The organism is Chitinophaga arvensicola (assembly GCF_900110835.1).
Classification (GTDB): Bacteria; Bacteroidota; Bacteroidia; order Chitinophagales; family Chitinophagaceae; genus Chitinophaga; species Chitinophaga arvensicola.
Window position 1 is genome coordinate 3,997,968 of sequence record NZ_FOJG01000001.1, and the last position, 57,671, is coordinate 4,055,638.

Here is a 57,671-nt window from a genome sequence, read left to right on the forward strand (position 1 = left end):
TCGATATAGGTGGTTGTATTTTGTTTACGTTCACCGGGTGTATAATCCAGGTATTCGGTAGGTGCCTGATCGCCGATTTGCCCGATTCCCGGAATGTTGTTGTTCAACTGGTTGATACCTGCTACTGATTTGCTGTCTTCTGTATAAGCCTGGTAGTAAAATGGATTGTACTGCCTGGCTACATCAAAAGCAGAGTAGCGGGTGGTGTATGCCATAAGCCTGGCATTAAGCCCCTGCAGGAGCGCACTCATATCCTGCGTCAGCTGCAGCTGTGCCGTGAGGGTACTTTTATTGCTCTGCTGATAGCCACGCACTGCCTCCGCATAAGGGTTGGCAAACAGGCTACGTGTGGTACCCGGAACAATGGCGTTGCCGAACAAAGGATGTTTTGCATATGGCAGATAACTTTGCGGATATATAGCCGGAAACGACACAGGGTTGGCCGTTAATACGCTGGAAACTATTTTTGAACCACCACCCACAGGTCCGTTGTAATCATCAAACTGTCCTTTCAGGCTTACCAGTGCCTTCGTGCTTTTAGTGAGATTGAGTGTAACATTGGATAGTACGGAATAGTTTCTCAGTTTGATGTTACTGTTGAAGTCATTGATAGGCGCCACTTTCAGCATACCGTTATCAATGTTGTAGGTCATGGCCAGGTAATACTGTAATTTCTCTCCGCCACCACTTACGTTCATATTATAACGCTGGTTACTGGTATAGTCTTTCAGCATTTGTTTGATCCAGTCGTTGTTCGGATACAACAACGGATCATCACCTGCAGCGGTATGATCTATTTTGTTTTGTGAATAGGGGGCAGCACCCAGGGCATTTCTTGTAAGCGAGGCTTCGTTGGCCAACCGCATATAAGTGATGTTATCGGCCATTTTGAAGTTCTGCGTATTGGCAGAGGTGGAATTTTCTATCCTGAAATTGAATTTCGTTTTTCCGGACTCTCCCTGTTTGGTGGTCACCAGCACTACGCCATTGGCCCCACGCGCGCCATAAATAGAGGACGCAGTGGCATCTTTCAGGATAGAGAAGCCGGAAATATCGTCGGCCTGTAATCTTGCCAGCGCAGTATTATCGCTTTCTATACCGTCGATCATGATGAGTGGATTTACCTTTCCGGTTCCGAATGAACCCACGCCACGGATAAAGAACTGTGCATTGTCGGCCCCCGGCTCACCTGAGCGCTGGAACGAGATAATGCCCGATATGCGTCCTGCCAGCATTGTGGTAAGGTTGCTGGTCGGCCCTTTTATTTCTTTCGGATTAATACTGGTTACAGAGCTGACCAGGCTGGTTTTCTTTTGTGTACCAAATCCTACTACCACCACGTCGTTGAGCGTGGCTGAATTAGGCTTCATTTGCACATTGATGGTACTGCGGTTGCCAATCGTTATGTCTTGTGGCAGATAACCGATGAAAGAAAATGCAAGGGTGTCTTTACCGGCAGGTACCTGGATGATGTAGTGGCCTTTTTCATCCGAACCGGTTCCGGTTTTGGTGCCTTTGATCAGTACGGTTACACCGGGAACTTTATTTCCTTTTTCATCGGTGATATCGCCCTGGATACTTCTGGCAGATTGGGCAAATATGCTTCCGCTATATAGCAGGAAGGCCATAACGACTGCCATGCAGTGTACTGGTCTTCGTATGTGCATTGGCGGCGCATAGTAAGGAGGGTACATTTTTTTCATTTGTTCTTGGTTTGATAAAAAGGTGGTTTATATCCCGTACCGGTTGTACAGGCAGGTCGTTTCAGGCATAGCTATTCCTGTTGTAACCGCTGATGGCAGGTACAGAAAAAAGGATCGCTACAGGGCCATGCTGGTGCTATTAATTCATAACTGGCAGAATAATTTAAATTTTGGCTGATATCGTATAATGAAGGTATTATTTAATAGCCCGGAGATTTTAAAGATATTATCACACTTATAAATAAAATTAGCAGTTAACTGCTTTATTGTTTCCCGGGATGCTAAAATGATAAAGCCTTCCGTACCCGGGTACGAAAGGCTTTATCATTTGAAGTAAACAGGAAGGCATCAGGTTTAGCTATCCTGCATCAATGCGGATCTTCCGCCATCTACCAGGTAAGTAGTACCTGCTGAAAATGACGCATAGCTGCTCGCCAAAAAAACGCACCAGGCGCCGATTTCTTCCGGTGTTCCCAATTTCTTTACAGGATGCAGGTTTACTGTCCGGTTTCTCTCTTCTTCCGGTGATGGAAATGAATTGAACCAGGTCTGATTGCCTGGGGTATCTATAAATCCCGGTGCAATACCCACCGTTCGGATCTGTGGTCCCCATTCAATGGCCAGGCTGCGAACTAACCCGGTAAGCGCTGTTTTTGCAATGTTGTAAGGAAAGCATCCCGGTATAGTGGAGAAGGCATGATTGGAAGAAATAATAATGATAACGCCCTCGCCGGAAGCCTCCAGCGCTGCTTTGCAGGCAAGCGCCAGTTGCCAGTGTGCGGTCAGGTTTAAATCCATATTCCGTTTCCAGTCCGCTTCTGAAGACGCTGCTGCCCCGGTAAACACATTGCTCCCTGCACAGGAAACCACAATGTCAATCCGTCCGCGTCGTGCTGTCACGTCAGATACAAAGTTGTTCAGTTGAAGGGTATCGGTCACGTCTACACGGGAAATGCTTTTGCCTTCATTGATATCACAACCTTCTACGGTGGCGCCTGCACGCTGCAACATGGCAGCTATCCCGGCGCCAATGCCTGAGGCTGCGCCTGTAACAACCGCTACTTTGTTTGCTAAGTTTATCTCCAGTGACATACATAAGGTATTAAGACTGTTTTACTTTAAACGACAGGAACGCCATGAACAGCCCGAAAATTAAGAATAATCCGCCACTCCAGAGATTGATCGTCTCCTGTGGATGGAAACAGCCATATAGCAGCAAAAGTAAACCAGTGAGTATAAAAAACAATCCGATCACAAACCGGAGATCCAGAAATCTATCCATTAAAAGAATATTATGTTCAGTGCAATCGTAAATACCAATACTGCAACACCCAGCCACAACGGGTTTTTATACCAGCGTTGTTCGGGGTCCTTAATTCTTTCGGTAAGACTGTACACCAATCCCGTCAGTTCCTGGTCGGGTTTGGGTTTGCCAAAGAGACTTACCACAATGGTCACCACCAGGCATGCCAGGAAAGAAAGATAAGCAATGGTGAACGCCTGGCTGGTACCGGAGTAAAAATCAGTATAATGATAAATCCATCCTCCTTTACCTTCTGCCACAGAAACGCCATGTACAAAAGCAGCGGTGAGTGTACCTGCCATCAGGCCCCAGAAAGCGCCATTTCCCGTAGTTCGTTTCCAGAACATACCGAGGAAGAAGGTCGCAAAAAGTGGCGCATTCACAAAGCTGAATACCAGCTGCAACAGGTCCATGATGCTGTTATAACCGCGTGCCACATAAGCGGTGGCTACGGAAATAAGTATGCCAGCTACTGTTGTTATTTTACCTACATACAGGTAATGCTTTTCGGAAGCATTTTTGCGGATATGGGTTTGGTAGATATCAAAGGTCCATACTGTATTGAATGCAGTCACATTCCCCGCCATGCCACTCATGAAAGAGGCAATCAACGCAGTAATGCCCACACCCAGCAAGCCATTGGGATAGAATTTTTTGAGCAGCAGCGGCAACACCATGTTGTAATCTGTTTGGCCGCTGGCATTGATGGGCAATTGAAAGCCGTCAAATTGTTGTTGCAGCGCCAGCAATACAATGCCCGGAAGGATCACGATCAGTGGCATAAATACTTTAGGGATGGTGGCGATCACTGGTGTTCTTCGCGCTTCATTCAGGTTGCGGCTGATCATAGCACGCTGTACTACGAGAAAATCAGTACACCAGTAACCGAAGGCCAGTACAAATCCCAACCCGAACACCATACTCACCGCATCCACACCCATAGGATTCTTTTCGGGCGACGATAAGCCTTTCCATACATGCAGTTTCGCATCATCTACATGTTGGATAATGCCTTCCCAGCCACCGGCTTTGTGAAGTGCGATGTATACAAGCGGCGCTATACCGAGTACAATAAGAAAGAATTGCAGGACTTCGTTGTATACCGCGCTGGTAAGGCCTCCCAGGAAAATGTATACCAGCACAATGCCCGCCGCCAGCCAGATCGAGAAATCAAAATCCCATCCCAGCATCACCTGCATCAGCATGGCCAACGCATACAAGGATACGCCGGAAGAAAATACAGTCATTCCTGCGAAGGTGAGTGCATTAAACGTCCTGGTTTTTTCATCGAACCGCAACTTCAGGTATTCCGGTACGCTGCGCGCCTTGCTGCCATAGTAAAAAGGCATCATGAAAACGCCCAGGAATATCATGGCCAGGGTGGCGCCCAGCCAATAAAAATGTACCGTATATAAACCGTATTTTGCGCCATTGGCAGCCATGCCCAACACTTCCTGTGCGCCCAGGTTGGCCGAGATGAATGCCAGGCTGGTGATCCACAGCGGTATATTACGGTTGCTCATGAGGAAATCATTGCCTGTCTTTATTTTCTTTTTGAGCATCAGGCCAATGCCTAATACAAACAGGAAATAAAGCGCTATGATCCCATAATCTATCAGTTCTAAATGCATAACGTTTACGTGGAGAATGAATGTGCTGGCGCACCGGTGAAAGGTAGTTGTACGGCAAACAGGTCGCCGCTGTGCGGGTAGTCCTGTAGTTGTGCTGGCGTTAAGCCTTCCCTGGCAGTAGTGATAAACAGCTGGTTCATATCGTGGCCACCAAAAGCGCAGGAGGACACATGTGGTGCATCCACCCATATTTTGCCCATCAGCTCACCGCTGCCGGGATGATAGCGGTGAACACTTTTTCCGCCCCACATGGCTACCCATAACATGCCTTCCTGGTCCATACACATGCCATCGGGGAAGTCGGCGACCGTAGTCACGATCCTGCTTTTTCCCAATGTACCGGCCGCAAGATCGAAATCATATGCCCGGATGTTACGTTCCAGGGTGTCGATATAATACATGGTTTTGTTATCGGCCGACCAGCAGATACCGTTGGAAATGCTGATGCCATCCAGCACTTTTCGCAATGATCCGTCGTAGCAGTACAAGGCACCTTCCTGGGGGCGGGCATTCAGGTGCATGGTGCCGAACCATAACCTTCCTTTGGCGTCGCATTTGCCGTCGTTGCAGCGATGCTGCGGTAGGGCAGGTTCTACCAGGGTGAGGGTGGAAGCGGGATTTACCAGGTCCGATAATTCAAGGCTGCCCTGTGTACCCAGTAAAAAACGACCATCGCTGGCAGGGATGATCAGGCTGGTCCGCTTCCCGGTATTCCATTGCTGGAAGTTCCCGTTTACCGGATCAAAGCTGTTCACCCGCCTGCCATTGATATCTACAAAGTATAACCGCCGGCGGCGGGCATCCCAGACCGGCCCCTCTCCCAGAAGGGCTTTGCCGGGATACACCACCGAAGCTGTCCATTCCTTATACATAGAATCCCGGTTTGGGTGTAAGGATCCCCGGATGTTTTTCCATTTCCGATTCCACCAGGTCTACGCCCAAACCTGGCCGGGTACTCAGTTGCAGGTGACCATTCTTCACCATGTCTGCAATGGGATGCGTAATAACGGTATCCCTCCAGGGTACATCATTATACATAAATTCCTGTCTGAAAAAGTTAGGTACGGAAGCACACACCTGCGCAGATGCCAGCGTAGATAAAGGACCATTCGGGTTATGCGGCGCCAGCAACACATTGTAAGCTTCCATCATGGTAGCCATCCGTTTCATTTCAGAAGGGCCGCCGCAACGGGTAATATCAGGCATCATGATATCACAAACATGCTTTTCCAGCAAGGGCCGGATACCATGCCGCGTATAATGCCGCTCACCTACACAGATAGACACATTGGACGGAATGCGTTCCCGCATGGCACGCAGGGTATCTGCGCTTTCCGGTCCTGCCGGTTCCTCATACCAGGTGATATCCAGTGTGGCCAGGCGTTGCGCCATTTTTACCGCTACCCGGTAATTCAACATGGCATGTGTTTCTATCATGATGTCGAAATCCGGTCCTACAGCCTCTCTTACGGCTTTACTCACTTCAAAGGCCAGGTCTTGCTGCGCAGGTGTAAGCGTGAGGTTGGAAGAAAGATCTTCCCCATAGAGATAGTTGGTATGCGCGAAGGGATCAAATTTTAAACCGGTAAATCCTGCTTCTTTTACTTTCAGCGCCTGTGCGGCATAGTCGGCCGCATTATGCCCGCCGCCGGTGAACCAGTAGTTGGCGTAAAGCTGTATATCCTGCCGGTAAGCACCGCCCAGTAATTCGTAACAAGGTACGCCCAGTGCTTTCCCTTTGAGATCCAGTAGTGCCATATCGATTCCGCTGATCGCACAAAGACTGGCGCCATAAGGTCCCATCCAGTTCAGATCGCGGTAAAGTTTTGTCCAGATAAAATCTGTTTTCATCGGGTCCAGACCGATGATACGTTCGCCCACATGTTTGGCAGCGTGGTATACAATCGGGCTGCCTGGCCAGTTGGTGGCTTCTCCCACGCCGGTAAGACCGGTATCTGTATAAATTTTCAGCAGCGTCCAGTTATATTTCACGCCTTCTACCAGCCACACTTTTACATCCGTTATTTTCATATCAGTATTTTTTTATTCAATAATAAATCGCGCCACACCTTTTACTTTCCGGGAGGGATTCGCTGTGCCCTGGTAGTTACCCCATGCCAGGCTCCAGTAATCCCATTTATCGGTGATGATCAGCCATTGCCTGCCATCTGCATCAATCTGCATTTTAGCGGCCTGTGAGCCATCTGAAACCACCTTCACACTGCCGGGCAGTTTTTTACCGGAAACAATGTATTCCAGGATGTTTTCTTTTTTTGCCCGATAGCTTTCCGATGCAGCGGTGGTGGCTTTTGCTTCTTCGATGCTACCCGCCAGGTAGTAATCGGTCATATCTTCCGCAACATTGGCAGCAGGGCGTTGGCGGTAATGATACACGGCGCCGCTGTTTTTATCTGCACTGCCGGTATTGGCGGACAAATGCCCCTCCGGATAGGTGGACCAGTAGCCATTACGCTGCCATGTTATTTTATCCATCGCGCCGGATAAAGGTACTTTTACGCCTATCTCCCAGGTATGCAAAGGGATACTATCGGCTTCATACGCTACTTCTACCAGACCGGATGCATACATGGTAATATCCATTTTTACCGGGTAGTTGCCATTCATGCCCTGCAGGTGCCAGGTACGGCCACTGTTAGTATTACTTACACTCGTTTCGCTGATATGCGTGGCGCCGGAGAATTTACCTTCGGTGTTTTTAAACGCATCCCAGTGAACAGGACTATTGATCACGATATCAGGCATACCTGTCATCACCGCCACGTTGCTGATGGAAGCACTATCCGGCGTTTTATCCGCATACAGCGACAGGCGGCCATGGCTGAACAGCTTATCACCTGTTGTCCAGGTGCCGCTTTTTGCCGGCAATGTCATGGCCGGGCGGGGACCCCATGAAATTTTTTCCTCATCGATCAGTTGTCCGTTGCTGCTAAAGAATTGTAATAACGCAGCTGAGCCGGAAAGGTTTTTGGTATCGAATGCGATCACGCCTGTTTCATGCGGGGCAATGGCCGGCATTTTCAAAGAGAATTTTTTTCCGGAAGAAGTGACTTTGCAAATTACCTCTGATAGAGAAAGATGATCAAACCGGTTTTTCACAGGTAGCTGCAACACGTCGCCGGTACGGGCGTTTGTGAATACAGTAGTGCCAATGCGGATAGGAGAGTAGGCTTTTTTTGTATTCCAGAATTCTGCTTTTTTCCTCCGCCACACATCCACGATGCCCCATGGCCCGTAACCGGTTACTTTGCCTGGCAGATGGAATGTTTCATCTATCATGCCCCAGATAGCGCCGCCCGCATTTCCCGGTACATCAAACCGGTTTAGCCAGGTGGTATCGATACTGCGGCCCCAGAAGTCTTTCGTATTCGGATCATACTTCAGCAGGCCGGTATTGTAACAGGCCACGTGCGCCCACTCGTCGCTCAGCAACGGGAAATCGGGATGCATCATGTGCTGGTCTATACCGCCCATATCGCCGCCGTTGCCGCTATAAATAGGATAATGTCCTACGGCAATATCAAAGCAACGTTTGCCCTCTTTGAGCGCGCTGGTGGGCCACGACCAGGATACCGGCCGGGATGGATCTATCCGTTTTACAAAATCATATTCCTGCTGGAAGTTGCTGCCGTAGCTGCTTTCATTGCCAACAGACCACATGATGATGGCAGCGTGGTTTCTGTCGCGGTCTATCATTTCGCTCAACTGGCCCAGGTAGCGGGCGGTGAATGCGGTATCATTTTGTGTGGAACTGTATTTATTGTAGTCGCCGCCTCTGTCCTGGCCCACAAAGCAGATCGCGGTTTCTTCCTGTACATAGATACCATAACGGTCGCAGAACTCCAGCAGATCCTGCGTGGGTGGATAGTGTGAGGTACGGATAAAATTCAGGTTCGCTTCTTTTGCCAGTATTACATCAAGGCTATCCTGTGCGCGGTGGGTAGATCTGCCCATCAACGGGTCCATATCATGATGACAAGCGCCCCGGAGTTTCACTGGTTTCCCGTTTACCAGCAACTGGTTTTTGTCCCTGATCATTACTTCCCTGAACCCGATCTGTTGCCGGATGGTTTCGGTGGCTATCCCTTTTTCATAGAGCGTTACCGACAGCTGATAGAGAGAAGGCGTTTCGGCCGTCCAGGTTTTCACCTGTGGTAGCGCTATTTTGTCTGTAATGTTGGCCGCATCCTTTACTGTCACTCTCTGTGTAACGACTTTACTGCCATCCGGTGCTGTCAGTGTCCAGGAAACCGAAGTTAAGGCAGTACTTTTATTCACACCCATCTCCAGTGATAGTTCAGCAGCGCCGAAATCAGGAGAAAGTTTGGTGCGGGTATATAATTTTGACAGATGTTGTGTTGGCCGTATCACCAGTTGCACATCACGAAGAATACCACCGATAGGGTGGTGGGCATACCCGGAGGCAAAGGAGATATCATCTGTACGATCGGTTACTTCTACTACCAGCTGTACGGTTTTACCTGCGGAGGCATAGGGCGTGATATCGCATTCCCAGGCAGTGAAACCTCCGAAATGCTCCCGGAGCAGATGTCCGTCTACCCACACTTTTGCATGGTTGTACACGCCGTTGAACCGGATGGCGAGCGTTTTTCCGGCGGCATCTGCGGGAATGGTAACATCACGGCGGTACTGAAAGGGCTGGTCGTGTTGTATGGTGATTCCCTGCATGGCCGGTTCCCCGGGTACCTGTATTTTTTGCCAGCCGGATGGCTCCTTCGTCAGATTGATCTGCCAGGTGCCGGCCAGGCTGGTGACAGCGCCTTTTACACCGCTGGTACTGGCTGGCAATGGCGCCAGTGCCTGTCGCCCGGGGGCTATATAATCCTGTGCATGCAGGGCTCCTGACAACAGCAGTAAAAGCCCTGCGCAATTTATTTTAAAGTGTGGAATCATGGCAGACTGATTGTTAGTTTTCCTTTAAGTGTTTTGTTCTTAATATTAACTTTTCCATCTGAGTGTGGCGAGCCGTAAAATGGTTCGGAACCATTGTTGGTATAATCCGCAATCAGCCACTGGATCGCGGCATCCTGCAACCAGCTCCGGGAATGCTGTTTGCTGTCGGATAACACCCGCAGGGTATTGCCTGACTGATCGGAAAGAGCAGCTGTATAGATAAATCTTTTGGTAGATCTGAAATCATTGGAGCCCATTTCGTTGGCATCATCCTTCCATAACGCGGATGGCTGCACGCCGAATGCTTCCACACCATTTAACTGTTTGGCCTCAAGATGTGCCACCCCGTTATTTCTTCCGATGTCGGAGGAGTCATATACGGTGAACTCCCCTTTGCGCGCCCATTGCAACGTTTCAAAACGTTTGGGCAGTTGCAGCAGTAAACCATACTGGTAAGGAATGGTATCTTCCCCGTTATACGCCACTTCATATTCGGTGATCAGCTCACCGGCAGGGGTGAACAGGTAAGATTGTTTTCCTTTACCTGAGGTATAGGTAACGTCTACGTCGATTTTTACACCGGCAGCCGATTGACTGATATGTGTCTGATCCGCGAAAATGGTGTACAACGGATAGTTTTTCAGTGGGTAGATGTTATTCTGATAAGTTTCCCCGGCCACATTGGGCTTACCGCCGTCATCACTGTTGGTGGGCACTACACAGAACACTGGTCCCTGGCGCAACAGGGTGTCCTGTGCTTTGCGCAGACTGGTAATGATCCCCTTTGTTTTACTGATGGTGTAATGATAAGGTCCCTGCTGCACAAAGTAGGCGCCGTTGTTCTCCGTCCAGCTGACTGCGTAGGTTGGTCTGGCAACCGGTGCAGGAGCTGTCTGCCCGAATAATTCTTCCGCACATACAAATCCCCGTGGATCCGTAAACGTTAGATGAACCGGTGTATTGTTTTTCCTTGGTACCCTTAAGATGCCGGTATTACCAGCTGCAATGGCGGAGGAGAGTGGTTGACCGTCGGCTTCAATTTTTACATCTTTCAGAGAAGTAAAATCATAACGGTTCTGGAGGGTGAGTTCCAGGTAGTCGGTATGTTCTTTTACACCGAGCACTTTCACCGGGCTATACGCTTTTTTTACACCTGCATATTCCGGTTTGGGTCTTCTCCAGGCGTCTATCGGCCCCCATGGACCATAACCTACTATTTCTCCGCCGGGCAGGTGGAAAATATCATCGATGCCGCTCCAGATAGCGCCGCCAAGATTGCCTTTGTAATGATAGATAGAATCGTAGAAAGTAACCAGTGGTGCATTGTAAGCGCTGCGGATACCTGGATCGGTGAGGAGTTCCCGGCGATTGTAACAGGAGAGATGCGCGTATTCACCAAAGAGAACGGGGCGTTCCGATTTGGCCGCATGCGCAGGTCCGTTGATGCCCGGATAATGATATACCGCAATATCGGCTTTGCTGTGCGCATTGTTGAAACCTCCCCAACACTGGTCGTGGAAGGTAGTAGGACGGGAAGGATCCGTTTTCTTTACGAACGCCAGTACCTTCTCCCATAGCGGGCTCCAGTAGGATTCATTACCGAGCGACCAGATGATCACCGACGGGTGATTTTTCCCTGCCTGGATATTATCCGCATTGGCCTGTATCATGTACGGCAGAAATTTTTCATCCTTGTAATTCCACAGCTTCCAGATAGGAGAAGCGCCGTGTTGTATCCAGGTGAGTGCTGCTTCGCTTTCTACAAAAAGTCCCAGTTCATCTGCTGCTTCCAGGAATTCCTCTGAAGGCGGATAGTGAGAGGTACGGATATAGTTACAGTTGGCGTTGCGGAACAGGAGTGCATCTTCCCGGGTTAAGGCCGGTGTGATACTGCGGCCGGTGAGCGGATGTACATCGTGCTTGTTCACGCCACGTAATTTTACCGGTTTACCATTTACCAGTAATTCATTGCCTTTTACCTGCACCTGCCTGAATCCCACTTTATACACAGCAGTTTCCGTTGGTTGCCCGTTTTTCAGCAGGGCTACCTGTAACTGGTACAGGTAAGGGTGTTCGGGCGTCCATTGCTGCGGTGCGCGAACGGGGAAGCTGACATCTTTCGTAAAAAGATCAGCTGGCGAAATCCGGGTTTCCGGTGTATTGCCGGGTGATAGTACCGTTTTTCCATTGGCATCCGTTAAGGTGAAACGCAGGGATGCATTTTCCGGTGATGTTGATTCATTGCCGATGGCGGCGGAAATATGCAGGGTCGCATTTTTATATTGCGCATCGAAGGTGGTATTGATGGAAATGTCTGCCAGGTTTACCGGTGGCAGGGCAAACATCGTTACTTTGCGCAGTAAGCCACCTACGGTATGCACGGCGTACTGGGAAGTGCAGGCCAGGTAATCGCTGATGGTGAGTGCCTGTACTGCTACAGTCAGTGTATCGTTGGCGCCGCGAAGGGCGTTGGTAATATCCATTTCAAACGGCACAAATCCGCCTTCATGTTCTCCCACTTTTACGCCGTTTACAGTCACCAGCGCATGACTGCTTACCGCATCAAAGCGGAGTTTGATGCGCTGTCCTTTCCAGGATGCCGGAATGTTGAGCGCATGGCGGTATACGGCCGTTTCACCTTCCTGGATCGTGAAGCCCTGCATGGTCCATTCTCCCGGCACGTGGATAGGGTATTGTCCCTGGAAAGACCATTCGCCGTTGAGCGAAACAACTTCCTGTGGTCTGGGGGAAAGCCGCTGTGTTTGCGCGGCGGCAGACAGGAACAGTGTGGCACCGATAAGTGTAAGTAAGCTTTTCTTCATGATTACATTATTCCGTATTTCTCAAATGCCTGACTGGCGCTCATACCTTCCAGGATTTTCTGTTGTACCATTTTTTCTCCTCTGGCTTTTTCTATAGCGAGAGAGAATACTTCTTTTTCTGCCTGTTGCGGAACAATACATACGCCGTCCATGTCTCCCAACACAATGTCGCCGGGCATGATGCGGACGCCGCGTATTTCCAGCGGTACCCTGAAATCAATGACTTTACCCCGGGGAGCCTGATCCTGCGCATAACGTCCGTAGGAGAAGGTCGGAAAATTGAGATCGAGAATGCCCCGGGTATCGCGTGAATATCCATCTACCACTGCCCCGGCAGCACCCAGTTTCATGGCTCTTGTACTCATTAGTTCACCCCACAGCGCATAAGTAGGAGAGGCGCCGGTGCAAATATAGACCTCATTTTTCTTGAGATCATCGAGAGCCTGCAACATCAGGCCAAATGATTGTTTCAGTACGGCATTTTGTCCCAGTGCAGGATCTTCAGAGAAAACATCCGCTTCCAATACCGGCATGGCCCGGCCTATCACGAACATGTCCATTTGCAGCGGCTGTATTTCCGGCGGGAGAAACTGGCGCATCAATCCCATTTTGTCCATAATGTCGCCTACCACAGCCGTGTATAATTCTTTTTTCACAATGGAAAATAACTCATCGTCATTTTCCCATAACGTAGTGAAGGTCTGGCCGTTGTTGCTGTGCTTAGTCATATTTTTAAATCTTTGCTTATCAATGATACCGGTACTGAAACCAGTTAAAATTCAGGCGGCAAAATACCTGCTCAGGAGGGCTTGTATCATAACTATATTAGCCAAAATATTAACTATATTACCCTTATTGGTTGTTTTTTTGATAAAATGGGTAATAATATTTAATTTCCGGAGATGAAAGCAAGATTGATGGACACGGGGCTGGACGCCAACAGACAATTCCGCGTGAAGCATGTAGACGAGCATTTCCTGAACTCACCTTTTCATTTTCACGAAAGCTGCGAAATAGTGTTGATTGAAGAAGGGTATGGAAAGCGCATCGTCGGCGATCATATCGATGATTTCGACAAAGGGGATCTGGTACTCATGGGTCCCAATCTGCCGCATATCTGGCAGAATGATAACATCTATTTCCAGAAGCGAAAAGATCTCCGTGTAAAAGCAACGGTACTATATTTTGAACCAGCCATGGTGCTGGGCCTGGTGGCTGGCACAGAGGCAGCAGCGGCTGTTCAGGCATTATTCACCAACGCCTGCCGGGGCCTTTCTGTTAAAAGCAACACGCATGCATACCTGTTGGAAAGATTGCATACTATCCGTGGTACCGATGGCCTGAAGCGGTTTTCTGTGTTCCTGGAAATTATTGATATCCTCGCCAGATCTACCGATTATGATTATCTCGCCAGCGATAATTATCATAACGCTATGACGATTAAAGATGCCGGCAGGTTCAATGATGTGTACCAGTTTCTCATCACCAATTTTTACCGTGAAATACCACTGGAGGAAATTGCCGGAGTAGCGAAAATGTCGCCCACGGCTTTCTGTCGCTATTTCAAAGCGCGGACGCAAAAATCATTTGTTACTTTTTTACAGGAAATAAGGGTATCGCACGCCTGCAAATTATTGCGGCAGGACAAGCTTTCCGTGATGGAGGTAGCCCTGGAAAGCGGCTATAACAACCTGGTAAATTTCAACAAATGTTTTAAAGGGATTACGGCTTTAAGTCCGTCGGAATACCGCAAGAAAATAAGGAACGAGTTGCTGACTGCGTAGTGATTAAATAGACTTGTTAATAATATTGTTCGTTTTTTGAGTGATGCTGATCATATCTGCTAATATCTTTAATAAACAAGGTAAGATCGTTTAAAGAACGGTGAAGGGGCAAATCTATTTTGCACCCACTAAATTTCACCGTATGATAAACACCGGGAGACTGATTGTTCTTTTTATTGCTATTAGTGCCCTGTTGCACACCAAAATCGCCTATGCCCAGGCCCGGAAAATAACTGGTACCGTTACGGGTACAGACCATCAACCAATTCCGGGAGTATATGTCATTGTAAAGGGCCAGCAGGTAAATGCTGTTACAGATGCCGCCGGACGCTACGCTATCCAGGTGGACAAACCAGAGAATGCCAGCCTTGAATTCCGCCTCATCGGATTCACTACTGTAGAAAAAATGATCGGTGGCCAATCTGCCCTGAATGTAGAATTAACATCTGAAGTAAAAGGTTTGGGAGAAGTGATTGTTGTAGGCTACGGTACCCAGAAAAAAGCCACCATGGCCGGCTCTGTGGGGGTAGTCCGCGCAGAAGCGATTTCCAACAGACCGATTACCAACGCCTCTCAGGCGTTGAGCGGGCAAGTACCCGGCGTATGGGTAAATCAAACCAGCGGTCAACCAGGAAGCGATGGCGCCGACATTCGCATCCGGGGTATTGGTACCATCGGTACCAGCACCGCACTGGTAGTGATCGACGGAGTGGTGGGATCGCTCCGTTCCATCAATCCGAATGACATTGAGTCCATTTCCGTTCTGAAAGATGCCTCCGCTGCTATTTACGGTTCCAGGGCCGCCAATGGCGTTATCCTCGTACAAACAAAGAGCGGCACCAAAGGAAAAGTACAGGTGAATTTCAGCACTTCCTATGGCAAACAACGCGCTACCTTTCTGCCGCAGGTAACCACCAATGCCGTGGATTATATGAATCTCTATAACCAGGCACTAACCAACCAGGGCGCCCCGGCGTTTTACAGCCAGGCTACCATCGACGAGTACAAGAATGGAACAGATCCGTTTATTTATCCCAATACCGACTGGCGCAAAGTGATTTTGCATGATGCCGGTATCCAAACCAATCAACTCAGTATTTCCGGCGGACAGGAGAAAACACAGTTCAATATTTCCATGGGCTACACCAACCAGGATGGTATTGTGCGGAACGGCAATGCGAAATTGTACAATCTCCGCGCAAACATCACCACGAAAGTGAACAATAAACTCGAAGTGGGACTGAGATCCGGTATGCGTTATGAAACACAGGCCCAGTCATTCAATGGCGCCGGCAACCTGTTTACAGAACTCAACAGAACGCTGCCTTTCTATGGCACGTATACTGCCGACGGCAAATACGCCGGCACCTGGGTAAATTCCATCAACACACAGTTCCGCAACCCACTGGTGATGATCAATGAAGGAAACAACAATACCGCGTTAGGTATTTTCAATGCCAACGCATTCCTGAATTATGAAATCATCGAAGGGCTGAAATTCAATGTTACCGGTGGTATTGATTATAACACAACCGACAACCAGACGTTTACTCCCAAAGTAAATATCTACAATCCCAAAACGGGAACTGTGGCCACTACCATGACTGCAGGCGGTGCAAAAGCGGACAATAGCTGGGCAAAAACACTGTACAATACTTTGTTCACCAGCCTGACCTATCACAAAACCATCGCGCATGATCATGATATCACCGCCGCGGCAATTTACAGCCAGGAGCAAAGCAATTACAGAACGCTTTCCGGTTCCATCATGGGATTTGTTAATAACTCCCTGACGGAAATCAATGCCGGGCTGGAAACACCACTTACCAATGGTACTACCAATGGCTGGGCATTGCGTTCCTATATCGGCCGGTTGAATTACACCTATAAAGAGAAATATATCCTGGAAGGAATTGCCCGCTATGATGGCTCTTCCCGTTTTGCACCGGATAGCCGCTGGGGCTTCTTCCCCTCTGTGCTGGCTGGCTGGCGTATTACGAAGGAAAACTTCATGCAATCGCAGCAGGTGGTGGATGAGCTGAAAATCCGTGGCTCATGGGGTCGTTCCGGTAATGACCAGATCGGTTTGTATGCTTACATCCCTACCCTGGCTTTTGCCCGTTTCTATCCGTTTAATGACCTGATCCAGACAGGTATTGCGCAGATGTCGATTGTGGATGAAGGCATTAAATGGGAAGTAGGTACCAAGAAAAATATCGGCTTTGATGCAGCTTTCCTGAAAAATAAACTCAGCGTCACCTTTGATTATTTTAAAGACGACCGCGAAGGTATTCTACGTACCGTACAGATCCCTGACTTTATCGGTATCCGCAACGCCCCTACGAAAAACCTGGCCAGCGTAAGCAACCGGGGCTGGGAAATGTCTGCCGGATATAATAATCATATAGGCGACGTACAGTTTGGCGTAGGCTTCAACGTAACGCATGTACGAAATGAGGTAGTAAATATTCCTGACCCGCAAAAGGCGCAGAACGCACTGTTACCGGGGCAGCCGATCAACGCTTTTTATATGTGGAAGGCCATTGGCATTTTCCAGAACCAGGATGAAGTGGATAAAAGCGCCAAACAAAATGCGGTACCCACCAAACCCGGTGACATTAAGTTTGAAGATATCAGCGGTCCCGAAGGAAAACCAGATGGCATTATAGATGCCAACGACCGCCAGGTAGTAGGCAAACCCATTCCTACCTGGACCTACGGCGGATACCTCACTGCCGCCTGGAAAGGTTTCGACGTAAGAGTGAACCTGCAGGGCGCAGCCGATGTGGACTCCTATGTAGGCGGTGAATTATTTTTCCCTTTCCTGAACGGAGCGGGTGTATTGAAAAGATGGGAACCCGGCAATACCTGGACCCCGGAAAACCCGAATGCCAAACTGCCCCGCTTACTGCAATACAGCGCATCTTCCAGTCAGAATTATGCCAGCAACAGTTTCTGGTTGCAGGACGCTTCCTACCTGCGTATAAAAGATATCCAGATCGGATACAACCTTCCGGAGAGATGGCTGTCGCGCGTGAAGATACAGGGATTGAGAGTGTATGTAGATGCGCAGAACGCTTTCACGTTTACCCGCTTCGAAGGACTGGATCCTGAACGTGATCTGTCAAACGCTTCTTCTGCCCAGTATCCTAACGTTAGAATTATTACCGCCGGCCTGAATGTGAAGTTCTAGGTTTTGATCAAATTTAAATATCAGCGCAACATGAAAAAGAGTGTCATATATCTTGGATTGGCCACCTGTTTGATGGGCAGCTTTTCCTGCAAAAAAGGTTTTTTAGATAAAGTGCCCAGCGATGCTATTTCTCCTTCCGTTTTCTGGAAAACAGAAGAAGATGCAAAGGCCGGTAATATCGGTTGTTATTCTGCACTCTGGGATGTAAGCACAGAAGTGCTGCCTTACCTGGATGTGCTTACACCCAATGCGTTCAGCAACTATCCGTGGGAGGGCTGGAAAAATATTTCGCTCAGTGCGCAAACACCTTCTGATATGGGGACCATGGGAGGCGTGTACAAGGGCGCCTATGGCGGTATTTCCGCTACCAATAATTTCCTCGCCAATATCGATAAGGTTGCGATGGATAACACCCGGAAGGAAGTGATGAAGGGAGAAGCAAAGTTTCTCCGGGCATATTACTACTCTATACTTGCCAACTACTGGGGTGGGGTAGTGATGATCCTGGAACAACCTAACCTGAACCAGACCACGTCTAAGAAAAGTACACAGGCAGAAGTGTATGCACAGATAGAGAAAGATTTAACAGAAGCCGCTGCTGTGCTGCCTGCCGAAGCTGCTGAGAAAGGCCGCGTTACCACCGGCGCTGCCTGGGGGCTGCTTACCCGGGTATACCTGTACCAGGGGAAATGGCAGGCTGCCGCCGATGCTGCTAAGAAAGTGATGGGCATGAACTATGCTCTTTTCCCCAGTTACCGAGGACTTTTTCTGGAAGCCAACGAAAATAACAGCGAAGTGATTTTTGATATCCAGTTCCTGCAGCCACGTTATCCTACCAGCTGGGATATTTACCTGGGTATCTATAACCCGCTCAACTCAGCAGGCTGGAGTTCTATTGAACCTACACAAGACCTGGTGAATGAGTATGAAATGAAAGACGGCTCCGCCTACGATCCCAATGATGCCGTGCTGCACCCGAAAAATCCCAACAATGAAAACCGCGATCCGCGTCTGGATCAGACCATCTTCCGCAGAGGCGTATTGTATAACAGTGTGCCCTACCCGGTAGATGCCGACGGATGGCCGGGTGTTTACACCGGCTATAGCTTTAAAAAGTATACTGCGTATGATAATAATACCAGTCTTGCTAACGCCGTGGGTGGTACCGGTCTTTCGCAGATCAATGGCATCATTATCCGTTATGCAGATATCCTGCTGATGTATGCAGAAGCAATGAACGAAGTGGCCGGCCCAACAGGCGACGTATACGACGCTATCAATAAGGTACGTGCCAGGCCGGGAGTGGTGATGCCGCCATTACCGCAGGGATTATCCAAAGACCAGATGCGGGAGCGGATCCGGCATGAGCGCCGCGTGGAATTCGCCGGCGAAGGACTTTATTATTCTGATATCAGGAGATGGAAAATTGCAGAGACGGTGCTGAACAGATCAATTGTATTAAATGGCAGCCAGATGAAAGGAGCGGTGGAGAAAAGAATATTCAGAAAGGAAAAGGATTACCTGATGCCTTTCCCACAGGGAGATATCGATAATGATCCCAACCTGAAAGGGCAGCAGAACCCTGGATACGGACAATAGTGTTTAATGATGATGAAATAGCAAAGAAAAAAAGGCCTGCATTTTTGCAGGCCTTCTTTTTTATTTTGTGTAAAGCGGACAACGTTTTACCAGGTATTCCATGGTATTCTTATAGGCATCGCCGGTGTTCCAGAACGCTTTTCTGTTCTGGTTGTAGATAACCTCGCTTTTGTCGTTGTAGATCTTCATATCCATCGTGGTTTCATAGTTCTGCACGCTGGTGGAAGAGGAACTGGCATAGCCGCTGTTCTTTTTATCATCGGAATTATCCTTCTTTGTTTTGTCGCTGTAAGTGGTATTGCCATAGCTGGTTTGCGTGGTGCGGTTCTGCGTGATCATGCCATCGATAATAAATTCAACACCCAGCGTCTGACAGATTTCAGCCATGGTATAATTGAGCATATTGGCCCGGGAGATGCCGGCCTTGGTGAGCGCAACATTTGTTGCCCGTGGGCTCACGATCGTATATACGCCGGCGTGCTTACTGAGCAGGGCATATAATTCATTCTGTACTTCTTCGCTCATTTCAGGAGATGCTGCCTGTCCGTCTTTTAAAAAAGAGAAGGGGAGTACTGCTACTTTATTCCGGCGTTCTTCTGCGCTTACCTGAACGGGAGCTGTAGTAGTGGCAGCCGGAGCCGCTGCTACCGGTGCATTGATCGTTTCCACCCTGCCACTGGCAAAAGTTATTTTCCGGATCTCTGATTTCTTGAGATTATATACCAGCTTTTCACCGGTATACGTAAACCGGACCGTGCTATCACTGATTTCAAGTACATCGCCGGTGAGTTCATCGCCGTTCAGCTTCAGAATAACATCATGTTTTTTGGCTGCCTGGCTAAAGGAAGTAAAATAAGCGGATACAGCCAGCAATAGGAGTATAACAGATTTAAAAGCGTAACGCATAGTGACAGTTGTAAGTTTATTCTAAAATACGCATTTTTGGAAAAAATGGCCAGTCCCGATGGAATATATATTTTATTGTTATGCACCTACGGTGATCGCTGCACGAAAAAATCTCCCTGGTAAAATGATCCGGTTTATAGTATTTTAGGCGTTCATTTATAGGTAATTATGTCTGTAGCCGCCCTGTTCATCGGTTTATTTGTTGCGCCACCGCTGTTTTCTCCTGATTCGGTTCCGGTGAGAAGCAATGCGCAATGGGTAGAGAAGATGGATAAACAGGCTACGGTTCGCTTTACGGAAAGCTCCGACGTAGAAAAGCTTTCCGTGCTCACCGGTACCAACAACATTTATCTCAGTCCCAATGTGGCCAGCGTTAGTCAGCTCAGTTTCTCCTACCGCTTTGTGACAGCCAACATCAATTTTGCGCCCCACTTTATCGGGGGGAATAATGATGATGATATCAAAGGGAAAACGACCAGCCATGGTATAGGCTTCAACCTGAACTTTGACCACTGGCAGCAGGAGTTGAGTTATACCCGTGTGAGAGGCTTTTACCTGGAGAATACGAAAGACTATATGCCTTCCTGGACCGAAGGGATGCCTTACCTGCAATTTCCGCAGCTGGTGTATACCAACTACCGGGGTGTTACCGCCTATAGCTTTAACCGGAAGTTTTCGGTGAATGCGGTGGTGTCTCAAACAGAAAGGCAACTGAAAAGCGCAGGTAGCTTTATTCCGTTGCTGTCGTACCGGTATTATATAACAGACGACCGGTCTCCTGTTATCTCTTCCACGCAGAAGTCCGGCAATTTAGAAATACTGCTGGGAGCCGGGTATCAATATACGTTGGTGTATAAGCAGATATATCTTTCCCTGGGTGTAACGCCTTCCTATGGTTATATTTTTACAACCCTGACTACCCGGAGCAATACCGGAAATAATACGGTTGCCCATAACAATACACCAGCGGTTCGTCTGGATGCCCGTCTCGGGCTTGGATACAATGGCCGTCGTTTTTATGCAGGGGCTTATACGGCTGGATTTGGTACGGCGAGCCAGCAGAAAAATACCACCGTCATTAATGAAAATAGCCGCGCTATCATAAAAGCATTTGTGGGGTATCGTTTTAAAGCACCGGCATTTCTCACGAAGAAATTCGACCAGGTAGACTCCCTGTCTTCAAAATTCCTGCCTCATAAATGAGGGGCCTTTACCAAAGGCACTGATATTTTTCTGTACTTCACACATGCTATTTGAATGATTTTTGATCAATTCATAATTTTTTTTTACATTACTTCTGTATTTCCAACGTTTTTAGCCAACCAATGAAAAAACCAAAATCAGTTTTGTTGTAAAAGATCCACGCATGCCTGCAATGATAGACGTAAGGTTTGATGAAGCTGCTTTATGGAAGCGATTTAAATCCGGTGATCCAACCGCTTTTACACTGATTTACCGCGAGTATACGGTACACCTGTTTCAATATGGTTTCCGGTTTTGTACAGACCAGGAGAAATTGAAGGACATGATCCAGGATCTCTTTATTGAGATGTGGAACAGCCGTAATACGATTGCCGACGATGTGGCTATCCGTTTTTACCTGTGTCGCAGCCTGAAGTATAAACTGATCCGCGCCAACTACCAGTACCGGTCTGCCTCCGGTAAACAGGATAAATACCTGCATGATGTGCAACAGCCCGAAACGAATGTGGAAGACCGCATTATAGACTCGGAAATCAGCGACTCCCGCAGCGTTTTGCTCGACAACGCCATCAAAAAACTCTCCCGGCGCCAGCAGGAAATTATTACGCTCCGCTTTTATATGGGCTTTACCAATGCCCAGATCGCTGAAATGATGCACATGAAGTACCAGTCGGTCAGCAACTTATTGTACAGTGCCCTGGGCCGTATCAAGGAAACGCTGGAAACCACCCCCTTCTCCCGTCGTTTGCTGGAAACATTCTATCTTTTTTTCTGACCCATTCCCTTTATGGCAGCGCATTTCCGCGCAAGGTTAAAAAAACTTTAATTTTTTTGAGTATAAAATGAAAGCTTTTGTCACTTGTGATAAGAGGGCAGTTGTTTGCCTCCTAAATAAATTGTTGCATGAAGCATTTTGGAGAGGATACCTGGGATTTTATCAGGGACGACCGCTTTATTCAATGGGTGTTGTTTCCCGATGCTGAAAATAATACCTGGTGGGAACAATGGATGGCAGCGCATCCGGAGCAGATCCCTGTGCTGGAAAAAGCCCGGGGCATGGTCCTCATGTTGCATGAAAGCACACCACCCGCTCCGGTAAATGATCAACTGTTGGAGGAAGTATATGCTGCCCTGGACCAGGAAGTAGCAAAGCAACAGGAAACGGAATTGCCGGTTGCAGCCAGTGTAAAACGGTTATCGCCCTACCGGTGGTGGTGGGCAGCGGCTGCCATATTGGGAGGTATCGTCCTGGTATCCATCTACCTGAAAAAAGAAAACAAAACACCGATAGCCGGTCAGTTGAAAAGTCATACAGAAGACCAGCAGCTGATCCGTGTAAACAACACCGGCGAAAACCAGGTAGCCTGGCTCACAGATGGCTCCTCGGTAGTGCTGAAAGCAGGAGCATCAATCAAACATGATGCTTTTTTACAACATTCGCAGCGGGAAGTATACCTCAAGGGAGATGCCTTTTTTGATATTGCCAAAGATGCCGCCAGACCTTTTGTCGTGTATACGCCTAAAGTGGGCATCCGCGTACTGGGTACCAGTTTTAGCGTATCGGAGGTAAATGGTACATTGACGGTTACCGTGAAAACAGGAAAGATAGCGGTCTATAACCTGGCCGATAAAAAACAACAGTCCTATATCGTTACACCCAATCATCAGATCCATTTTAATGCACTCACGGCCGTTTTTGTACCGGATTCGCTGGATCGCCGTCACATGGAAGAGTTGCAGCCAGTTGTTACGCCGCCGGCTTTTGCCTACGACAATACACCGGTGATCAGCATTTTCAAGGCGCTTGAATCAGCTTACAGCATTAAGATCAATGCGAGTGAAGACGTGTTTGCAAAATGCATGATCACCACCAACATCACCAATGAAACGTTTGAAAATAAACTGAAAATAATCTGCGCGGCTATCAACGCCAGCTATACCATCAGCAAGGGGCAGGTATATATTACCGGGAAGCCCTGTAGTTAAAAGTATTATTCACTTGTAATTCCGCTAAAATGCTCCCTATGTTTACTTGATGTCATCAACCAAAAAAGTGGCGATGCGCTAACACCGCCACCTGTAATTTTTTCCTGTAAGGTCTGGACAACTGATACAGGAAATGATTTGTCGTACTAATCGCTTTATTAATCACAACAAAACACTTGAAGTTATGCACAAATTTGCAAACTCCAACAGGACTGTCATATTTTTTATGAGGGTTGCACTACTACAAATAGGTCTTTTGTTTTGCCTGATCACCTGTACCTTTGCTAAAAATGCGCACGGACAGGAAGTATTAAGCAAAAAGGTGTCATTAAACATGCCGCCCAGCGACCTGCGTATTATCCTCAGAACTATTACAGAAAAAACAGCTGTTAATTTTACCTACAATAACAGCACCCTTCCCGCAAAACAACGCGTGGCCGTATCTGCCCGCGAAGAACAACTCGGCGATGTACTGGAACGTTTACTCAATCCTTTTCATATCACTTTCGAAGTGATCAATGAACAGATTGTATTAAAGAAAGATAAAAGCAATGAGGCCACTATGAATATAGAAGGTCTCAATACGCTGTTCCAGAAAATAGGCGGAGTGGTGAGATCCAATACCGGAGAGGTATTGCCAGGTGTGAATGTAATGATAGCAGGTACCAATAAAGGTACCGTTACTAACGTAGACGGACACTTTGAACTGGATGCCAAAGCAGGAGATGTGCTGATCTTTTCCTCTATCGGTTTTGCACAGCAACGTGTTACCGTAGGCGCCAATTCGGCGCTGAATATCGTGATGGCTTCCTCTGCCACCTCACTGGATGCAGTAGCGATTACCGCACTGGGTATCAAAAGAAATGTACGTACCCTGGGCTATTCGCAGGAAGAAGTGAAAGGGGGAGAGGTGGCCCGGTCCAATGCACCCAATATTGTGAATGCACTGGCCGGTAAAATGGCAGGCGTAAATGTAACCAGTCCCAATGGTGTAGACGGTGGTACCACCCGCATCGTGATTGGCGGCAATAATACCATCCAGGGCGATAACCAGCCCCTCATCATCGTAGATGGTATGCCGATGGCCAACGACCTGGCACAGCCCTACAACGTACGTACGGCTCCTACCGGTAGCGCCATGTATGCAGGGAACAATGCGGATGCTTCCAATACCAGTTCCCCAAAAGATTTTGGTAGTCCCATCAACATGATCAACCCGGAAGATATTGAAACCATCAGTGTGCTGAAAGGCCCCACTGCTGCCGCTTTGTATGGTGGTAAAGGTGCCAACGGTGTTATCCTGATCACTACCAAGAAAGGTGCGAAGCGCAGTGGCTTAGGCGTAGATTATACCTATGGATTTAAAACAATTGATCCATACCGCTTTCTCGAATTACAGAACGAATACGGCGCAGGGGGCATGGTATCATTGGATGCACCGCAATACCTGGAAGACGGCAACGGCAATCCGAAGCTCACAGAAAACTGGAACGGGATGTACGTGGATCCTAAAACAGGTTCCGGTCCTTATGGCGTAAATACCTACAACCAGGTAGGATGGCCCGGATCCGGCGTTTCCTGGGGGCCTAAAATGGATGGTAAAATGATTACCTGGTGGGATGGTACCCAACAGGCAGACGTACCACAACCGGATAATATTAAACTGCTGTTCCGCAATGGTACACAGTCATCACACAACGTATCGCTGGCAGGTGGCAACGAATGGGGTTCTATCCGTGCTTCCTTCTCCCGCCTCGATAATACCGCAGTGCTGCCTAACAGCGGCTACTACCGCAATACTTTCAACCTGGGCGCCAACATGAAACTCACCCAAAGAGTAAATGTGCAGCTCACTACTTCCTATATCGTAAACCAGTATCATAACCCGCCACAACTGGGTAATGATGATGGCAACTCCTGGATGAAACGCCTGGTATACAACGCCGGCAGAAACTATCGCGGAGAAGATATCGGCATCTATAAAAACGAAGATGGTTCCCAGAACACACTGACCAATTTTCCCTGGGTAGGAAACGGTGGTGCTACTGTCTGGAATATCTACGAAAACAACACGAATCAGAACAGAAGGAAATTGCTGGCAGGCGTGCAGTTGAACTACGAAGCAACGGACTTCCTGGATTTCATTTTCCGTGGCGGACTGGATAACAACACCAACGAAATGATCACCAAAAATACGCCTACCGATGCCATTGGTATCAAAGGGTATTATGGTCATGGTACGGAACGCGACAATGCTTCCAACATGGATTTCATCGGAACATTGCATAAAGATAAAATACTGGGCGGCGATATCAACGCCAAGCTCTCTGTTGGTGGAACCATCTACCAGCGCGAGATGTATGGCATGTTTAACTACAATGACAACTGGGCCATGCCGGATGTATACTCTCTGAACAGCGGTACTTACCTCGGTAACCCGCATCCGGTAACAGAGAGCCAGTTACGTAAACGCATGAACTCCGTTTACAGCTTCATCAACCTGTCGTATAAGAATTACCTGTACCTGGATATTACAGGTCGCAACGACTGGTCTTCCGCATTACCTAAAGGTCAATGGTCTTACTTCTTTCCCTCATTTGCCGGTAGCTTTGTATTCTCCGATCTGCTGAAAACAGATCCGTCCATCCTGAGTTTTGGTAAGGTGAGAGTTGCCTGGGCACAGGCCGCAGTAGATCCTGCGCCTTTCCAGATCAACTATAACTATTCTACGGTCACTTTTGCCGGACAGGCCGCCACCATGCTGCCCAATACTTTGCCGGCGCTGAACTTCAAACCAGCGATCAACAGCACCACCGATTTCGGTGTGGTATTAGGTTTTCTTAACAACCGCCTGAATGCAGATTTCAGGTATTACAAAGGAAAATCAAGAAACCAGATCCTCAGTTCTCCGTTGCCCCTCAGCTCTGGTGTAAGCAGTATTGTGGTGAACACAGGTGTACTGGAAAACTCCGGTATAGAATTGATCCTGCGTGCGAAAATAATTGATCAGAAGAGCTTTGGATGGGATGTATCCCTCAACCTGGCGCACAGCAACAACAAGCTGTTGTCTTTATCTGACGGAACAGACCGCGTAGATATGGCCAGTGCCTGGAATGATGGTGGCGCACACGGTCCGGTGATTTCCGCGAGAGTGGGCGACCAGTTCGGTACCATCTACGGATATGATTATGTATATGACAAAACCACGCATCTGCCATTGATGGTGCAGAACCCTTATGGCAAGCCGGAAATGAACGGAACCATGTACCAGGCCACCGATGGTTTGGTCCCCCTGGGCAACGCTACCCCTAAACTGACAGGTGGTATTACCAATACGTTCTCCTTTAAAGGCGGTATTTCCGTGAGCACACTGGTAGATGCCAAAATTGGCGGCGACATCTGGTCCGGTACCTATGCTACCATCATGCAACAGGGACAGGCAAGAGAAACGCTGAAAGAAAGAGATGGCGGCGGATTGCCGTATACTACTCCTGATGGTACCAAAACCAACTGGGGCGTAGTATTACCCGGCGTATTCCCCGATGGTAAGGTGAATGATAATGTAGTGCATTACTATTATAAATACATGCCTTATGGTGTGTGGAGCAGTACCGATCTCGGATCTGGTGTGAAAGGAAGCGACTGGATTAACCGTAATTCCGTGATGAAGAATACCTGGGTGAAAATGAGAGAAATATCTATCAACTACCAGGTACCGCAAAGCTTTATCAAGAGAACCAAAGTATTCCAGGCAGCGTCCTTATCGCTCGTAGGCAGAGACCTCTTTTACCTCTATACTTCCCTGCCGGACCATATCAATCCGGAAGGTGTGAATGGTGCGGGTAATGCGCAGGGCCTGGAGTTTATGTCGATGCCAAGCTTCCGCTCATTAGGTTTCCAGGTTAGGGTTTCTTTCTAAAAGAACAGATCTACTCACCGATTAAAATGTGCAAACATGAACAAAGCAAATAAAATATTTCTCTATATAGCCGGTGTGGCCATGACGTTCGGGGCCTGTACCAAAGATTTCCAGGATATCAATACAACGCCGGGATTACCTACCAGCACCACTATACCACCAATGGTAAATGGCGTAATCAGTACCCTGTTCCTGAAAGGACAGGAGCAGGCGGCTATCCATAATGAGTATTATTACCCGGTAACCCAGTTGGCCGGTATCAGCGGTAACTCCGGTTACCTGGTGCAGAATGGCGCACTGGATATCTGGACCGATTATTATGCCACGCTGCAGAACCTCAACCAGATCCAGGATAAGATCGATGCTTACACCGGTGATAAAGCAGAAATGGATAACATACAAGGCATCACCTACATTTTAAGGGCATATAAAACACTCCGTATTACCGATCAGTTCGGGGATATGCCCTATTCAAAAGCAGGGCATGCCTATGCCAATAACGCGGCTGATTTCCGACCCGTGTATGATTCACAGGAAAGCATCTACAAGAGTATCCTGCCACAGTTAAAATGGGCATCTGAGCATTTAACCACTGCGGCTAATACACCGGGAGGAAAGCCATATGTTTCCCTCGGTTCTTCAGAGACGCTCTTTAATAATAACATCGCCATGTGGCAGAAATTTGCCAACTCCCTGTTGTTGCGTTATGCCATGCAGATAGTGGAAAAAGATCCTGCTACAGCTACACCTTTTATCCAGTATGTATTAGGTGGTGTTCCTGTAATAGGAGAAGGCGAAGATGCCGGTATGTGGCCGGCGAAGCTGAACAATTATATCCTGAACGACAGCCGTTTCTGGTCTTTCACTTCCCACAAGTTTGTGCGCATGAGCACTACCTGCTGGAATATGATGGCGGATGGTACCGATGCGTCGAAGATCTTTGATCCACGCGTTGTACTGTTCTTTGAAACCAACCAGGCCGGTAAATGGGCGCCATTGCAGCCGGGAAGCACGGTGAGCGACAACACCAATCCCTACCAGGATAAAAGAGACGCAGATTTTGCCAATAAAGACAATTGTGTATTCTCTCCCTTCAATTACCTGATAGTGAGAGATCTCTATTATCAACCGGAATTGTTTTTTACCGCTGCGGAAGTACACTTCCTGAAAGCAGAGGCTTATGCCCGTGGAATTGGCGTGGGTAAAAACATGGCTACTGCCGAAACGGAATACACAGCGGGTATCACCTCCGCAGTTAACTTCTGGTATTTTATTGCACACAATACCAATGTAACAAACGACAACTGGTCTGCCGTAGCACCGCCAAGTCCTACCAATACACAGATGGCGGCCTTCCTCGCTAATCCGAAAGTAGCTTTTACCGGTACTGACGATCAGAAACTGGATAAGATCTATGCGCAGGAATGGTTATCATTTTTCCGTCAGCCATGGCTTGCCTATAACTTATGGAGAAGAACCGGCCGCACCCCGCGTGATGGCAATCCGGCTACCTACGTGAACTTTAACCGGTTACAGTATCCACAGCAGGAATCAATTAACAACACAACAAACTATAACGCACAGGCCGATCGCATGGGTGGTAATTCCACTACTGTGAAGGTTTGGTGGATGAAATAGGATAGTGAAGGATGATAAATGGCAAAACCGGAGAGGCGTGTCCTTTCCGGTTTTTTATTGGGATGGATACAAGATAAAATAACCATTATTGCCCGTTACAAGTGTCCGGAAATAAATTATTTTAGTGACCATTCACCCATTAATATCCCGTAAATGCAACAGGAAGAAATCATCGGCAGGCTGGTAGAAGGCGTATCCGGCTTTATTCAAAGGGAGCGGCCACAACTGATTCGTCAGGAGAATGTAAACGTATTATTATTCTATTGGCAAATAGGAACTAACCTGCTGCAGCTGCAAATGGATGGCAAACCACTTATACCGCTTCATGATACATATGGTCCTTTATTTCAGCAGGAACAGCTGGAGAACATGATGCGATTAGCGACTATCGTATCGGATAGAAGAGAGGTGTCTCAATTGGCGGCGATGGTGGGTTGGTCGCATATCGTGCCTTTGTTGTCTTTGGAAGATCGTGAAGCACGTTTTTTCTATGCCTGGCTGGCAGCGCTTCATAATCATACCGTAACAGAGATGGAAGCAAAGATGGCCACGGGACTATTTGAAAAAGTGACCCTGGCAAAAGGTGCGGAGTTGAAAAAACTGGTAGGCCTTTCAGCAGAAAAATTCAGCGTTACCACCTATCAGCAATTGAAATCAACAGGCCCGTTGCGTATGCGTATATTCATGTCCGGTATAACGGGCAACCTGTTCCGGAATGGCGCTTATCTTCATTTTCTTTCCACTACCGGAAGCGTAGATAAGGATATAGTGGTCTGGCAGATCGATAACTTCCGGAGCCAGCAGCATAGTGCAATGAATGCTTTTGTCAATGGCCTGTTCTGGCGCATTGGTAAGGAATACCGGGAAATATTTTCAGATGATGATCCGTCTATCCTTCAGGCGGTGGCGGATGAACTGGTGGCCAGGCATGGCAGCAACTTCACTGCTGAGCATCTGGGGCATAGTATTTCTTTTGCACGTCAGCTGACAGATACTAACCAGGCATCTCAACTGATGCACCTGGTTAGCTGGTGGCATATCATACCCTTACTTTCGCTGGATAGTTTTGCAGAGCAGCTTTTCTATGCACGTTTGGCTGCTGTAAAAGGGTTGACTGCCGCACAATTGCGCGAGAGTATTGCAGCAAATGAATTTGAATATCTCCCGGAGGATAATGAATATGGCTTGTCGAAAGCAGCAGACTTAACACCTGCTTCCGTGAGCCGGAAAGGGAATTCGACTATGGAGATCGTTTATGTTGGCCAGGATGGTATCAGGTATAATGCCAGTGTTAACCCGATTTTCAAGGATCCGCTGTTTTTGAGTTTGATATAGTAGGTTTTGTTGTTTATGCTGATATTTAATTAGATAGGCATTTTTTTATATTTAAATTGACACAAATACTGGTAATATTTGTGTCAGTTGTAGATGATTTGACACAAATATTAGCTAAATTTGTGTCAAACTCATAAAGTGAATGGCATCTACAAAAGTTGAAATAAAGGAGATAGTGGCTACAGGAGGAGCAGGGAGAATTTATTTCGCAGAGGATTTTATGGATATTGCCAACAATGAGCAGGTAAGACTTGCCCTCTCCCGGTTAACGAAAGAAGGCATACTTCTTCGCCTCTCACAGGGTATTTATGTATATCCTAAAAATGACCCGATTGTAGGCACTGTAAGACCAGGTATAGACGAAATTGCGCAGGCCGTTGCTACACGTCAGCAGATTAAAATTCTACCCACTGGTGCTGAGGCGTTGAATAAACTAGGCCTCTCTACACAGGTTCCCATGAGAGCCGTATACAGGACCGACGGCCCGTCGCAAAAAATAAAATTAGACAACTTTGTTATTGAATTTAAGAGAGTCAGTGCCCGTAAGATGTCTTATCAGGGCAAGCTTTCGAGTCTTGTTATTTCCGCAGTCGAAGAGTTAGGGAAAGAAAAAATTACCGATGCTATAAAAGGTAAGCTCAAACTAGTATTAAAACTTGAAAATCGTGTAGTACTAATGAACGATTTAAAACGGGTGCCTCACTGGATCGCAACCGTTATTTTACCATTAGTCAATGAAGAGTAAGATGTTTAAATGGCATGTATTGCCGGAAGTGCAAAAAATAGATTTGCTAAATGAAGCCTCTAACAGAACTGGATATCCAACACAGGTAATTGAAAAAGATTGGTGGGTAACCATGGCGCTGAAAGCTGTTTTTAGTACGCCTTGGGCCGATAATCTTGTTTTTAAGGGAGGAACTTCTCTTAGTAAAGCCTGGAATCTGATTGAAAGATTTTCGGAAGATATTGATCTGGCGATTGACAAAAGTGTGCTCGGATTCACGAATGAGTTGCTTACAGTCTCTCAGGTACGTAAATTAAGACGGGTAAGTGCGTCTTTCATGGAAAAAAAATTCCTGCCAGCCCTTAGATCAAGTATTGACAGTCATGAGATTGAACCTGATAGTTACACGTTGAAGATGGAGCCTGTGGCTACCAATGATGTGGATCCCAGAGTATTGATCATACACTATAAATCTGTTCTTGCACCTGATGACTACCTATTGAACCGCGTACTGATTGAAATCGGCGCCCGATCATTAAAAGAGCCTTATAGTCCACGCCCCATCAGTTCATTTATATCTCAACTTTTCCCGGATACAGAAATTGCAGATGTATCTTTTGAAGTAGATACTGTTCATCCCGAGCGTACATTCTTTGAAAAAGTCTGTTTACTTCATGAAGAGTTTTGCAAATCTCCGGAATTAAGGAGACATGAACGGCTTTCACGTCATCCCTATGATTTGTATAGAATTATGATGTCTGACCATGGGCCCGCTGCTTTAGCAAAACAAGACCTGTTTAATACTATTGTAAAGCATAGAAAACAGATGACGGCGATCCGGGGTATTTCTTATGACAGACATACTTTTGATCGCATTGATTTCAGGATACCAACAACTTCTGATGCCCTTTGGAAAGAAGATTATAGAAAAATGCAACAAATGATATACGGAGAGAGGCCTACCTGGGAGGAGCTTATGGCACGTATGAACGAGCTGTTAGCTCTTTTCAGAAAAGCGGCAACAGTTACTTAATCTTCCCATTCCTCTTATCAAACACCACCCGCTTATCCGGCCCGCCATAAAACAACACCAGCTCCAACGTACTATCCGTTTCACTCCCCCATAAAATATCCTTTGCATGCCGGATGCGTACAGCTTCATCGTGTAAATCCGCATCGCTGCATTGAAACACCTGTTGCTCCAGTAATCCCTTTTTTGCTATTACCTGCAATATCGGCGGTACCATTACACTATATCCTACAATCTGTGCGCGGTAGTTTTCATGAAGGTCTTTATTCAGCCATAGCCCCAGCGGGGTGGTAGAAAATACCAACGCATAAAATGGTACGGCCATAGGTAAAATACTGAGCACCACCGCCAATACCATGGCTCCCAGCAGCAGCTTTGCCAGGATCTTTTTCCAGTATAAAACAATGATGGCGAAGCTGCCCAGTAGCCAGCTCCAGAAAAGGAGGACGTCACTGTAATAGCCCCGGAGGCTGATCCGGTAGCAGTAGTATGCCACCATATCAGCCACCAGCAAAAGCGAAAGCACCGTGTATATTTTTAGAATCGTGTGTCGCATGGGTTTATAATGTAGCCAGCCTGATTAATTCGTTGATAGCAATAAGGCTTTCATTGCTGTGTTGCGCATTTCTTTCTGAATGATTCCGGATAGTGGTCAGTCCTATCTTTTCTTTGTATGCAAAGATATTTTGTTCTTCTTCATCGAAGATAACATGCCGGGTCAGGAATTGGGTAATTGCTACCAGCCGTTCTTTATCCGGTTGTAAACTGGTTTGCAGCAGGCGCTGGGAGATAGTATGCGCAATATTTGCTCTTTCTGATGCGTTGCCGATAGTTAAAGGCAGCAGCAGAAAAAACAGGGAGGCATTATTGCCTGCATTGGACACTATGGTGGTTAGTTCTTTCCAGCTCAACAAAGATAAATGGAAATGACCACCGGTATTTCCCAGGTAGGTATCATTGAAAAAATAGATGGTTTCTTCCGGATGAAATTCCGCATAGAATGTCACGTCTTTATTGAGGGACTGCTGATAGGTATAGCCATTCCAGGGTTCGGCTGTTGTTCCGGTCAGTTCTTCCCACCACGCGTCGGAGGGCATCTGGAAATGTTCGGGTATATAATCTGATAACATAATTTCCTGCTCATCGTTTGCCGCAAACGGAAATTGCGTCAGGAGAAACAGGCAGAAATCTTTATTCGATACGTCTAAATTCATATAGCGGTCCGTTTTCGGGCAGCTTGAAAATTAAGAATTATTTCGAGGAATCCCCAAAAACTTCAACATCCCCTTTTTCCGGTTTATCCTCTTTTTCTCCTGCTTCGTTTACTTTCTCCCCGCCTCATTTTTTTGATCAGGGCATATTTGCGGGATAAATAATGAGATGGCAATGAAAAGTAAAACAACCCGCAGCAATATAATACCCGGATTCCTGATAACAGGACTGTTCTCTGCTGCCTTGTACGGTTGCGGCGCCAGCGCCGGACATGGAACAGGCGCCCCGGCGACGCCGGAGCTGCCTGTAGTTCAACTGGATACCAGCAGCGCGATGACCAGCAGCGAATATTCCGCTGTGCTCGAAGGAAAAGTAAACGTAGATGTACGGCCACAGGTAGATGGTTATCTTGATAAAATATTTGTTGACGAAGGCAGCTTCGTAAAAGCAGGACAACCCCTTTTCCAGGTAAACGACCGGCCTTACCGGGAGCAACTGAATAAAGATATCGCCAACCTGCATGCCATGGAATCGTCTGTTAATACGGCGCAACTCGAAGTAGATAAAATAAAACCACTGGTCGATAATAAAGTGGTGGCCGATATGCAGCTGAAAACCGCCATGGCTTCCCTGCAAACGGCCAAAGCCAACGTGGAACAGGCCAGGGCAGCGGTAGCCGCCTCACAGATCAATGTAGGGTTTACGCTGGTAAAAGCGCCTGTGAGCGGATACATTGGCCGCATCCCCAAGCGGGTCGGCAACCTGGTAGGGAAAACGGATGCCACACCGCTTACCACCCTGTCTGATATCAGCGAAGTATATGCCTACTTCTCCATGAGTGAAAATGATTTCATGAATTTCAGTAAAGGCGCTTCGGGCAACACCCTGCAGGAGCAACTCCGCCTGCTGCGCCCGGTATCACTGATATTGTCCAATGGGGATCTGTTCCGGCAGAAAGGGCGTATTGAAATGGTAGATGGACAATTCAATAAAACCACGGCCGCTATCAGTCTGCGCGCCACTTTCCCTAATCCTGGTTCCATACTCCGTTCGGGTAATACCGGTAAAGTAAAGATAGAACAGCTGTTCTCCGGCATCATACAGGTACCGCAATCGGCTACACTGGAAATGCAGGACAAAGTATTTGTGTATGAACTGGGCGACAGCAACATTGTGAAACGCCGCATTATACAACTGGCCGGCGCCAACGGTGATCAGTTCATCGTAAAAGAAGGACTTAAACGTGGCGATAAAATCGTTACTGCCGGCATCGAAACACTGATGGAAGGTACACCGGTAATACCTGCCGGTACGCATCCCGCAGATACTGCATCCGCAAAAAGAAAATAAGACACTGAGCTATGCTGAATAAAATAATACAACGACCCGTACTCGCTACGGTGATATCGGTGATCCTCGTTATTCTGGGGATCGTAGGACTTACCCGTCTGCCGGTGACACAGTTCCCCGACATTGCTCCTCCCAGCGTAGTGGTAAGCGCTTCTTTCCCTGGCGGTAATGCTGCTACCGTATTGCGTTCTGTAGTAACGCCCCTGGAAGAAGCCATCAATGGTGTGGAGAACATGACGTATATCCAGTCCAGCGCCGGCAACGACGGTGTGGGCTCTGTCACCGTTTATTTTAAACTGGGTACAGACCCCGACCAGGCGGCCGTGAATGTACAGAACCGCGTATCACAGGTAACCAGCCAGCTGCCCACAGAAGTAGTACAGGCAGGGATTACCACCACCAAACAACAGAGTGGTATGATCATGATCCTGGATGTGTACAGCAATGATAAAAATAAATATGATGAAGCTTTCCTCCAGAACTTCACCAAGATCAATGTGATCCCGGAAATCAAACGTATTCCGGGTGTAGGCCAGGCGCAGATTTTTGGCGCCAAAGACTACGCCATGCGGGTATGGCTAAAACCCGCGCAGCTGTCGGCCTACAATGTAACGCCTGCAGAAGTAACGGCCGCTATCCGCGACCAGAGCCTCGAAGCCGCACCGGGAAAGTTCGGTGAAGGCACCAATGAACCATTGTCCTATGTGATCAACTACAAAGGAAAGTTTAATCAGCCCGAACAGTTTGAGAAAATAGTGATCCGTGTAGCGCCCGATGGCTCTGTGTTGTACCTGAAAGATGTAGCCCGCATTGAACTCGGTTCGGCAAACTATACCACCGATAACCGCGTGAATGGTAAAGACGCCGTTACCATGGCTATCTTCCAGACCAATGGTTCCAATGCCAACGAGATCCAGACATCCATCAAAAAGGTGATGGACAATGCCGCGAAAACATTCCCCAAAGGAATCGAATACGAGGTAACGATGAGTACCAAGGAACAACTGGATGTATCTATCGAACAGGTGAAATCAACCCTGGTGGAAGCGTTTATCCTGGTGTTTGTAATCGTGTTCCTGTTCCTGCAGGACTTCCGCTCTACACTCATTCCGGCCATCGCTGTTCCGGTATCGCTGGTAGGTACTTTCTTCTTCCTGCTGGTGATGGGCTTCTCCATCAACATGCTGACGCTGTTTGCCCTGGTGCTGGCCATCGGTATTGTGGTAGATGATGCCATCGTAGTAGTGGAAGCAGTGCATAGTAAAATGGAACGTACCCACCTGCCGGCGAAGGCTGCTACGATGTCGGCTATGAGTGAAATCACCGGCGCCATTGTATCCATTACGCTCGTGATGGCAGCTGTATTCCTGCCGGTGGGCTTTATGGAAGGACCTACGGGCGTGTTTTACCGGCAGTTTGCCTTTACACTGGCCATCGCTATCCTGATCTCTGCGCTGAATGCGTTGACGCTGAGTCCTGCGCTGTGCGCCCTCTTTCTGAAAAATACCCATGCGGGTGAAGATGGCCGCGAACATGCGAAGCAAGGTTTTGCAGGCAGGTTCTTTACGGCTTTCAATACCAGCTTCCAGACCATGACCAGCAAATACACACGTGGTGTGAAATGGCTGATTGCCCATAAATGGGTGAGCATGGGCGGACTGGCACTCATCACCGTTGCTACGGCATGGATGATGCAGACTACACCAAAAGGATTTATTCCGAATGAAGATGGCAGCTTTGTGGCCTTTTCATTGTCGCTCCCCGCTGGCGCCGGATTGGATCGCACGACCAACGTACTCCATAAGGCCGACAGTGTGCTGCAGCAGCTGCCCATGATTATATCCACCACCAGCATCTCCGGGTATAACATCCTGAGTAATGGCGCCAGCCCGGCTTATGCCATGGGCTTTATTAAACTGAAACCAATCAAGGAACGTGGAGACGTTCATAAGCTGGATGATATCGTAGGACTGCTCAACCAGAAGCTGGGCGCTATCAAAGAAGGTAGTTTCAGCGTGTTTACTTTCCCTACCGTACCGGGATTTGGTACGTTCAACGGGCTGGAACTGGTATTACAGGACCGCACCGGCGGATCGATTGAAAAATTCAGTGAAACCGCCAATAAGTTCATCGGCGAAATGATGCAGACACCGGAAATAGGCTTAGCCTTCACCATGTTCAAGGCAGATTTCCCGCAATATGAAATAGTAGTAGACCCGGTGAAAGCCAAACAACTTGGCGTGAGTGTGAGCGACCTGATGATGACCCTGCAAACTTACTACGGTAGCAGCCAGGCGAACGATTTTAACCGCTTTGGTAAATACTACCGCGTCATGGTGCAGGCCACCCCTGAATCCCGTAACAATCCCAACAGCCTGGAAGGCATTTTTGTGAAAAATGACCAGGGACAGATGGTACCGGCGAATAGTGTGATCACGTTGAAAAAAATGTATGGTCCGGAGATGATGAACCGTTATAACCTGTTCAATTCCATCAGCATCAATGCGATGCCGAAGCCAGGGTACAGTACCGGTGATGCGATCAAGGCAGTAGAGCGGCTGGCAGCCACCAAACTGCCTGCAGGATTCAGTTACGAGTGGACAGGCCTGAGCAAGGAGGAAACTACTTCCGGCAATCAGATGGTGATGATCTTTGCACTGGCGATTGTATTTGTGTACTTCCTGCTGGCGGCGCAATATGAAAGTTACCTGTTGCCACTGGCGGTACTGTTATCTATTCCTACCGGTATCCTGGGCGTGTTCCTGGCGATCCGGATGGCGGGTATCGACAACAATATTTATGTGCAGGTAGGACTGGTAATGCTGATAGGGCTGCTGGCCAAGAATGCGATCCTGATCGTGGAATTTGCCGTACAGCGGCGAAGAGCCGGCAAGCCTTTGCTGTCGGCCGCACTGGAAGCCGCGAAACTAAGGCTGCGTCCTATCATCATGACATCGCTGGCTTTTGTGGCCGGACTGATTCCGCTGATGACCGTAAAGGGACCGTCTGCGCTGGGTAACCATTCCATCAGTATCGGTACGGCCGGCGGTATGCTGTCCGGTGTGATCCTAGGGGTATTTATTATCCCGGTATTGTTCGTCATCTTCCAGTTCTTACAGGAAAAAGTATCCGGTAAAAAGGAAGTCGTGGTACAACAACCGGTGATGGAAACAGCCACCGTTTAATCTCATCTTCCAAAACAAAAAAACAAATGAACAAGCATATATCACTTTTCCTCACCGTAGCTATGTTTGGCAGCATAGTTACGGGCTGCAGGGTGGGCAAGGAATACAGCAGACCGGTCACCCCGTTGCCGGAACAATACCGGAGTGCCACCTTACCGGCAGATAGCAACAACATAGGTCTGTTGCCGGTAAAAACATTTTTCAGTGATCCCGTACTGCAAACACTGATCGATAGTGCGCTGGCACGCAACTTTGATCTGCAGGTAGCACTGAAGAATGTAGCCGCTGCCGCACAAACGGCCAGACAGGCCCGTGCCGGCGCTTTACCGGAACTGAACCTCCAGGTGCAGGCCACCCGTAACTGGCCGTCTAAACACAGCTTAAACGGCTCTTTATCGGAGCAGTTTATCGGTACCAAATATATGGACGACTATAACGCCAACCTCAGCCTGAGCTGGGACGTTATTGCCTGGGGGAAGATCAGCCGCCTGAAAGAAGCGGCGCTGGCCAGTTACCTGCAAACCACAGAAGCCTCCAAAGCGGTGCAAACCCGCCTGGTGAGCGATGTGGCGCAGGGATACTATAACCTGCTTATGCTGGACAAGCAAATGGAGATCGCGGAGAAAAACCTTGCGCTTACAGACAGCACCCTTCACATGATGCAGCTGCAATTTACCTCCGGACAGATCACCACGCTTGCTATTGAGCAAACAGAGGCGCAGCGGCAGGTAGCCGCAGCGTTGGTGCCAAAGATAGAACAGGAAATAGCGATACAGGAAAATGCCCTGCGGATTCTTACCGGCGACCTGCCCGGTAATATTACCCGGAGCAGTCGCCTGAACGATATCCGTTTTGATATGCCACTGGCGGCAGGTGTTCCGGCCGCTATTTTAACACAGCGCCCCGATGTACATGCGGCAGAACTGGCGGTAAAAGCAGCCAATGCAAAGGCAGGCGCTGCACAGGCGGCCATGTACCCGGCATTGAATATTACGGCCAGCGCAGGGGTGAATTCCTTTAAAGCAAGTAATTGGTTAAATATACCAGGCAGCCTTTTTGAAACAGTAGGCGGCAGTCTCACACAACCCATCTTCCAACGGCGGAAATTAAAAACAGACTGGGAAACGGCGAAAATAGACTGGGAGAAATCAGCATTTGAATTTAAGAAATCGGTACTCACTGCCGTGGGAGAAGTGTCTGACGCATTGGTGAAAATAGACAAGCTGCAATCGCAACAGGCTATTACCCAGGTGCGGGTAGAGAAACTGCAAAGCGCTACCCGGAATGCCGGCTTACTGTTTCAAAGTGGTATGGCTACCTACCTCGAAGTGATCACCGCTCAAAGCAATGTATTGCAGAGTGAACTGGATCTGGCAGCCCTGCAAAGGGACCAGCTGAGCGCGGTGGTAGATCTCTACAGATCACTGGGAGGAGGCTGGAAGTAAGAAGTACATCCGAATGATTTATATTTAGGCGCGGCTGTACTATTCATTAAATTTTTAAAATGCCCGATAACAACGTTACACAACAGAAATTATTCAACAGGTATTACCGGCTCTTTATTATTCCGATGATATTTCTGTTGTACCTGGTATTGTCTTATCTGGTAAATCCATATAGCAAGTACTGGAGCCTCCTCTTTACGCGGCCCTGGGAAGAATTGCTCACAGAATGGGCCGTGATGATGCTGATCTGCGGTGTGATCACCGAATTCAGCCTCATCTCCGCCCGCTGGATGGATAAAAGAATTCCCTGGGAGAAGTGGCCCTTAAAACGCTTCATCGCCCAGCTGTTCTGCCAGATTGTATCGGTATTCATCCTGCTCAGGATACTGACGTTTGTACTTACCATGATTTTCGGCCCCCCGCCTGATGTAAGCAATAACGGTCCCGAAAAGCTCGACGAATGGCAGTTCGTATTTGTTTGCGTGATGTTGTCTATTCTTATCAGCGCCGTACAAACCGGGAACTACCTTTTACAACGTTGGAAAACATCCATGATGGAAGCAGCCGAATTAAAACTCAACGCGGCAGAACTGAAACAGATCGCTATGCAGGCGGAGTTACAGTCGCTCAAACTACAACTGGACCCACACTTTATGTTCAATAATTTCAGTACCCTTTCGGCACTGATTGAAGAAGATAAAAACATGGCGTTGTCATTCCTCGAAAATTTATCGCGGGTGTACCGCTATATGATCATCAACCTGCATAACGACCTGATCACACTCCGGGAAGAACTGAAATTCATACAGGCGTACGCGTTCCTGATAAAGATCCGTAACGGAGAAAACGTAGATATACAAACCGATATTCCGGAAGCCTTCCAATCCAGGGGTATTCCGCCGATCACCCTGCAACTGCTGATTGAAAATGCCATCAAGCATAATGTGGCTTCCACTGCGCAGCCACTGCATATCCGCATTTACATCAACGAAGCAGGTACACTGACTGTCAGCAATAATATACAGCTCATCCCGACCAATATGCCCTCTACCAAACTCGGCCTGCAAAATATCCGGAACAGGTACCGGTTACTGTCGGATCAGTCCACCACCATTAAAGAAGAAAACGGACTGTTTATGGTGACGCTGCCTTTACTTGATTTTTAAAATATAACTGTCATGCGCGTTGTGATTATTGAAGATGAAAAACCAAATGCGACCCGGTTAAAAAACATCCTGCTGGACATTGCGCCCGATACGGTGATAGAAGCGATGCTGGATACCGTATCCGCCAGCGTAGCCTGGTTTAAACAACATCCCCATCCCGATGTAGCCCTGATGGATATCCGTCTGGCAGATGGCTTGTCGTTCGATATTTTCCAGCAGGTAGAATTATCCTGCCCCGTTATCTTTACCACCGCCTATGATGAATACGCCATCCGGGCATTCAAGGTAAATAGCCTGGATTATCTCCTGAAACCCATTGAAAAAGAGGATCTCCGGCAAGCCCTGGAACATATTCATAAACAAGCACAGCCTGCAGGTTCTACAGAGATGATCGCAGAACTGCTGGCCTTTATCAGGCAAAAGGAAACCACTTACCGCACGCGGTTTATGTTGCCCTTCCGCGATGGCTATAAAACTGTACTTGTTGATGATGTGGACTTTATATTTTACGCCTTTAATGTTACCCATCTTGTATTAAACGATAAAACCACGGTAGCGCTCACACAAACGATGGACGAACTGGAAGAACAACTCAATCCTGGCCAGTTTTTCCGTGCCAACCGTCAGCATATTGTCAATATCAGCAGCATTGATAATATCCAGCATTCCTTTAGTGGTAAGTTAAAAATCAGGCTGAAACGCGATCCCGGAAGAGAAGTACTGGTAAGCAAGGAAAAGGTACCGCTGTTCAAGCAGTGGCTGGATAAGTAACCAGGTAGCCGGTATTAATAACTATCATCAGGGTAGAAACGCAAAATCAGGTTCCTCAAAAACCCAAACAAATATTTCTTCGTAAATACGATACACCGAACCTGGTGCAACCCGCGTATTAAACCATATCTGATTTTAGTTTTTTAATACAATGTATAATCCTTGCCAACTGCTAACCAAAGAGTTAGTACTAGAACTGGTCGACTCCGGTAACAGGTATTTTGTACAGCAGTGTTACCCGAGGGGTGATCAATATCAGCCTGAAAAAAAAGGCGTTATTTTAACTCATTACGTTTACTATGAGAGTGCTATGCATCATTTTGATGCACTTAAAAACGATCTCATACGAATTGTATATGATGCCTACGATCTGGTACAACGCTCGCTGCTGATGGCGGCCGCTGCACAGCCGGAAGGACTGGCCGTTTACTCCAGCGTGTTTATGTTCAGATCATGGGAACCTCCCAAAGATCTGTCCTATAAAATGAAGCGCTATCTGAATAAAAAAACAAAATTTCGCTTCACTTCCGGCCTGGATGTAACACCGTATATGCATTTGGGTGAGATGTACATCCGGTTCACCAAGGGATTGGAAACCACAAAAATACAGTTGGCCGAGTTAGAGCGCATCTGACCCACAGCGGTTTGCAGCACTGCTATTACCGGCATTTTGTGGAACAAAGCTTGATGTGGATTGTTGAGACTGCAGGATGAATTATCGTCCGCTTTTTTAATAGCAGCCTGATCACTTTCCACATCAAATTATCCGCACATGGCTACATCATCCGCAAAGGCCGTTTCCGGCGCTATCTCCGGTAAAGCTGGTTCCATTGCCCCCGCCGGTAAAAAACTCGGTGCGCTGGTCCGGAAAGGCACTAAAAAGCCGTTTTTTACTAAGATCCAGCCAATGCTGGCTACGCTGGTCGACAAACCTTTTGACGACAACGGATGGATGTATGAAGTGAAATGGGACGGGTATCGCGCGGTGGCGTTTATGAATAAAGGGAAGATCGAACTGAAATCAAGAAATGATAAATCTTTCCAGGAGAAATTTTATCCTTTATTGCCTGCACTAAAAGCGTGGGGCATTAACGCCATTGTAGATGGGGAAGTAGTGGTAGTCGGAGAAAACGGTCAGGCCAACTTCGGCGCCTTGCAGAACTGGCGCAGTGAGGCCGATGGGATCTTACAATACTATATATTTGATATTATCTGGTATAACGGATATGATCTGCAGCAACTGCCATTAACCGACAGACGCGCCATCCTCGGAGAACTACTGCCACCTGCATCAGCGATTAAATTAAGCCGCGACTTTGTTACCTCCGGCATCGAATTTCTGAAAGCCGCTAATAAAATGGGCCTGGAAGGGATCATGGCCAAGAGAAAAGACAGTCTTTACCATGCCGGCGACCGTACCCGCGACTGGCTGAAGATCAAAGCCAGTAAGCGTCAGGAAGTTGTCATCGGTGGCTATACGAAAAATGAAGATAGCCGTAAACCTTTCAGCGCATTGTTAGTAGGGGTATTCGAAAAAGGGAAATTTATCTACACCGGGAAAATAGGTACCGGTTTTAATATAAATCAGCAGAAAGAAATGCTGACGCAGTTCAAACCACTGATCATCCCCAAACCCGCATTTACCCACGAGCCGGATATCAACAAACCAAGCCGCTTTCGTCCCCATCCTCCCAAAGCCAGCGCCACCTGGCTCAAACCCAAACTGATCTGCGAAGTGAGTTTTGCCGAAATGACCGGTGATGGCGTTATGCGGCATCCCTCGTTTGAAGGCATGCGGGAAGATAAAAAGGCCGGAGATGTAGTACTGGAGAAAGCCGCCAGAACAGAAGCAGTTGTAGCAGCATCAAAATTTGTAGATCCGGTAGCATCCGGCCCCAGAAAAACGTTACTCAACCCTTCGGATGAAACGCAGGTGCGTACCGTAGGAGGGCATACGCTGAAATTTACAAATCTGAGTAAAGTGTTTTGGCCAAAACAGAAGATTACAAAGCGGGATCTGATCAATTATTATTACCAGGCGGCGCCGTTTATATTGCCTTATCTGAAAAACCGGCCCCAATCCCAGAACCGCTTCCCCAACGGGATTGACGGGAAAAGTTTTTACCAGAAAGATGTCACCGGAAAAGCCCCCGGCTGGATAGATACGTATGGCTATCATAGCGATGCCGATGGGGAAGATAAACAATACCTGCTTGGTAATAACGAAGCCACGCTGTTGTTCCTGGCCAACCAGGCCTGTATTGAAATGAACCCCTGGAGCAGCACCACGAAGAAACCCGATCATCCTACCTGGTGTATGATAGATTTAGACCCGGATCCCAAAAATACTTTTGCGCAGGTGATCGAAGCTGCGCAGGTAGTGCATGCCGTACTGGAGTCGCTGGGGGTGCCCTCATATCCCAAAACAAGCGGCTCTACCGGGCTACATATCTACATTCCGCTGGGAGCAAAATACACTTATGAACAGAGTAAAGAATTTGCCCGGATCGTGGTTACATTGGTACACCGGCAGCTACCGAAATTTACCACTACTGAAAGAGCCGTGAAAAACCGGGGCGGTAAAATGTACCTGGATTTTTTGCAGAACAGACCGCATGCTACTATTGCCGCTCCCTATGCTGTGCGCCCTAAACCCGGCGCCACCGTATCTATGCCGCTGCACTGGGAAGAAGTAAAGAAAGGGTTGAAAATGACAGATTTTACGATCCTCAATGCCATAGCACGTATGAGAAACGAAGGCGATATCTTTAAACCGGTGCTGGGAAAGGGTATCGACCTGAAAAAAGTGCTAAAGGCAGCAGGTGCATTATGAAGATTTACTTTTTGCAAACTTCACTAGCTGCTCCGCCATTGCGGATTTCTGAAGCCCTGTAGCGGGTGCTACAGGGCTTCAGAAATTTTACCAGCCGTACAGGATGTGGATGCTGCCGTGATTCATGAATTCAATTTTTTTCATGAATCTTTTTTTCATCCACTGTTTACGGTTTTTTGAAACCATTTTCCAGTTGGGATGATCCTTAAACCTGGCTTTATATGGCTTGTTGCTGCCATCATCCCTGTATTTCATAAAGACTAGCGGATGATCGCCGCACGAGCGCCAGAATGTTCCGTGCCAGTGGCACCGGGAACAGATGGCATACATTTCCTTTCTAACCAGGTTATACGTCCTGCGGTGGGTGGTCTCTTTCAGAGATTTAGTTTTTTTCACTTGTAAACACGATTGGTGCTACAAGGCGTCGAATTTCTTTTTCATGAAACGTGTTTATAGATAGATGGTTTGTAAGTACTACAAAAGTATTCTTTTTTTTGATGATATGATGAAGGGTGATTAACCAGTTGCCAGGATCTTTGCGGCCCCTGCATATTTCACCGGGTGAATAATTTTGTTGGAGTAGGGCTTACCCATTTCAATACCGATACCCACAAGAATGGTTTTAGTGTCATCGAGTTGGTGCAGGTCTCTTAGTTGCAGTGTGAGATCCTGTGCGTCCAGTGGCTGTGTCACCGATTGCCATTGTGTAGTCGCTGTTACGGGCGGCCCGTTTTTTTCGATGCTGCTGTAATCCTCTTTTTTACAGGTAATATCTCCCACTAATCCTATGATAGCGATGATACGGAAAAAAGAATATTGCCAGGGCAGCATTAAATTCAATCCTGGCAGCAGCTGGGGTACCGTAATAGTGGCACTTCCGGTTTCCCTTTCCACGGTGCAACGGACCGGGTGCCGAAGCATGCTGTCGAAAGGGTTTTGCTGATTTAGCTGGAAGCCTTCCAGCAAATGCCCGTAGTGCGATAGCTGAATGCTTCTTTTGCCCCTGTCACTTACCTTATCGAGTAGCTGGATGTTTTTGGCCAGCTTGGTCAGGGTGGAAGTGAAATTGTAATCGGCCAGATGTTTCAGCGGAAACAACTGGCGCCTGATAGCCTTGGCAGCGTAGGCGCAGCCGGCGAATTCTGTGTTATTTTCCCGGGTCCGTTGAAAGCCGGGGGATTCTTTGATCTGCTCTTTTGACGCACCTCCTTTGGTACGGATAATGATTTTATCGGAGCCTTTTACTTTGTAGGCGCATAAGTTGCCTAGCTTACCTGTAAAGGTAATACCACCAGAAAGAATAGCCATAATGTGCTGGTTAAAATTTGGGTTAAACCGGGTTACAAAATAGAGTTAACAACTACATAACAGCTATTTTATAGGGATGGGTTATATGGACCTGAAATATATTTTGCATAGGGCTTAACTGGGGCTAAGCGATCAGGTATTTATATGTAGGGCTTTATCCATGATAGGGGTGTGAAGTAAATAATTGCCTTATTTTTGAAAGATGAGCACTAAAGATATACCTGTTCATAAACTGGAGGTAAGCTCGGCTATAGGAGTAGAGCTTCAGTATTTTGACCGTGACAGTTCCTCTGATGATAAGATGGACGCTATGGGCGCCCACAGGGACGACCATTATTTGTTTTTCCTTGTTGAACATGGACAGGCTTCTATCCAGGTGGAATTTAAGGAAAGGCAATGTAGAAAAGGATCATTATACTATGTTTCACCTTCACAGGTACATCACCGGATCAGTAACAAAAAAGCACGGGGATGGATCCTGGCAGTGGATCCTTCGCTCATTCCCCTTTCTTACAGGGATATTTTTGACAAGCTTTCTTTTCACCAGGACCCTTATTTATTGACGCCTGTTCAACTGGCGCAATGGAGCAGTATTTTGCAGGTACTGAACGTAAAATACCAGGATGATCCCGACGATCCTTTTTATATACCGGTAGTACATGCGCTTGTGCAGTCTTTTCTGGCTATGACCACCCAATGTTTTAACACAGGGCTGGGGATAAGTCTTAAATTGTCGCGGCCGGTGGAAATTTCCCAACAGTTTAAACGGCTGGTTATTGAAAATATCCGTACCGTAAAAAGTCCTTCTGTATATGCCGACAGGTTAAACGTTTCCGAGTCTTATCTGAATGAAGTAGTGAAGAAGGTAACCGGATTTCCGGTGAGTTTCTGGATACAGCAGGAGATCGTATTGGAAGCCAAACGCCTGCTTTATCATGGCCAGATGGATATCAAGGAAATAGCCGCATTGCTGGGCTATGAAGACGCCTCTTATTTTTCCAGGTTATTTAAGAAGGTAACCGGCATGCCGGCCATTGCGTTTCGCGACAAATACCGCAAATAGTGCTAGCATTACCAGACTATTGCCATTTACCCCGGCCTTGAATGAGTGTTCCTTTGCAGGTACAAAAAAGATTGTATATGCAAAAATTGGCGGGAACATTTTTATTGCTGATGATACCGGTTTTGAGTATAGCCCAGACAGTCAACAGAGGCCAGATTACAGGGACCGTCACCGATTCGGTTACAAAAAAAGTGATAGATGTCACTATCATCAGTTTAATAAAAACAGGAGCGGTTTCACCATTCACCTGGATAGGTGTGAACGCTGACGGCAGCTTTAAATTTGCCGGTGTGCCGGAAGGGCAGTATCGCCTGGTGGCGAATACAATGGGTTACCGCACAAAAATAATTGATAGCCTTGTAGTGACTGCAGCAGCTCCTGTATGCGCTATTGGTAACATTCCACTTGCTCCTGTCGGGAAAGTTTTGAAGGAAGTAATGATAGCAGGTAAGGCGCAGGTTTTGAACAACAAAATGGACCAACTGGTTTATAATGCCACGGCCGATATTACTTCACAAAATGGGGTAGCTACGGATGTATTGAAGAAAGTACCCATGATAGCCGTAGATGTGGATGGTAACGTATCCTTACAGGGAAATGAAAATGTCAGATTCCTGATCAATGGAAAACCTGCCAGTATATTAGGTTCAGGCATATCGGACGTTTTACAGACCATTCCTGCCAGTCAGATTAAGCGCATTGAGGTGATGACCAGCCCGGGAGCAAAGTATGATGCCTCCGGTACGGCGGGCGTCATCAATATTGTTTTGAAAGATGATAAAGCAAAAGGTGTAAACGGGAGCATTCATTTGTCTGCCGGCACCCGCCTGGAGAACGGCTCCATCAATCTTGCAGCCAGAAAAGGACGTATCGGGATGAGTGCATTTTTTAGCGGGAATACCCAGTTGAAAAGTAAGGTGGTAAACACCGCAGACAGACTGTCTTTTAATACCGGTAAAGATACCCTGACGCAATTCATACAGCATCGTATCAGCCCGTTTTCTAAGAACAGCTATCAGTCAGGGATCAATCTCGAATGGGAAGTAACGCCCAGGAATACACTGACAGCTACCGCCGGGTTTAGTCACATGGTTACTTATGCAACAGGAAGGGTAGAACAGGATCAGCGGACCTATCTTTCAACCGGGCAAACGCTCTCGGATATTGTCAGCGAGCGGAATGCCGCCACCAATTTTGGAGAAAATGCACGTAACTGGAGTTTAACTTATTTGAAAACCTTCCGGAAAAAAGGGCGGGAGTTGAGTCTGAACTATGTTTCCAGTAATACCGACAATAAAAATTATGATGCACAGATCACGACTTATCAGAAAAGCAAGTTTCCTGCTTCGGGGATCAGGAGTAATAATCCGGGCCGCGATCGTGAAACCGATATCTCTATCGACTATGTAGAACCGGTGTCTAAAGATTTTAAAATAGAAACCGGGTTGAAAGCAATCATTGAGAACATCGATAACAGTGTGGTAACTGATACCCTGTTGAATGACGGTGTATTTGTGAACAATCCGGGCCAGACCTACCGCTTTCATTTCAAACGGAATATCTATGCCGGCTATGCGTCCGTCTCTTTTTCATTGTTCAATAAGTTGCTGGATGGAAAAGCCGGTGTGCGTTATGAACATACGGAAACCCGGTCTGACTTGCCGGAGGCTGATATACCGGTAGACGATATACTGGCGCCGGGCCTGTTGCTGCAACACAAGCTGGACGAAACCCAATCTTTCCGGTTTGCTTATACCTATCGTATTCAAAGACCAGCCTATGAAGACCTGAATCCTTTTTTAGGTATTATTGATCCGCACAATCTGACAGCCGGCAACCCTGCGCTGAAAAATGAAACCGGACAAAAGATAGAGATCGGTTACAATAAAACGTTTGATAATAACAGCAGTCTGTATATCGGTGGGCTTTACAATATAAATCATAACGACATCCAGCATTATACCTCGTTCTTTCCGGTGTATGTGGTGAACGGCACCAATTACTATGATGTTTCTCTTTCAAAAACGGCAAACATCGGCAGGCAAACCACTTTCGGTATCAATATTTCCGGGGCTGCGATTATTACTGATAAACTCAGCCTGCGTTCCGATATTCTTTTACTCGAAAAAAATAATATCGTTCCAGGGTTCCCGGATGTAGGAGGATGGTCGTATAAAGCCAATCTCAATATTACCTACCAGTTTGAAAAAGATCTTATTGCAGAGGCATTTGGGACCATCAATTCAAAGAGAGCGGATTTTCAGAGTATCCGCCCCGGGTATTATAATTACACGATAGCCGTTAAAAAGCAATTATTTGATAAGAAGGGTAGTCTTGGTTTAACAGCTATCAATCCGTTCAGCCGGTATGTAAATCAGTACTCCAGTGCATATGGTACCGGATTTACACAAACTAATTTAAGACAGACGACTATGCGTTCATTTGGGGTGACGTTTAATTATAAGTTCGGTCGGCCAAAAGGCAGTACTGAAAAAAAGAAGGACACTGGATTATTGGCGGACTGATGCTGGTTGGTAATATTTATATGATAATAACTACGCTGGTTTACATTATTTACTTACTATACGACTTATATAATAATCGAACTAGTGACTTCAAAAAAACACAGCACGACGTTTGGCTGTACCTAATCTGGTGTACTGTTCTGCAAACAAAATTAATGGGTCGAGATAATTACGCAGATATTAGGGCGACAGCCGTCCGTTGTCCCATCCCTCTATTACCTTGTATTTTTCCCTGATGTGCATTCCAGATACCAGGTTGCACCGTCCATTAACTAATGAAGTAAGGTCCAATAACATATTCATGTGATAACTTGAAAAGTTTACTGCAGTATCAAAACAAAAAGAGACCGTCCTTTTTACCAGACGATCTCTCTTTTTTTCATGGATATGTACTATTTCAGCATGGCGGCAATTTTCTGATAAAGCGCTTCTCCTTTTACGCCTCTCGCTACTACGCGCCCCTGTTCATCCAGGAGGAAGTTATCGGGTATCGCTTCTATACCAAAGTACTTCGCTACCGGCTCTTCCCATTTCTGTAAACCGGATACGTGGTGCCAGGGCATACCATCTTTGATAATGGCGGCTTTCCAGCGGTCGGCATTATCGTCGAGGGATACACTGATAATATCAAAACCTTTTTCGCGGAAGGCGTTAAACGCTTTTACCACGTTGGGGTTTTCCGCCCTGCATGGACCGCACCAGCTGGCCCAGAAGTCCACCAGCGTTACTTTGGCGTGATGTACCACATCGTTCAGCTGTATGGGGTTGCGGGACGTATCGTAGGAGGTGAAGGAAGGCATTACAGCACCGGTAACCGTTTGTTTTGCTTTTTCCAGGCGGGCAGCAAAACTCTTTCCGAGTGGTGTGTTTTTTACCGCAGGTGAAAAGGAGGCAAATACCGGGGCTGTTTTTTCATACTGCATGGTCATCCCGGCAAAATGATCCAGTGTAACCAGCGCCATATAGTTGGATGGATGCTGTTTGGCAAAACGTAACCGGATCGACTGTACGCTGTCGATGCTCGCTTTGTAGCTGGAGTCCAGTACGGTGAATTCGGGCGATTTGCGTTCTGCAGCGGTCATGGCCATAGCCCTGGCACGCAACGCGCCGATGTGTTGGAAATCGGCAGCAGTCAATGCTTCTATTTGCTGATAATCTTTGTTCACTATTCTGGAAGTGACTTTCATCTGTTTCAGTGAGTCTACTGCATTCAGCTGAATGACGCCATCTTCCAGGTAGAACTGGCCGAAGTCCCTGCGTTCATCGGGCTTCATGGGCTTTTGCAGGTGGATGTACGTCATGACCGGTTCTGCAAGTTGACCTTTGAACTCGAATTTGCCATTGCTGGCCAGGGCCGTATCGCTTTTCAGCGCATTGTTTACCGTATAATTGAGGACCACTGTATCGCGTCCTTTCCAGTTTTTGATATTTCCTTTTACGTGATAGGAAATGTCCTGCGCCAGGGTAACACATGGAATTAAGGCGCCTATTAAAAAGATGGATTTATTCATAACCTTCATTTTGAGTAAGATTTGGATTTCTTTGAATATCTGCTGCGGGAACAGGTAACAGGATAGAGGTAGATAGCCATTGTGGTTTACGTTTGCTGTAGATGGCATCTGCCTGGCCGGAACGTTTTACGTCGAACCAGCGTTGGCCGAGTTCTGCAAACAGTTCGGTGGTTCTTTCTTTGCCGATCAGTTTCAACAGGTCTTCTTTGGAGATATCTGGTTTGACATCAGCCACGAGGGGAATGCCGGCGCGTTTGCGGATCACATCCAGGTCTTTGATAGCGTCTGTTAATTTACCCTGTTGTGCCCGGGCTTCTGCGCGGATCAGGTATTGTTCGCCCAGCCGCAGGACTACCAGCCGTTCTGCGGCCGCTGTGGTATTCACTGATTTATATTTGTAGGTGGCCGTATCGCCGTTCGATGCTTTCAGTGTCCAGCTGCCGATACGTTTATCGCCCGGCTCAAATGCGGCCAGGGTCCAGGGGGTGAGGCGGTAAACAGGATTACCGGCATTGCCAAGCACATACCATGCTTCCATGGTGTAGGTATTGGTGCCGGGGTTCGCAAATTGCAGGATGGCTTCTTTGGAACTGCTGAGGAATACGTTGGAAAGGGAATCGATCTCATACACTTTTGAGTTGATAACAGCGGAGGCCTGTTTCTCTGCTTCCACCCAGTTGCTGCGATAGAGCTGCGCCCTTGCCAGCAGGGCAGTGGCAGCCCATTTGTTGGCGCGTACCCGGTTGCCGGCAACAGAAAACTGATCACCTGCTGTTTGTTGTGCGGCCGTCAGATCGGTGAAGATCTGTTCGTACACTTTATCTGTAGCTACCCGCTTCAACAGGGCATTGGTTTTATAATCAGACATCAATGGTAGTGGCACATCTCCATAAGCATTTACCAGGTAGAAAAAGCAGAAGGCGCGCAGGAAACGGGCTTCTCCGAGCAACTGGGTTTTGGTGGCCGCTGTTACACCGGGCGCCTTTTCTACATTTTCCATCAGGCTGTTTACCTGGTACAGCATATTGTACATCAGTCCCCACAGCCTCCCTACGGGGCCGGTACGGGAAGTGAGGGTGTTATCATGAAACGCTTGTTTTTCGTTATCGTAGCTCACGCACTGTAATTCATCGGAGGCCAGGCCAAAGTAGCCGGTAAGGCCACCCTGGAACGGCGCATTGTTATCCCAGGCGCCCTGGGTAACCGCATAAATCCCGCGCATGGAGGAATTGGCTTTGCCATCATCTGCAAAGGCCACTGTGCCGCTGATCTGGCTGTTGGGCAGGGGTACGTCTACAAATTTATTGCAGGAAGCCAGTATGCCCGTTAGCAGGAAAGTGGCCAGTATATGGTGAATGGCGTGTATTTTTTTCATGGTCATCATCTACTTTTAAAATTTAAAAACCTATTTCCAGTCCTGCAGTGATTGTACGCAATGGTGGCAGGCGGTTGATATAAATGGTTTCCGGATCGGTTACTTTCATCGGGGAGAAGGTCAGCAGGTTTTCGGCCAGCGCATATACCCGGACATTATTGAAATGAATGCGCTTCAGCCAGTTTTCCGGCAGCGTGTAGGAAACAGATACATTTTTCAACCGCAGGAACGAGGCGTCGCCGTATGTGAAATCAGAGAAATAGGCGGCATAGATACCCGAAAGCGAATTGGATGGCTGCACAATGGTCGTGAGCTTCTGGAAAGGGGCATTATCGCCCGGTTTCTTCCAGGTATCCAACGCTTCGTATGGCAGGTTAATCATAGATCCCGGCGGCATCATGGTAAAGCCCGACAGCAGGTATGCCGGCCATTTTGGACCCATGCGTTTGGTAAACTGCATCAGGAAGCTCAGTTGTAAACGCTTGTAGCGGAAGCTGTTGGTCATACCGCCGTAGTACTTCGGATCCGTATCAAACACCGGTTGCAGATCGCCACCCTGTGAGCTGGCAGAGGCCTGGAAAGTACCGTTCTTGTTGTAATCTTCTACGGTATACAAACCGGTGTTGGGATCTACGCCTGCATATTTGGCAATGTATACGAGGTTTAATGAACGACCAAGGACAAATCTGCTGGCATAGGAACTCTGGTCAAGTCCGTCAAAGCGCAGCAGCCGGTTCCTGGGCAGTGTAAGATTGAAGTTGGTTGTCCAGTCGAAATCTTTGCGACGGATATTTCTGCCGGTAAATGTAATTTCTATGCCCCTGTTTTCTACCAGTACACCATTTAAATTAGCGGTGATACCGTCGAAGCCGGTGGTATTGGGAAGATTATAATTCACGAGAGGATCACTGCTGCGATTGCGGTACCATGCTACACCAAGTAAGAAATTGTCTTTGAAGAAGCCGGTTTCGAGGGCTATTTCCAGTTTCAGATTTTTCTCCCAGTGCAGGTCCGGACGGAACAGGGCAGAGGGCGTAAAAGCCGTTTCATTGTTGTAGGTGGGATACAGCAGATACGACGTATAGGCGTCGAGGTATTTATAATCACCGATCTTGTCGTTGCCTGTAATACCGTAGCTGGCCCTTAGTTTACCAAAGCTCATGGCTTTGAAATTTTGCATAAAGGATTCGCTGGTAAACAGCCAGGCACCGCCAATAGCGCCAAAGTTGGAGAAGCGGTAGTTGGGACCAAAACGGCTGGAGCCATCTCTTCTGCCGGAGATATTCAGGATATATTTATCATCAAAGTTATAGTTGGCGCGACCAAAAAATGCCTGGTATTTATACTGGCTGTTTACGCTGTTCGGATTGATGAAAGCATTGGCCGGTAAACCGGTAAAGGAACCGAGGAATTCATCGCTGGTGTAACCTTTAGCGGTGAAACTGTAACCGTTATTTTCCTGGTTCTGGTAAGTGGCACCTGCCAGCAGGTTGATGTAGTGATGACCATAGGATTTTACATAATCCAGCTGTGGTTCCACGATCCAGCTTTTAAAACGGTTGTTCCCAAATTGTGCAGCACCCAGGATGTCGGCTGCCGGGGTGAGCGGGTTGATAGCCGTTTTGGGCGTGATACGCAGTTCATTTACCGCGATAGAATTGTAACCGATGTTGGCCCGGATGTTTAAACCGGGGAGAATCATGTAGGCCAGCATGGTATTCGCCGTCAGGTTATCTGTGTTGGCGGTATATTTGGTAAGCGTATAGGCCAGCGGGTTATCTGATCTGATCCCTTTTTCATTCCAGTTTAAACCACCCACTGAGTCGTATAAACGATAGTTGGGGGGCAGTGTGAGCGACATCGACAGATCTGATCCGGTGGAAGTATTTTTATTGGAGGTATATCCGCCTTTGAAAGTAGCGTTGAATTTACTGTCGGGCGAGCGGGTGGTTAAGGTAAACTGGCCGGAAGCGCGGCTGTTTGGGAACTTACCGGGATACACATCTGTTTCGCGGTAGTAGCCACCGTTTAGCATATACTGCACCAGCTCAGACCCGCCGGATATAGAAGCCTGTGCGTTGCTGGTGCTGGCAGTACCGCCAATCAGTTGTTTGGGCAGATTGGGATAGAAGGTCGTATCCCATAGTAACAGGTCGTAGGCGTTGGCATTTGTTTTTACTTTGTTGTCGTTGGCAAAAGCTTCATTCCGCATCGCCACATAATCTTTTGTATTCAGGAGATCAGGCAGGCGGGAAACGCGGCTGCCGCCGGTCATATAGCTGAGGTTAAAGCGGGTATTTCCTGCTTTGGCGCGGCGGGTAGTAATGAGGATTACGCCGTTGGCGCCCCTGCTACCGTAGATGGCTGTGGCGTCTGCATCTTTCAATACTTCTATACTTTCAATATCCGCCATGTTGATACCATTAATAGGACTCAGACCAGAAGTGGAGTTGGCAGAAATAGCAGAGCCGAGCAGGTTGATATTGGCGTTGCCAGCGGCCAGCGGCACGCCGTCGAGGATGAACAGCGGTTCGTTATTGGCGCTGTTATAGGGATCTACCTGTGTGCGGCCACGGATCTCCACTTTAAAGGCGGCGCCGGGTACACCACTGGATTGGGTGATGATCATACCGGGTACGAGTCCCTGTAGAGCCGCCAGCACATTGGATACCGGCGCTTTGTTCACTTCTTTCCCTTCCACACGGTAAATATTACCGGTGTTGCGGCGACGGGAAGTAATACCATACGCCTGTACAATTTTTTCATCCAGCGGGCTCACGGAAGTTTCCATCACAATACGCATGAAGCCCGTTACTTTTACTTCCTGTGGTTTAAAACCGATGAAGGTAACGAGGAGGATATCGCCGGGATTGGCTTTGATGGTGAAGCGTCCGTTACCATCGGCTGCCGCGTAGATGTCGGTTCCTTTCAGGCGGATATTGGCGCCGGGTAAAGGAGAGCCATCGGCTATAACTACAATACCGCTGGCTTCTGCGGGTGCAGCAGCTGTAGTGGTATTGTTTTTAACCGGTACGGTTTCCTGTTGAAGGATAATAATATTATTACCCCGGATGGTATACGTCAGGCCTTTATCTTTCAGTATTCCCTGGAGGAAGGCGTCCAGCGAAATATCTTTGACGGTAACAGATACGGTGCTGGCTGCGTTCACGGCTTCCATATCGTAGAATACGAGATTGCCGGTTTGTTTGCGGATCTCTTCAAAGACCCGGTTCAACGGAAGATGATGGCCGGTCAGCGTAATCGTCTGGGAAGATACCCTGGCGGATACCTGCAGGCAACAAGCTAATAACAGATAAGCGGTAATGCGCATTATTTGGTTGATTTTGGCCGGTAACCTCCTGCGGGTTGCGGCTGTTTTGCTTCTTGAATTTTCAGAAGGACCAGGCATGGGATGGCCCTTACAAAGCGCGTAAATTTGCATACTTTTGCAATAGTTAATGGTTGATTAATAATTAGTCTTACCCTGACTTTCTATTGAATAGCCAGACTACCTGCCGCTCCGGTTACCGCCGGAGCGGTTTTCATCTGTAATAGCTATTGTTGTTAAGATGGTTGAATGATCAGTTTTTTTCCTTCCTCAATTGTTACATTTACTTTCATCATGTGCATCACTTCCACGATATCGGAGAGCCGTAAACTCCTGGATAATTCTCCTCCGAAAAGGCGGTGTGGTATGGCGCCTTTGTAAATTACCTGTACATCGTACCAGCGGGCAATCTGCCGCATGGCTGTTTCCAGGTCTACCTGTTCAAAATCAAAGATGCCGTTCTTCCAGGCCAGCACCTGTGATAGTCTGGCGGGCGACAACCTTGTTACCGCAATGGTTGTTTGGCCCGGTACAATGGCGGCCTGCGCGCCCGGTTGCAGTAACGCTTTGCTTTGGCCCTGGCTTACCTGCACCTTGCCATCTGCCAGTGTGGTCTGAATACTGTTCTCTTCCGTGTAGGCGTTCACGTTAAAGCTGGTTCCCAGCACATCTATGGTAACGCCCGAAGGGAGACTTACCCGGAAGGGTTTGCCGGCCATGGGCGCTACTTCGAAATAAGCTTCTCCCGTTACAATTACCTGGCGCTCCTTACCGCTGAAGGCAGTAGGATAACGCACAGAAGAGGCGGCGTTCAGCCACACCGTGGTGCCGTCGGGCAACACCAGCCGGAACTGTCCGCCACGTGGGGTAGACAGCGTATTCCAGGTGATCGCATCCGCCGTACTACCGGCTTCATACAGCAGTGCGCCATGGTTTTGCCGGATAGCCGTATTTCCTTGCAGGATCACTTGTTGCCCGGTGCTGTCCAATGCCACGTGGCTGCCATCTGCCAGTGTGAGTACGGCTTTGTTCGTTCCCGGCATTACATCTGCCCGGGCAATGGTGTTTACTTTTATTGCTGTGGGAGCAAGCAGGTGATAAGCACCTGCGCCACCCATCAGCAGAAATACGGCTGCTGCCGCCCATTGCCAGCGGAAAGGCACTACCCTTGTTTTGCGGGCAGTTACCGGTTCCTGCAAACGGGAGAGTACATCATTAAACAGCGCATCCGCCGCCGCAGGCGCTAAGGCCTGCACTGTGGTATGTTTTGCCATCAGGTCATCCATCAGTGTTTCATCCGGTTCTCCCGGAGGGGCGTTGCGCAAGGCCTCCTGTAAAGCTGCTTGTTCTTCGGCCGTTGCGTTCTGATCATATACCTGTTTCAGCAAATATTCCCATCTTGCTCTTTGCATATTGGTGGTTTGTAAGATAGAGAGGTCCTATTTGCACTATTGACAAACAAGCGAAAGGATAGGGGTAGTGGGAAGAAAAAAAAAGTTAACGGTGAATTTTCAGCAGGCAGATCGCCAGGCAACCGAGTGTGCTGCCATGTTCTTCCAGGTAGCGCTTTAACGAACGCAGGGCGGCCATCATATGTTTTTTTACAGTTTCCCGGGAGATGTTTAACTGTTGGGCGATTTCCTCGTGCCGCAGTCCTTCGGAACGACTCATCCTATATACTTTTTGCTGTTGCTCAGGGAGCAGGTTGACTGCTTTGTACAGGAGTAATTCCAGTTCCCGGTGCAGGGCGGCTTCTTCGGTAGGACTGCTGGTACCCGGTGCAGGATGCAGTTCCCGGATAATATTTTCTTCATGCGCTTTGCGCTTCATCCCGTTTAATACCAGGTTACGGGTCATCCGGTTAATATAACCGCCAAGATTATCAATGCCGGGTAAAGTATCCCGGTTGAGCCAGAGCTTTATCAGTACATCCTGTACAATATCTTTTGCGATCGGATCGGAGTCCGTCATCCGCAATGCGAAAGAGTAAATAAAAGGGTAGTAGTGATCAAATAAAAAACGGAAGGCTGATTCATCTCCGTTTGACAACCGTTCCAGCCATTGCCGCTCCATATTCATTTTTTCTTGCATGATCCGGAAACCAGTAGTTGATTGATTAGACGGCTAAATGTAGTGAAAAAATAGAAAACGGGGTGGTCATTTTATCAGCAGTAAAAACAAAGGCCCCTGCAAAGGGGCCTTGATGGTTTCCGTTATTTCGAAGCAGCATAACCGGGAAATCGTAGTTCCCTGCTGCTGATCTTCGTGGGAAATAACGCACGGATATGGTCGGGTGGGGTAGTCACAAAACTGCTTTCCGTACCGGCGATAGATAGTTTTCCTGCCGGATCCAACGTGAGGAAAGAATACAGACAATCTTTATAAAACCAGGCTTTACCACGGTAGGCATAGCTGGCGCTGTTCAGGATGAAATAGTGTACACCATTTCTTTCTCCATAGCGGTCTACATGATCATGCCCCATAAATACAGCCGCTACGCGGTTGCTTTTGCCCTGTTCCGCCGCCTGGAGATTCACTTCATCAAAGATGGACAGTATTTCAGGGGCATTGCCTATTTCCTGGAAAAAGTCACTGATGAAAACAGGTTGATGCATAAATACGATCACCGGGTAAGCGGTAGCGGCCAGATCTGCTTTCAGCCATTCCAGCTGCGCGGCATCGGTGAAACTGCGGGTAGTAGCGGTATTACCCCAGTTGCCGGTATCGTAGTCTGCCAGCGATCCATCTTCTTTTTTGAAGTAGTTGCGGTCCATGATCACAAAATGAAATCCATGCAGGTCGAAGGAGTAGTAAGGTGCGCGCATACCCCATAACTGCATAATTTTTTGCTTGCTGCATACATCCATGTCATGATTGCCCAGCACGTGATG

40 protein-coding genes (2 of these 40 cut by a window edge) are annotated in these 57,671 nt (G+C 47.7%); 20 read left to right on the top strand and 20 right to left on the bottom strand.

Features of this window, described 5'->3' with window-relative positions; translation table 11 throughout:
- The 9 genes from BMW79_RS16450 to BMW79_RS16490 all read right to left on the bottom strand — a co-directional run.
- Positions 1-1,703 carry the 5' portion of a SusC/RagA family TonB-linked outer membrane protein gene (locus tag BMW79_RS16450; protein WP_089896564.1) on the bottom strand. The gene continues 1,528 nt to the left of window position 1, outside the view, so the window shows 1,703 of its 3,231 coding nt (coding positions 1-1,703); it begins with the start codon at positions 1,701-1,703; its stop codon lies off the left edge, out of view.
- A 354-nt stretch (positions 1,704-2,057) separates the two neighbouring features.
- The gene (locus BMW79_RS16455) at positions 2,058-2,795 is read right to left on the bottom strand and encodes an SDR family oxidoreductase (protein WP_089896565.1); all 738 of its coding nucleotides are present in this window, start codon (positions 2,793-2,795) and stop codon (positions 2,058-2,060) included.
- A gap of 10 nt (positions 2,796-2,805) precedes the next feature.
- A complete protein-coding gene (locus BMW79_RS16460; RefSeq protein WP_089896566.1) occupies positions 2,806-2,985 on the bottom strand; it encodes a hypothetical protein in 180 nt (59 codons plus the stop codon).
- On the bottom strand, positions 2,985-4,637 hold the full coding sequence (locus BMW79_RS16465; protein WP_089896567.1) for a sodium:solute symporter family protein: 1,653 nt from the start codon (positions 4,635-4,637) through the stop codon (positions 2,985-2,987). The genes BMW79_RS16460 and BMW79_RS16465 overlap by 1 nt, the downstream gene beginning before the upstream one ends.
- Before the next feature lie 5 nt (positions 4,638-4,642).
- Positions 4,643-5,509 carry an SMP-30/gluconolactonase/LRE family protein gene (locus tag BMW79_RS16470; RefSeq protein ID WP_089896568.1) on the bottom strand — a complete coding sequence of 289 codons (867 nt, stop codon included), beginning with the start codon at positions 5,507-5,509 and terminating at the stop codon, positions 4,643-4,645.
- A complete protein-coding gene (locus BMW79_RS16475; RefSeq protein ID WP_089896569.1) occupies positions 5,502-6,668 on the bottom strand; it encodes a mandelate racemase/muconate lactonizing enzyme family protein in 1,167 nt (388 codons plus the stop codon). Before BMW79_RS16475 ends, BMW79_RS16470 begins: the two co-directional genes overlap by 8 nt.
- Positions 6,669-6,680: 12 nt before the next feature.
- Positions 6,681-9,569, bottom strand: coding sequence for a glycoside hydrolase family 2 protein (locus BMW79_RS16480; RefSeq protein ID WP_089896570.1), 2,889 nt, complete (start codon positions 9,567-9,569; stop codon positions 6,681-6,683).
- Positions 9,566-12,391, bottom strand: coding sequence for a glycoside hydrolase family 2 protein (locus BMW79_RS16485; protein WP_089896571.1), 2,826 nt, complete (start codon positions 12,389-12,391; stop codon positions 9,566-9,568). The genes BMW79_RS16480 and BMW79_RS16485 overlap by 4 nt, the downstream gene beginning before the upstream one ends.
- A gap of 2 nt (positions 12,392-12,393) precedes the next feature.
- A complete protein-coding gene (locus BMW79_RS16490; RefSeq protein WP_089896572.1) occupies positions 12,394-13,119 on the bottom strand; it encodes an RraA family protein in 726 nt (241 codons plus the stop codon).
- A gap of 174 nt (positions 13,120-13,293) precedes the next feature.
- Here BMW79_RS16490 and BMW79_RS16495 point away from each other — a divergent pair, with 174 nt between their 5' ends.
- The 3 genes from BMW79_RS16495 to BMW79_RS16505 all read left to right on the top strand — a co-directional run bounded on the left by BMW79_RS16495 (position 13,294) and on the right by BMW79_RS16505 (position 18,967).
- Complete coding sequence (locus BMW79_RS16495; protein ID WP_089896573.1) at positions 13,294-14,175, top strand: AraC family transcriptional regulator; 882 nt, start codon at positions 13,294-13,296, stop codon at positions 14,173-14,175.
- Positions 14,176-14,317: 142 nt separating this feature from the next.
- The gene (locus BMW79_RS16500; RefSeq protein WP_089896574.1) at positions 14,318-17,368 is read left to right on the top strand and encodes a SusC/RagA family TonB-linked outer membrane protein; all 3,051 of its coding nucleotides are present in this window, start codon (positions 14,318-14,320) and stop codon (positions 17,366-17,368) included.
- A gap of 30 nt (positions 17,369-17,398) precedes the next feature.
- A complete protein-coding gene (locus BMW79_RS16505; protein WP_089896575.1) occupies positions 17,399-18,967 on the top strand; it encodes a RagB/SusD family nutrient uptake outer membrane protein in 1,569 nt (522 codons plus the stop codon).
- A 60-nt stretch (positions 18,968-19,027) separates the two neighbouring features.
- Here BMW79_RS16505 and BMW79_RS16510 read toward each other — a convergent pair whose 3' ends face one another.
- Positions 19,028-19,873, bottom strand: coding sequence for a hypothetical protein (locus tag BMW79_RS16510; RefSeq protein WP_089896576.1), 846 nt, complete (start codon positions 19,871-19,873; stop codon positions 19,028-19,030).
- Between the two features lie 168 nt (positions 19,874-20,041).
- On the opposite strand from BMW79_RS16510, the gene BMW79_RS16515 reads away from it, so the two are divergent.
- The 8 genes from BMW79_RS16515 to BMW79_RS16550 all read left to right on the top strand — a co-directional run bounded on the left by BMW79_RS16515 (position 20,042) and on the right by BMW79_RS16550 (position 31,711).
- Positions 20,042-21,076 (top strand): DUF4421 family protein, encoded by a 1,035-nt coding sequence (locus tag BMW79_RS16515; protein ID WP_089896577.1) that lies wholly within the window; start codon positions 20,042-20,044, stop codon positions 21,074-21,076.
- A gap of 163 nt (positions 21,077-21,239) precedes the next feature.
- Positions 21,240-21,851, top strand: coding sequence for an RNA polymerase sigma factor (locus tag BMW79_RS16520; protein ID WP_089896578.1), 612 nt, complete (start codon positions 21,240-21,242; stop codon positions 21,849-21,851).
- Between the two features lie 128 nt (positions 21,852-21,979).
- On the top strand, positions 21,980-23,062 hold the full coding sequence (locus BMW79_RS16525) for a FecR family protein (RefSeq protein WP_089896579.1): 1,083 nt from the start codon (positions 21,980-21,982) through the stop codon (positions 23,060-23,062).
- A 334-nt stretch (positions 23,063-23,396) separates the two neighbouring features.
- Positions 23,397-26,981, top strand: coding sequence for a SusC/RagA family TonB-linked outer membrane protein (locus BMW79_RS16530; protein WP_177192203.1), 3,585 nt, complete (start codon positions 23,397-23,399; stop codon positions 26,979-26,981).
- A gap of 36 nt (positions 26,982-27,017) precedes the next feature.
- Positions 27,018-28,619, top strand: a complete 1,602-nt coding sequence (locus BMW79_RS16535; protein ID WP_089896581.1) for a SusD/RagB family nutrient-binding outer membrane lipoprotein — start codon at positions 27,018-27,020, stop codon at positions 28,617-28,619.
- A 153-nt stretch (positions 28,620-28,772) separates the two neighbouring features.
- The gene (locus tag BMW79_RS16540; RefSeq protein ID WP_089896582.1) at positions 28,773-29,954 is read left to right on the top strand and encodes a DUF1016 N-terminal domain-containing protein; all 1,182 of its coding nucleotides are present in this window, start codon (positions 28,773-28,775) and stop codon (positions 29,952-29,954) included.
- 142 nt (positions 29,955-30,096) lie between these two features.
- Positions 30,097-30,699 carry a DUF6088 family protein gene (locus BMW79_RS16545; RefSeq protein ID WP_089896583.1) on the top strand — a complete coding sequence of 201 codons (603 nt, stop codon included), beginning with the start codon at positions 30,097-30,099 and terminating at the stop codon, positions 30,697-30,699.
- A complete protein-coding gene (locus BMW79_RS16550) occupies positions 30,689-31,711 on the top strand; it encodes a nucleotidyl transferase AbiEii/AbiGii toxin family protein (protein ID WP_089896584.1) in 1,023 nt (340 codons plus the stop codon). Before BMW79_RS16545 ends, BMW79_RS16550 begins: the two co-directional genes overlap by 11 nt.
- Here the strand turns inward: BMW79_RS16550 and BMW79_RS16555 are convergent.
- Together BMW79_RS16555 and BMW79_RS16560 are read right to left on the bottom strand one after the other, a co-directional pair.
- A complete protein-coding gene (locus BMW79_RS16555) occupies positions 31,704-32,264 on the bottom strand; it encodes a hypothetical protein (protein WP_089896585.1) in 561 nt (186 codons plus the stop codon). The two genes, BMW79_RS16550 and BMW79_RS16555, sit on opposite strands and share 8 nt — an antisense overlap.
- A 4-nt stretch (positions 32,265-32,268) precedes the next feature.
- On the bottom strand, positions 32,269-32,922 hold the full coding sequence (locus BMW79_RS16560) for an Imm19 family immunity protein (RefSeq protein WP_089896586.1): 654 nt from the start codon (positions 32,920-32,922) through the stop codon (positions 32,269-32,271).
- A gap of 172 nt (positions 32,923-33,094) precedes the next feature.
- Here BMW79_RS16560 and BMW79_RS16565 point away from each other — a divergent pair, with 172 nt between their 5' ends.
- The 7 genes from BMW79_RS16565 to ligD all read left to right on the top strand — a co-directional run bounded on the left by BMW79_RS16565 (position 33,095) and on the right by ligD (position 43,670).
- The gene (locus BMW79_RS16565; protein WP_089896587.1) at positions 33,095-34,270 is read left to right on the top strand and encodes an efflux RND transporter periplasmic adaptor subunit; all 1,176 of its coding nucleotides are present in this window, start codon (positions 33,095-33,097) and stop codon (positions 34,268-34,270) included.
- Between the two features lie 11 nt (positions 34,271-34,281).
- Complete coding sequence (locus tag BMW79_RS16570) at positions 34,282-37,455, top strand: efflux RND transporter permease subunit (RefSeq protein WP_089896588.1); 3,174 nt, start codon at positions 34,282-34,284, stop codon at positions 37,453-37,455.
- 26 nt (positions 37,456-37,481) lie between these two features.
- Positions 37,482-38,900, top strand: coding sequence for an efflux transporter outer membrane subunit (locus BMW79_RS16575; protein WP_089896589.1), 1,419 nt, complete (start codon positions 37,482-37,484; stop codon positions 38,898-38,900).
- Positions 38,901-38,959: 59 nt separating this feature from the next.
- Positions 38,960-40,066 carry a sensor histidine kinase gene (locus BMW79_RS16580; protein WP_089896590.1) on the top strand — a complete coding sequence of 369 codons (1,107 nt, stop codon included), beginning with the start codon at positions 38,960-38,962 and terminating at the stop codon, positions 40,064-40,066.
- Positions 40,067-40,078: 12 nt separating this feature from the next.
- A complete protein-coding gene (locus BMW79_RS16585) occupies positions 40,079-40,837 on the top strand; it encodes a LytR/AlgR family response regulator transcription factor (RefSeq protein ID WP_089896591.1) in 759 nt (252 codons plus the stop codon).
- Between the two features lie 310 nt (positions 40,838-41,147).
- Entirely contained in the window at positions 41,148-41,471 is a 324-nt protein-coding gene (locus BMW79_RS16590) for a hypothetical protein (protein WP_143059183.1), read from the top strand.
- A 138-nt stretch (positions 41,472-41,609) separates the two neighbouring features.
- Positions 41,610-43,670, top strand: coding sequence for a DNA ligase D (gene ligD, locus BMW79_RS16595; RefSeq protein ID WP_245752513.1), 2,061 nt, complete (start codon positions 41,610-41,612; stop codon positions 43,668-43,670).
- Between the two features lie 87 nt (positions 43,671-43,757).
- On the opposite strand, the gene BMW79_RS33905 is transcribed toward ligD, so the two are convergent.
- On the bottom strand, positions 43,758-43,925 hold the full coding sequence (locus BMW79_RS33905; RefSeq protein WP_177192204.1) for a hypothetical protein: 168 nt from the start codon (positions 43,923-43,925) through the stop codon (positions 43,758-43,760).
- Between the two features lie 261 nt (positions 43,926-44,186).
- Entirely contained in the window at positions 44,187-44,978 is a 792-nt protein-coding gene (locus tag BMW79_RS16600; RefSeq protein WP_089896593.1) for a hypothetical protein, read from the bottom strand.
- Between the two features lie 202 nt (positions 44,979-45,180).
- Here BMW79_RS16600 and BMW79_RS16605 point away from each other — a divergent pair, with 202 nt between their 5' ends.
- Complete coding sequence (locus tag BMW79_RS16605) at positions 45,181-46,041, top strand: helix-turn-helix domain-containing protein (RefSeq protein ID WP_089896594.1); 861 nt, start codon at positions 45,181-45,183, stop codon at positions 46,039-46,041.
- 77 nt (positions 46,042-46,118) lie between these two features.
- Positions 46,119-48,566 carry an outer membrane beta-barrel protein gene (locus BMW79_RS16610; RefSeq protein WP_177192205.1) on the top strand — a complete coding sequence of 816 codons (2,448 nt, stop codon included), beginning with the start codon at positions 46,119-46,121 and terminating at the stop codon, positions 48,564-48,566.
- Positions 48,567-48,958: 392 nt separating this feature from the next.
- Here BMW79_RS16610 and BMW79_RS16620 read toward each other — a convergent pair whose 3' ends face one another.
- The 6 genes from BMW79_RS16620 to BMW79_RS16645 all read right to left on the bottom strand — a co-directional run.
- Positions 48,959-50,077: a TlpA disulfide reductase family protein gene (locus BMW79_RS16620; protein ID WP_177192206.1), complete on the bottom strand. Its 1,119-nt coding sequence runs from the start codon at positions 50,075-50,077 to the stop codon at positions 48,959-48,961.
- Entirely contained in the window at positions 50,070-51,452 is a 1,383-nt protein-coding gene (locus BMW79_RS16625) for a RagB/SusD family nutrient uptake outer membrane protein (RefSeq protein WP_177192207.1), read from the bottom strand. The genes BMW79_RS16620 and BMW79_RS16625 overlap by 8 nt, the downstream gene beginning before the upstream one ends.
- Before the next feature lie 22 nt (positions 51,453-51,474).
- Complete coding sequence (locus BMW79_RS16630; RefSeq protein ID WP_177192208.1) at positions 51,475-54,783, bottom strand: SusC/RagA family TonB-linked outer membrane protein; 3,309 nt, start codon at positions 54,781-54,783, stop codon at positions 51,475-51,477.
- A 233-nt stretch (positions 54,784-55,016) separates the two neighbouring features.
- Positions 55,017-56,192: a FecR family protein gene (locus tag BMW79_RS16635; protein WP_089896600.1), complete on the bottom strand. Its 1,176-nt coding sequence runs from the start codon at positions 56,190-56,192 to the stop codon at positions 55,017-55,019.
- An 85-nt stretch (positions 56,193-56,277) separates the two neighbouring features.
- Positions 56,278-56,871 (bottom strand): RNA polymerase sigma factor, encoded by a 594-nt coding sequence (locus BMW79_RS16640; protein ID WP_089896601.1) that lies wholly within the window; start codon positions 56,869-56,871, stop codon positions 56,278-56,280.
- A gap of 122 nt (positions 56,872-56,993) precedes the next feature.
- Positions 56,994-57,671 carry the 3' portion of a metallophosphoesterase family protein gene (locus BMW79_RS16645; RefSeq protein WP_089896602.1) on the bottom strand. 306 nt of this gene lie beyond the right edge of the window, so the window shows 678 of its 984 coding nt (coding positions 307-984); its start codon lies off the right edge, out of view — the gene reads right to left on this strand; the stop codon is at positions 56,994-56,996.

Bases quoted from the DNA above. Each gene is read 5' to 3' on its own strand.
- BMW79_RS16585 (WP_089896591.1), top strand. From the start codon at position 40,079: ATGCGCGTTGTGATTATTGAAGATGAAAAACCAAATGCGACCCGGTTA.
- BMW79_RS16480 (WP_089896570.1), bottom strand. From the start codon at position 9,569: ATGATTCCACACTTTAAAATAAATTGCGCAGGGCTTTTACTGCTGTTG.
- BMW79_RS16635 (WP_089896600.1), bottom strand. From the start codon at position 56,192: ATGCAAAGAGCAAGATGGGAATATTTGCTGAAACAGGTATATGATCAG.
- BMW79_RS16625 (WP_177192207.1), bottom strand. From the start codon at position 51,452: ATGAAAAAAATACACGCCATTCACCATATACTGGCCACTTTCCTGCTA.
- BMW79_RS16620 (WP_177192206.1), bottom strand. From the start codon at position 50,077: ATGAATAAATCCATCTTTTTAATAGGCGCCTTAATTCCATGTGTTACC.
- BMW79_RS16540 (WP_089896582.1), top strand. From the start codon at position 28,773: ATGCAACAGGAAGAAATCATCGGCAGGCTGGTAGAAGGCGTATCCGGC.
- BMW79_RS16575 (WP_089896589.1), top strand. From the start codon at position 37,482: ATGAACAAGCATATATCACTTTTCCTCACCGTAGCTATGTTTGGCAGC.
- BMW79_RS16555 (WP_089896585.1), bottom strand. From the start codon at position 32,264: ATGCGACACACGATTCTAAAAATATACACGGTGCTTTCGCTTTTGCTG.
- BMW79_RS16455 (WP_089896565.1), bottom strand. From the start codon at position 2,795: ATGTCACTGGAGATAAACTTAGCAAACAAAGTAGCGGTTGTTACAGGC.
- BMW79_RS16640 (WP_089896601.1), bottom strand. From the start codon at position 56,871: ATGCAAGAAAAAATGAATATGGAGCGGCAATGGCTGGAACGGTTGTCA.
- BMW79_RS16520 (WP_089896578.1), top strand. From the start codon at position 21,240: ATGCCTGCAATGATAGACGTAAGGTTTGATGAAGCTGCTTTATGGAAG.
- BMW79_RS16535 (WP_089896581.1), top strand. From the start codon at position 27,018: ATGAACAAAGCAAATAAAATATTTCTCTATATAGCCGGTGTGGCCATG.
- BMW79_RS16515 (WP_089896577.1), top strand. From the start codon at position 20,042: ATGTCTGTAGCCGCCCTGTTCATCGGTTTATTTGTTGCGCCACCGCTG.
- ligD (WP_245752513.1), top strand. From the start codon at position 41,610: ATGGCTACATCATCCGCAAAGGCCGTTTCCGGCGCTATCTCCGGTAAA.
- BMW79_RS16505 (WP_089896575.1), top strand. From the start codon at position 17,399: ATGAAAAAGAGTGTCATATATCTTGGATTGGCCACCTGTTTGATGGGC.
- BMW79_RS16490 (WP_089896572.1), bottom strand. From the start codon at position 13,119: ATGACTAAGCACAGCAACAACGGCCAGACCTTCACTACGTTATGGGAA.
- BMW79_RS16460 (WP_089896566.1), bottom strand. From the start codon at position 2,985: ATGGATAGATTTCTGGATCTCCGGTTTGTGATCGGATTGTTTTTTATA.
- BMW79_RS16560 (WP_089896586.1), bottom strand. From the start codon at position 32,922: ATGAATTTAGACGTATCGAATAAAGATTTCTGCCTGTTTCTCCTGACG.
- BMW79_RS16550 (WP_089896584.1), top strand. From the start codon at position 30,689: ATGAAGAGTAAGATGTTTAAATGGCATGTATTGCCGGAAGTGCAAAAA.
- BMW79_RS16605 (WP_089896594.1), top strand. From the start codon at position 45,181: ATGAGCACTAAAGATATACCTGTTCATAAACTGGAGGTAAGCTCGGCT.
- BMW79_RS16610 (WP_177192205.1), top strand. From the start codon at position 46,119: ATGCAAAAATTGGCGGGAACATTTTTATTGCTGATGATACCGGTTTTG.
- BMW79_RS16495 (WP_089896573.1), top strand. From the start codon at position 13,294: ATGAAAGCAAGATTGATGGACACGGGGCTGGACGCCAACAGACAATTC.
- BMW79_RS16600 (WP_089896593.1), bottom strand. From the start codon at position 44,978: ATGGCTATTCTTTCTGGTGGTATTACCTTTACAGGTAAGCTAGGCAAC.
- BMW79_RS33905 (WP_177192204.1), bottom strand. From the start codon at position 43,925: ATGAAATACAGGGATGATGGCAGCAACAAGCCATATAAAGCCAGGTTT.
- BMW79_RS16530 (WP_177192203.1), top strand. From the start codon at position 23,397: ATGCCGCCCAGCGACCTGCGTATTATCCTCAGAACTATTACAGAAAAA.
- BMW79_RS16465 (WP_089896567.1), bottom strand. From the start codon at position 4,637: ATGCATTTAGAACTGATAGATTATGGGATCATAGCGCTTTATTTCCTG.
- BMW79_RS16525 (WP_089896579.1), top strand. From the start codon at position 21,980: ATGAAGCATTTTGGAGAGGATACCTGGGATTTTATCAGGGACGACCGC.
- BMW79_RS16545 (WP_089896583.1), top strand. From the start codon at position 30,097: ATGGCATCTACAAAAGTTGAAATAAAGGAGATAGTGGCTACAGGAGGA.
- BMW79_RS16565 (WP_089896587.1), top strand. From the start codon at position 33,095: ATGAAAAGTAAAACAACCCGCAGCAATATAATACCCGGATTCCTGATA.
- BMW79_RS16630 (WP_177192208.1), bottom strand. From the start codon at position 54,783: ATGCGCATTACCGCTTATCTGTTATTAGCTTGTTGCCTGCAGGTATCC.
- BMW79_RS16485 (WP_089896571.1), bottom strand. From the start codon at position 12,391: ATGAAGAAAAGCTTACTTACACTTATCGGTGCCACACTGTTCCTGTCT.
- BMW79_RS16470 (WP_089896568.1), bottom strand. From the start codon at position 5,509: ATGTATAAGGAATGGACAGCTTCGGTGGTGTATCCCGGCAAAGCCCTT.
- BMW79_RS16510 (WP_089896576.1), bottom strand. From the start codon at position 19,873: ATGCGTTACGCTTTTAAATCTGTTATACTCCTATTGCTGGCTGTATCC.
- BMW79_RS16500 (WP_089896574.1), top strand. From the start codon at position 14,318: ATGATAAACACCGGGAGACTGATTGTTCTTTTTATTGCTATTAGTGCC.
- BMW79_RS16580 (WP_089896590.1), top strand. From the start codon at position 38,960: ATGCCCGATAACAACGTTACACAACAGAAATTATTCAACAGGTATTAC.
- BMW79_RS16570 (WP_089896588.1), top strand. From the start codon at position 34,282: ATGCTGAATAAAATAATACAACGACCCGTACTCGCTACGGTGATATCG.
- BMW79_RS16590 (WP_143059183.1), top strand. From the start codon at position 41,148: ATGCATCATTTTGATGCACTTAAAAACGATCTCATACGAATTGTATAT.
- BMW79_RS16475 (WP_089896569.1), bottom strand. From the start codon at position 6,668: ATGAAAATAACGGATGTAAAAGTGTGGCTGGTAGAAGGCGTGAAATAT.